The sequence below is a fragment of the Micromonospora sp. R311 genome (assembly GCF_056780015.1).
In genome coordinates, this window is sequence record NZ_JBSWCE010000005.1 from 1 (window position 1) to 55,975 (window position 55,975).

The window sequence follows — 55,975 nt, forward strand, 5'->3', positions numbered from 1 at the left end:
ATGCTCAGCCTCGGCGGCCACCGACCCCAGCTACCCCACCGATGACCACCAACCCACACATCCGTCACAAGACCCATTTTTATGATTCTGAGGCATCAGCCTCATTCGCAAGGTGGTGCTCCGGCCGGGAGGGGCCGGGCGCCCGGAGCCACAGAGCGGGCCAACGCTTGCGGGTCCTGGGCTATGAGACGCAGACGGGCCCACGAGGCGCGCTGGTCCCTGGCCACGGGGCGTTCGGGGCCGCGAGGGGCGCTGGTCCCTGGGCGATGGGGCGTTTGGGGCCGCGAGGCGGGCGGGCCTGGGCCACGAGGCACGCGGTCCGGGCCACGGGACGCATTTCCCCGGGCCAAGGGGGTTCGGGTAGGTTGCAGCCGGGAAGGCGCTCAGCCGGCGATGCTCCGCCGGGGACGGCCAGCGGCCCGCATCCGCTGTCGGGGCGGCGGGGTGGCCGGCTTCGGCCGCTTCAGGTGGTAGCGGTGCAGCTCGTTGTTGCCGGGCAGGGACGGGTCCTCGCTCATCGCGACCAGCTCCCAGCCCTGGTCACCGGCCCGGTTCAGGTGGGCCAGCGCGGTGTCGCCGTAGGGCGTCACGTCGACCATGGAGCCGTCCGGGCCGTACCAGACGAAGACGACCTCCCAGCCGAGGTCGTTGGTCGCCGCCTGGCGACGGCGGACCAGCAGCGCGTACTCCCACTTGAGCATGGGGTCATTGTCACCCGCCGCGAGCGGGTCGGCACGGATCAGTCCTCGGCGATCCGTCCGGCGTCCACCCGCAGCCGCCGGTTGGTCGCCACGGCGTCGAGCATCCGCCGGTCGTGGGTGACCAGCAGCAGGGTGCCGGGGTAGCTGGCCAGCGCGGATTCCAGCTGCTCGATGGCCGGCAGGTCGAGGTGGTTGGTCGGCTCGTCCAGCACCAGCAGGTTGACCCCGCGCCCCTGCAACAGGGCCAGCGCCGCCCGGGTCCGCTCGCCGGGCGACAGCGTGGCCGCCGGGCGCAGCACGTGCGCCGCGCGCAGGCCGAACTTGGCCAGCAGGGTACGCGCGTCCGCCGGCGACAGCTCCGGTACGGCGGCCCGGAACGCGTCGATCAGCGGCTGCCCGCCCAGGAACAGCCCCCGGGCCTGATCCACCTCGCCGACCACCACCCCGGGGCCGAGGCTGGCGTGCCCGGCGTCCAGCGGCAGCCGGCCGAGCAGGGCGGCCAGCAGGGTGGACTTGCCGGAGCCGTTCGCCCCGGTGACCGCGACCCGGTCGGCCCAGTCGATCTGGAGGTGTACCGGCCCGAGGGTGAAGCCGCCGCGGCGTACCACCGCGTCGCGGAGCGCGGCCACGACGGCGCCGGCGCGGGGTGCGGCGGCAATCTCCATCCGCAGCTCCCACTCCTTGCGCGGCTCCTCGACCACCTCCAGCCGCTCGATCAGCCGCTCGGTCTGCTTGGCCTTGGCGGCCTGCTTCTCGGTCGCCTCCGACCGGAACTTCCGGCCGATCTTGTCGTTGTCGGTGGCCTTGCGCCGGGCGTTCTTCACGCCCTTCTCCATCCAGGCCCGCTGGGTCCGGGCCCGCGCCTCCAGCGCCGACCGGGTGTCGGCGTACTCCTCGTAGTCCGCCCGGGCGTGCCGGCGGGCGACCTCGCGCTCCTCCAGGTAGGCCGCGTAGCCGCCGCCGAAGTGGTTGACCTGCTGCTGGGGCAGGTCCAGCTCCAGCACCCGGGTGACGGTGCGGGTGAGGAACTCCCGGTCGTGGCTGACCAGCACCGTGCCGGCCCGCAGCCCGGTGACGAACTGCTCCAGCCGCTCCAGCCCGGCCAGGTCCAGGTCGTTGGTCGGCTCGTCGAGCAGGAAGACGTCGTAGCGGCTGAGCAGCAGCGAGGCCAGCCCGGCCCGGGCCGCCTGGCCGCCGGAGAGCCCGGTCATCGGGTGCTCCAGATCGACCGCGAGGCCCAGCTCGGCGGCCACCTGCTCGGCCCGCTCGTCCAGGTCCGCGCCGCCGAGGGCGAGCCAACGCTCCAGCGCCTCGGCGTACGCGTCGTCGGCGCCCGCCGCGCCGGCGGTGAGCGCCTCGGTGGCGGCGTCCAGCGCGGCCTGCGCGCCGGCCACCCCGGTGCGCCGGGCCAGGAAGCCACGGACCGTCTCGCCGGGCCGGCGCTCCGGCTCCTGCGGCAGGTGCCCGACGCTCGCGCTGGGCGGGCTGAGCGTGACGCCGCCGGCCTCCACCGGCAGCAACCCGGCGAGGGTACGTAGCAGCGTCGACTTGCCCGCCCCGTTCGGCCCGACCAGGCCGATCACGTCGCCCGGAGCGACCACCAGGTCGAGCCCGGCGAAGAGCGGACGGTCGCCGTGTCCGGCGGCCAGGTCCTTGACGATCATCGTGGCGCTCATGAGGACGCGAGCCTATCCGCCCGGGCGCACGCGAGCCGTCGGCACCGGGCAGACTCGGCGGAGTGGTGACCACACTGGCGATCGACTGCGGCGGCGGCGGGATCAAGGCGTCCGTGCTGGACGAGGCGGGCACGATGCGGGCCCGGCCGCTGCGGGTGCCCACCCCGTATCCGCTGCCGCCGGCGCTCTTCGTCAAGACGCTGCTGGACCTCGGCGCCCGGCTGCCCGCGGCGGACCGGCTGACCGTCGGGATGCCCGGCATGATCCGGCACGGCGTGGTGGTGGCCACCCCGCACTACGTGACCCGGTCCGGCCCGCGCAGCAAGGTCCTGCCCGAGCTGCTCGCCGAGTGGTCCGGGTTCGACGCGCGGACCGCCCTCGCCGAGGCGTTCGGGGTGCCCGCGCTGGTGCTCAACGACGCCGAGGTGCACGGCGCCGGGGTGGTCGCCGGGACCGGCTGCGAGCTGGTGCTGACCCTGGGCACGGGGCTGGGCAGCGCGCTCTTCGACGGCGGGGCGCTCGCCCCGCACCTCGAGCTGTCGCACGCCCCGGTGCGCTGGGGCACCACCTACGACACGTACGTGGGCGAGCCGGAGCGCCGCCGGCTCGGCGACGCGTTCTGGTCCCGCCGGATCCGGCAGGTGGTGGAGGGGCTGCGCCCGGTGTTCCGCTGGGACCGGCTCTACCTGGGCGGGGGCAACTCCCGGCTGATCCGGCCCGAGCAGCTGGCCCGGATGGGCGACGACGTGGTGGTGGTGCCGAACAGCGCCGGCATCGTCGGCGGCGTCCGCGCCTGGGAACTGGCCGCCGGCCGGCACGGCGCCACCGCCTGAGCCGCCCGACGGTTCGGGGAACAGTCGCGGTACGGCCGGTGTTGTGCCAGCGTCGGAGGAGTGGCGGCGCGAACGAGGGGGTGGGTGCAATGGATCTTCTGGCCGAGTACCGGCGGGCGACCCTGTTCTTCGAGACCGGTGACCCGACCGGAGCGGCCCGGCTGCTCGAACCGATCGTCGAGGCCGAGCCGGGCAACGCCTCGGTACGCCAGCTGCTGGCCCGGGCCTACTTCCAGTCGGCCCAGCTCAACCGGGCCGAGGAGCAGCTGCGGGAACTGGTCGACCGGGACCCCAGCGACCATTACGCCCACCACGTGCTGGGCCGGACGCTGGAGCGGCTGAACCGGCACGCCGACGCGCTGCGGCACCTGCGCATCGCCGCGGCGATGCACTCGGAGAACGACGACTACCGCACCGCCCTGCGCCGGGTCGAGACCCGGGTCGCCGGCGGTCGGTGACGCGGAGACCGGGCGACGCGCCCGGGCGGTCGCAGGGACGGGGCAGCTCGACAGGGCTGCCCCGACCTGTCTCCGCGGACCGCCGGGTCCGCGCCCGGTCCGCCGCCCCGGCGCGGCCTACCATCGAGTCCATGGGACCTGACCTGCCGGTGGGTGCGGCGTGAAGCTGAAGCTGGACCTGCACGACATCTTCAACAAGGGCCATGACATCGACCGCGCGCTGCGCGGGATCATGGACGAGGCGGTGGCCAAGAAGGCCACCCTCGTCGAGATCATCCCTGGCAAGGGCTCCGGCCAGCTGAAGAAGCGGGTGCTGCGGTTCCTCGACCAGAAGGACGTCAAGCAGCTCTACCACCGGGTCGAGAAGGACTCGAAGAACTTCGGCCGCCTCTTCGTCCACTTCCGCTGGAAGTAGCGGCGGCATCCTCACCACCCAAGCCAGCCGAACGGCCCGCGGCGGCGAGCCCATCGCCGGTGCCACAGGCCCGCTTCACCAGGCTCGCGCCGGTACGACGTCGGCATATGCCAGGTGCATGATCATTCCGTTGGCGGCGTGTCGGAAGTTGTGGCAGTGGTCCATCCACACGCCGGGGTTGTCGGCGGTGAACGCGATGTCGAAGATCTGGCCGGGGCTGACGTTGAGGGTGTCGGTCCACCAGGGGCTGCCGGTGGTCGGTGTGCCGTTGCGTGCCAGTACGAGGATGCGGTGTCCGTGCAGGTGCATCGGGTGGTCCATCAGGCTGCGGTTGACGACGCGCATGCGTACGCGGTCGCCTTCGGTGACCATGAGTGTGGGCACTGACGGCGCGGTCCTGCCGTTGATCAGGGTGGTGTAGGTGGGCGTGCCGGCGTGGTAGGCGAAGCCGTCCTCCAGTACGACGTTGAAGTTGCGGTCGAAGCCGCCGGCGGCGAGGGCTGGCGTGGTGGCCGGGGCGGTGCCGTAGGTCGCGGGGTCGAACAGGGTGCCCCGGCCTGCTGGGGCGGGGGTTGGGCTGCCGGTGGGGCTGAGGACGAGTGCTGCGTCGTTGGGTGTCTCGCCGGCGTCGATGCGGATGGTGACGGCGGTGTCGGGCATCGTGAAGGCGATGTCAGCGCGGCCGCCTGCGGCCAGGAGCAGGTCTGTTGCGGCGGGCAGTTCCGTCGGGCCGGTGATGGGGTTTCCTTCGATGCTGGTCACGGTGAACGGTGTGCCGTGGGTGGTGAGCCGTTGTGGCTCCTCGGAACTGTTGATCAGCCGAAGGCGCGCCGGTTCGCCTGCCGGGACCTGGATGGCGCGTGGTGTGTCGTCGCGGTCGAATGCCGCGATGGGGTCGTCGCCGGCGGGCCACAGGTGCGTGAAGGCGATGTGCTCGGAACTGTCGTGTGGATCGCCTTCAGCGGGTTCGACGATGAGCGCTCCGAACAGTCCGCGTTGCACGGTGCGGTCGGAGTCGCGGTGGGTGTGGTACCAGAAGGTTCCGGCGCGGTCGGGGATGAACCGGTAGACGTGGCGGCCGCCGGGCATGACCGGTGCCTGGGTGAGGTCGGGTACGCCGTCTTCGGCGTTGGGGACGTCGACGCCGTGCCAGTGCACGGTGACCCCTTCGGTGACGTCGGAGTTGAGCAGCGTGACCTCGAGCAGTTGTCCCTGCCGTACCCGGATCTGCGGGCCGGGTGCCTGACCGTTGAACGTGAGCGCGTCGATGGTGCGTCCGGAGCTCAGCCGCAGTGTGCTCTTCGCCGCGGTGAGCGTTCTGCTGACGTCGGCGGGAGTGCCGCGGGGTCCGGTGAGCTGGTCGATGCTGCGGGTGCCATGCCCGCCGACGTGGTGGCCTTGTGCCGGCCCGCCGCCCCAGTCCATGGGGCCGGCGGCGTGGTGGGCATGACCCTCGGTGGCGCCGGGCGTGACGGGGTTGAGGGCGTAGGCGCTCCATGCCAGTAGGAGCGCGGTGAGGAGGCCGCCGGCGGCGAACCACGGAACGCGTCCGGCTCGGGGCAGCGCCCCGGCCGCGCTGGCCCGGTGGCGCCAACGCACCAGCGTCGCCGATCCGGCCGCTGCTGCGCCGAGCAGGGCGATCTCGATCGCCAGCACGATGGCGGTGTCCTGTGGGCCAGCCGGGGCGTATTGCAGGTAGGCGGCGATCAGGGTGCCCGCGGTGGCGGTCTGGACCGCGGTCGCGGCGCGGGTGCGACTGTGTCCACTGCCGGTGGTGGCCCGGGTTGCTGTGATCAGGGCCCAGACCGTGGGAATGGTCGCTGCCGGCAGCCCGAGGATGATGCGGTCGCTGGCGAGATCCCAACCGCCGGTCAGCAGCAGCGCGGCCACGATGAGCCGGGCCGCGGTGAGCCCTGCGGTCAGGTGAAGGTTGCGGCGCATCGGGCGGGCCGCGTCGGCGTTGTAGGCCAGTCGTACGGCGTGGCGGCCGGCCAGGACGGCGGTGACGGCTGCGGCGGCGGCCAGGAGCAGGTCGATGATGAACAGCGGCTCGTACATGGCAGGTCCCCTTCTGGGAACGGTCCGGCGCCCACGGTGGTGCCGTGGGCGCCGGAGGGTTGTCAGGGGGTGGACTCAGCGGCGGTCTTGAGCGCGGCGAGCCAGGCGGTCAGTGAGGAGATGAGGGCGGCGCGCATGCCGTCGGGGTCGGCGGCGACCGGCGGGCCGTCCCACGACTCACTCGTGCGCACGATGACTCCGGCGGGTGTCTGCTCGAAGGTCCACGCGTGGACACCGTCGATGCCGTGTGCGGGTCCGCCCCAGACGATGCGCCGCATCGGGTGGACCTCGCCGATGGTGGAGGTGATGGACAGCCCATGCGTGTGCCAGTCGAAGGTGCTGCCCACCGCGACCGGGCCGGACAGCTGCGCCTGGGTGATGTCCTGCTGCCAGGTCGGCCACGCGTCGATGCGGGTGTGCAGTTGCCACACGGTGTCGAGGGGGGCGTCGATGACGGTCGACAGGTCGACGATGATCTGGGCGTTGCGGTTGACGTCCATGACGATTCCTCTCAGTCCCACAGCGAGATGGCGGCGGCGGCGATGCCGAACGGCAGCAGCAGCCATGGCTCGGCCAGGATGAACAGGGCGGTGACGATCAGGGCCGTGTACAGCAGGGCCTTCGCGGTGCCGCGCTGCCGGCGGCGCTTGAGCTTCTTGACGGTTCTGTCCTCGGTGCCGGCCAGCTCGGCCGCGGCGTCCAGGCTGACTTCGGGAGCGGTGCTCACTTCTTCCTCCTCGTGTACGAGTAGTCGATCACTCACTGCGATGGTGTGGGTTCCTGGTGGTGCGTGCTGCTGGGGGTTGGCGCCGATCACCGTCGGTTGGCCGCCTCGGCGGTCGCCTTGAGGGCGGCGAGCCAGGAGGTCAGTGATGCGGTTAGCGCGGCGCGCATGCCTTCAGGGTCGGCGGCGATCGGTGGGCCGTCCCAGGACTCGGTGGTGTGCACGACGACTCCGTCGTGGGTCGGGGTGAAGGTCCACACGTGGACGCCGTCGATCCCCAGCGCTCGCCCGCCCCACACGATGCGCCGCAGGGGGCGGACCTCGCAGATGGTGGAGACGATGGGCAGCCCGTGGGTCTCCCAGGCGAACGAGCCGCCCGGGCGCAGCGGGCCGGTCAGCTTGGCCCGGCTGATGTCCTGCTGCCAGGACGGCCACTGGTCGATACCAGTGTGCAGCTGCCACACGGCCGCCAGCGGGGCGTCGATGACGATGGACAGGTCGACGATGACCTGGGCCTGGCGGTCGACGTCGACGTGGACCTGCCGCGCCGCGACCGCGAGGGTGGCGGGGGTGTGGCCGGGCTGGGCGGCGGCGGGCTCGGCCAGGGCCGCGATCGTGGTGGCGGCAACGGTCGCGTACAGCAGGCCTTTGACGGCCTGGCGGCGGTTGAGTGCGGTGTTCCTGTTCATGGCGGACCTCCTCGATCAGAGTGGTTGATTACTCACTAACTCGGTAAGAGTTCAGGCTGCTGGCCGGGAGCCGCTCTCCTGCCCCCCGGGCGTGGCGGCAGCGAACTGGCCGGCAGGGCGAGAGCCCCGGGCGACGATGGCGGTGAGCGCGACGGCTGCGGCGACGATGCCGGCGGCCACGAGCAGCGCCGCCCGGAAGCCCTCGTTGAGGGCGATGGCAGGTACGGCGCCGTTGATGCTGTCGGTGCGGCTGGCGGCCACGGCGGTCAGCGCGGCCAGGCCGAGCGCGCCGCCGATCTGCTGGGTGGTGTTGATGAGCCCGCTGGCCAGTCCGGACTCGGCGTCGGTGATGCCTTCGACGGAGCTGACCGTGAGCGCGACGAACGTCGCCGCGAGGCCGACACCGACGACGAGCGAGGGCCCGAGCAGAGCGCTGACGAACCCCGCGTCGGCGGGCATCCGTGAGAACCAGACCAGACCCGCGGCGAAGGCGGCGAGGCCCGCGAGGGTCACCGGCTTGCTGCCGATGCGGGTGACCAGCGGGGAGATCAGGCCGGCGGCCACGACCAGGGTGCCGGCGACGGGGAGCTGGGCGAGGCCGGTCTGCAGCGGCGTGTAGCCCAGGACCTGCTGCATCGACAGCGACAGGAAGTAGAACAACCCGAACATCGCAGCTCCGACAAACAGCATCGTCACGTTCGCGCCGAGGACGGTGCGCAGCTGGAAGATCGCAAACGGCAGCAGGGGAGAGGTCGCGCGGTGTTCGATGACGACGAACGCGCCGAGCAGGACGGCGGCGGCCGCGAAGACCGCCAGCGTCGTCGGTGCGGCCCAGCCCGCCGACTCCGCTTCGACGATCGCGTACACGGCCGCGGTCAGGCCCCCGGTGACCGTGGCCGCGCCTGCGAGATCGAAGCCGCTGCGCCCGGCGTGCCCACGGCTTTCGGGGATGAGCCGCAGACTCAGCAGCGCGGTGGCCGCCCCGATGGGGACGTTGATGAACAGGACCCATTCCCAGCCGAGCGCGTCGGTGATGACCCCGCCGAGCAGGACGCCGGCCGCGGCGCCGGAGCCGGCGACCGCACCCCAGACACCGAGCGCCTTGTTGCGTTCGGCGCCCGCCGGGAAGATCGTGGTCAGGATCGACAGCGCGGCGGGCGCGAGCAGCGCCCCGCCAAGCCCTTGCGCAGCCCGTGCGGCGATGAGCTGCCATGCCGTGGAAGCCAGCCCGCCGGCCAGTGAGGCTGCGGCGAACAGCACCAGGCCGGCCACGAAGACGCGCCTGCGGCCCAGCAGGTCGGCCAGCCGGCCGCCGAGCAGCAGGAAGCCTCCGAAGGCCAGCACGTAGGCGTTGATGATCCAGGACAGGTTCTCCGGCGAGACCCGCAGCTCGTCGCCGATCGACGGCAGGGCGATGTTCATGATCGATGAGTCGAGCACGACCGCGAACTGCGCGACGGCCAGCAATGCCAGGACGGCCCAGCGCCGCCGCCCGGCGCTGCCGACGACCGTCAGCTCGGCGGCCGGGGCGGCGACGGTGGCGCCGCTCATCTCGGTGATGGTCCTCACTTCTCGACTCCCTAAATAGAGTGGTTGATTACTCACTGCTGGTGCCGAAATGGCGCGGCGGTCATGGCAACCGCCGCGCTGGTCAGTGACGCAGGCCGGTCGACAGCGTCCTGGCCCAAGGGGCGTCCACGTCGTCGGCGCCCATGGTCACCACCACGTTGCACAGCGCGCCCATGGCGATGAACTCCTGCAACTGCTCGTCCGAGGCGCCCGAGACGCTGCGGGCGTACTCCACCACGCGGGAGTAGCCGTGCCGCACGGCCTTGCGGACCTCCGGGACCGACACCGCCGCGCACTGTGCGTGCATCTGGACCAGCAGCAGATCCTGATCTCTGATCAACTGCGCGTACGCGCCGCCCATTGCCGACAGCACCGCCTCGGGGGAGCTGCTGGTGGCGGCCGCGGCGCCCTCGGCGAGGCTCTCGCGGAACCGGTCGAAGGTGCGCTCGACCACTGCCGCGAACAGCGCTTCCTTGTCGGGGAACAGCCGGTACAGGTACGCCTGCGATATCCCGGCCGCCTTCGCGACCTCGACCGTGGTGGTGCCGAAGTAGCCGCGCGCCGCGAATGCCCCGATGGCCGTGGACAGCACTTCCTGACGGCGGTCTTCAGCGGTTGACAAGGTGCGGGGCTTCGTGGAGGGCGACATGTGAGTAGTTAACCACACACTTACGTCGGGCCGCAACACCTGAACTCCGGCGGGGTCCTTTCTCCTAGCGTGGTGACCGACGGGCGCCAAGGCGGCGGATGCCGCCGGGCGGGAGTGGCCACGGGTGCGACGGCCACTCCCGGTGCCGGTCAGAGCGGATAGGTGCGGGCGACCGCCAGCATCTCCGAGCTGTGCGAGCCCACCACCCCGACGTCCGGCGGGCGGGGCCGGAACCCGGGCAGCGCGTCCAGGCCGTCGCTGGCGTCCATCGCGCGCAGCTGCACCCGCTCCGCCTTCGGCGCGAGGGTCAGCGTGACCTCGATGCCGTCGGCCGGCGGGGCGTGGAAGACCACGCCGAAGCCCCACCTGCCGTCCCGCGCCTCGACCGGCACCGACCGGCCGGCCACCTCGGCGCGCAGCACGGTCGCCGTCGCCGAGTCGACGTGCAGGCTGGCCAGGCGGACCCCGCGTTGCGGGGTGAGCTGCAGCCGCAGGGTGCGCTCGGCGCCGGCGGTGCTGTCGGCCAGCACGTCCAGCTTCGGCGCGGGCAGGTTCGCCGCCTGCGCCGGACCGCCGAGCAGCTCGCCGTCGCCCAGGCCCGGGAAGTCGTCCGCCACCGAGACCCGACCGTCCACGTACTGGCTGGTCCAGGGCTGCGGGTCGGCCTCGTGGCTGAGCCACCGGGCCTGGCCGGTGCCGGCGTCGAGGGCGTACATCAGGTGGGTGGGCGCGGGGTGCGCGGCGTCGAACCGGTCGACGGTGAGCCCGACCCCGGCGAACACCACCGCCGCGAACGCGGCGGCCCCGGCCGGCAGCGCGCCGAGCCGGCGGGCGCGCAGCGCGACCAGTCCCCGCTGGCCACCGGCCTGCGGGTGCAGCAGGTCCACCACCGGCAGCGCGGCCAGCCCGAGCAGCACCGCGACCAGCGCGGCCACCCCGCCCATCGCCATGCCGAGCGCCGGGAAGAGCAGCACGACGGTCGGCAGCAGGATCACCACGGCCACCGCGCCGGCCACCGTCACCGCGAGCACCGGCCACGGGCCGTCGAGCCGGGTGGACAGCGCCACCAGCCCGCCGAGCGCGCCGGCCAGGGCCGGCAGGCTGAGCAGGTACGCCCCGCCGGGCACCAGCACGGCGAGCAGCACCCCGAGCAGGGCCAGCCAGCCCAGCGCGCCGACCGCCAGCGCGGCCGGGCCGATCCGGCGGCGGGTCAGCGCGTACCAGGCGAACAGGATGGCGACGGCCAGCGCCACCACCGCCAGCCGGTACCAGGTCGGCCGGTACGGGTCGAGCAGTTCGGCGTAGCCGGGCCGGATCGCGGTGACCGCCGCCCAGAGCAGTTGGGCGGCCACCGGGGCGGCCACGATCGGCACCAGCGTCAGCGCGAAGCCGGCGGCCAGCCGGCGCCCGCTGGCGCGGTCCCGCCGGCGGGTCAGCCAGCCGAGGGCGACCACGGCGGCCAGCGCGAGCAGGGCCAGCGGCAGGGTCAGCCAGCCGGGGTGGTGGACCAGCCCGCCGGGCACCGGGAAGTAGGTGGCGTCTTGGCCCGCGCGCAGCGTGCCCAGGTCGACCCGGCCGAACTCGCGGGCCAGGCCGAGCGCGTTGTCGCCGTGCTGCTGGAGGCTGGCCCGGTCCAGCGCGGCCGGGGTGTCCAGCGGGGTGTGGTAGATCGCCCCGCCGTCGATGTACGCCGAGTTCAGCCCGACGAAGTCTTCCGCCAGGAACGCGGTGAAGTCGGTGTCGTTGGGCAGCGCCCGGTAGATCTCCACCGCGAACGAGGTGCCCACCGGGTGCGGCGCGGCCCGCCCGAAGACCTCCACCAGCTTCGCGTTGTTCCGCGACGTCTCGAACATGATCACCGGGCCGGTGGAGCCGCGGGCCTCCAGGTTGAGCACCACGCCGCCGTCGCCGGCCAGCGGGTGGCTGGCGGCGAAGGCCGAGGCGCCGCAGAGGCACGCCTCCTCGGCGTCGGTGAGCACGAAGACGATGTCGTTGCGCGGTCGGGGCCCGGCGGCCAGCGCCCGGGCCACCTCCAGGATGGCGGAGGTGCCGGCGGCGTCGTCGTTGCCGCCCGGGCCGGTCTGCACCGAGTCGTAGTGGGCGACCAGGAAGACCCGGCCGGTCGGGTCGGTCCCCGGCAGCCGGGCCACCACGTTGCGCACCCGGGCCAGGGCGGCGCCGCCGGCCGCGCCGCTGAGCTGGCCGGCCTCCGGGGCGACGGTGTCCTGCACCTCGGTCTCCAGGCCGAGCCCGCGCAGCACCCCCTCGACGTGGGCGCGGACCTGGTCGTTGGCCGGGCTCCCCGCCACGTGCGGCCGGGCGGCGATGACCTTGACATTCTCGTACGCCCGGTCGGCGCTGAACTCGCCCGCCGGGGCGTCGGCCGGGCGCGGCGCCGGGGTGCGCAGGTCGAGCAGCGTGCCGGCGCCGACGGCGAGCAGCGCGGCCAGCGCCGCCGCGGCGGCGAGCAGCCGGCGGCGCGGCCGGGCGAACGCCCGGTCGGCGGGGAGCACGGGCGAGCCGGGGCGGGCCGGCGCATGATCCGGCGCGGGGGTGGGGGGTGCGCCCACGGGAACTCCTCGGGATGGGACCAGGGTGGGCATCATCCTGCACCGCCGCGGCCGGCAGCGGGACCACCGATCCGCCACGGATCCGGTTTGTCCGTCAACGGGTGGTGATCCGGCCCATCCCGCCCCGCGCCGGGTCCGTCGTGTTGTGTGCGACCGTTGTCTAATACAGGATCAGCAGGGCACTCGGAAGGAGCCCGACATCACCAGCGAACTCCCGCGTCTCGCGGCGGTGACCCGGCCGTACCGGGGGACCGGTCTGGCCGGTTCCTCCGTGGTGCCGTACCCGCACGGCGGCCTGGGACGGCACCCCAACCTGCCGCCCGGTGAGCGGCTGCGGGTGCTGCTGGTCGAGGACGACGAAGGGGACGCCTTCCTGGTCGGCGAGCTGCTCGCCGAGACCAACTCGATGATCGACCTGCTGGTCGCGACCAGCCTGAGCGAGGCCCGGCAGCGGGTGATGGGCGTGGACTGCGTCCTGCTCGACCTCGGCCTGCCGGACGCGCAGGGGCTGGACGGGCTGCGGCAGGTGCTGGAGATGGCCAGCGGCGCCGCGGTCTGCGTGCTGACCGGCCGCTCGGACGAGCACCTGGGCATCGTGGCGGTCGCCGAGGGCGCGCAGGACTACCTGGTCAAGGGGCAGGTCGACGGGGTGCTGCTGACCCGCGCGCTGCGCTACGCCGTGGAGCGCAAGCGGGCCGACGAGAACGCCCGCCGGCTGCGCGAGGTGGAGCTGCGCCAGGCCGAGTCGGCCCGCCTGGAGCGCGGCCTGCTGCCGCAGCCGCTGATGACCACCGACCAGGTCGCGGTGCACGCCTTCTACCGGCCGGGCCGGCACGCCGCGCTGATCGGCGGGGACTTCTACGACGTGGTGCAGACCCGGCCGGACCGGCTCGACCTGATCGTCGGCGACGTCTGCGGGCACGGCGCCGACGAGGCGGCACTCGGCGTCGAACTGCGGGTGGCCTGGCGGGCCCTGATCCTCGCCGGGGTGCCGGACGACGAGGTGCTGCCGGCGCTGGAGCAGGTGCTGATGAGCGAGCGCCGGTTGCAGGAGATCTTCGCGACCGTGGCCACCGCCCGGCTCGACCTGGACGCCAACCGGGCCACCGTGCGGTTGGCCGGTCACCCGCCGCCGCTGCTGCTCTCCGGCGGCCGGGTCGCGCCGGTGCCGGCGCCCGGCGGCCTGCTGCTGGGCGTACGGCCGCGCCGGCCCGTGGCCTACGACCTGGCCTTCGACACCGATGACTGGTCCCTGTTGATGTACACCGACGGCCTGATCGAGGGCCGGATCGGCGAAGGCGACGAGCGCCTCGACGTGCCCGGCCTGAGCGACCTGCTCGCCGATCTGGCGAGCCAGCAGGTGCCGCTGCCCGAGCTGCCGGCCTGGCTGGTCGGGCGGGCCGAGCAGCTCAACGGTGGCCCGCTCGCCGACGACGTCGCCATGCTGCTGCTCAGCCGGGGTGGTGGCCGGTGACCGCGAACACCCGCGGCTGGACCCTGCGCCAGCGGGTCGTCACGCTGCTCGTCGTGGTCGGGCTGCTGCTGGTCGGCCTGGCGGTCGCCGAGGCGTCCGTGGCCGCCCAGAACCGCGCCAAGACCGACGCCGTGCTCAACAAGACCACCCCGCTGCGGGTGCAGTCGCAGGAGCTGCTCAACGCGCTGCTCGACCAGGAGACCGCGGTGCGCGGCTTCGCGGTCAGTGGTGACCGGGCCGACCTGGCCCCGTTCGACGCCGGGGTGAAGCTGGAACGGGACCGGGTCGTCTCGATGCGGGCGTTGCTGGACGACTACCCGGAGATCGGCGAGGAGCTGCGCCAGGTCGAGAGCCGGGCCGAGCAGTGGCGGCAGTCGGTCGCCCTTCCGGTGATCACGACGACCGAGCGGAGCGGCACGGCAGCCGGGCAGGCGCTGGTCACCGACCAGGCCCGCCAGCAGTTCGACCAGGTCCGCGCCGCGGTGAACGCCCTGCAGGAGGAGATCTCCGCCGCCCGGGACCGCAGCGCCCGGGACGTGCAGCGGACCGGCAACCTGCTGGTCGTCCTGCTGATCGTGGCCGCGCTGGTGGTGGTGGTCACCGGGGTCTTGCTGCTGGTCTCCCTGGACAAGATGGTGGTCCGCCCGCTGACCGCGCTCGCCGACCAGGTGCGCGAGGTCGCCGAGGGCGACTACCAGCACGGCATCGACGGCGCCGGCCCGCCGGAGTTCCGGCAGCTGGCGGAGGACGTGGACGCGATGCGGCGGAAGATCGCCGCGGACCTGGCCGAGGTGCGCGAGGCCCGGGAACGCATCGAGTGGGTCAACAGCCAGCTGCAGAAGCAGGCCGAGGAGCTGACCCGGTCCAACCGCGACCTGGAGCAGTTCGCGTACGTGGCCTCGCACGACCTCCAGGAGCCGCTGCGCAAGGTGGCCAGCTTCTGCCAGCTGCTCCAGCGCCGCTACGCCGGGCAGCTCGACGAGCGGGCCGACCAGTACATCGCCTTCGCGGTCGACGGCGCGCAGCGGATGCAGCGCCTGATCAACGATCTGCTGGCCTTCTCCCGGATCGGGCGGCTCACCGCCGGTTTCACCGAGGTCGACCTGAACAAGGTGATGGGCGACGTGGCCGGGCAGACCGAGGCGGCCCTCCAGTACGCCGACGCCGAGCTGACCTGGTCCGAGCTGCCGGTGATCCGCGGCGAGGAGCCGCTGCTGACCAACCTGCTGGCCAACCTGGTCAGCAACTCGGTCAAGTTCCGCCGTCCCGACGTGCGGCCCCGGGTGCACGTGTCGGCCCGCCTGGTCGGCGACGAGTGGGAGATCACCTGTCAGGACAACGGCATCGGGATCGAGCCGGAGTTCGCCGACAAGATCTTCGTCATCTTCCAGCGGCTGCACGCCAAGGACGCCTACCCGGGCACCGGGATCGGCCTGGCGATCGTCAAGAAGATCGTCGAGTACCACGGCGGCCGGGTCTGGGTGGACACCGAGGTCGAAGAGGGGACCGCGATCCGGTTCACCCTGCCCGCGCTGCCCGAGGACGTCGCGGCGGCGACCGTGGCCACCGAGGCGCCGGACGACGCGCCGGTGACGGCCGAGGGGGAGCCGGCGACCGGGCCGGACGCCCCGGCCGGCGAGGTCGTGCCCGAGCAGGCCGGAGGGGCCGAGGAAGAGCAGCCGGCGGACGGCCCCCCGGCCGCGCCGGACGAGGGTAGAACGGGTGGCATGAAGGAGACCGTGGGATGACCGCGCCGGCAGACGGCAAGAGCCCGATCGAGGTCCTGCTCGTCGAGGACGACCCGGGTGACGTGTTGATGACCCAGGAGGCGTTCGACGAGCACAAGCTCCGCAACCGGCTGACCGTGGTCTCCGACGGCGCCGAGGCGCTGGCCTACCTGCGTCGCGAGGGCCAGTACGCGGACGCGGTCATCCCCGATCTGATCCTGCTCGACCTGAACCTGCCCAAGCGGGACGGCCGGGAGGTGCTCGAGGAGATCAAGAAGGACGAGCAGCTCTGCCGGATCCCCGTGGTGGTGCTGACCACCTCGCAGGCCGACGAGGACATCCTGCGCAGCTACCAGCTGCACGCGAACGCGTACGTCACCAAGCCGGTGGACTTCGAGCGGTTCATCTCGGTGGTCCGGCAGATCGACGAGTTCTTCGTCAGCGTGGTGAAGCTGCCGCCGCGTGGCTGACACCCTGCTCGACGACGTCGGCGGGCTGCTGCGCGAGACCGCCGACCAGGTCGTGCTGCCGCTGTTCCGCAAGCTGGACGATGCCGACGTGGCCGAGAAGGCGCCCGGCGAGATCGTCACCGTCGCCGACCGGCGGGCCGAGGAGGTGATCTCGGCGGCGCTGCGCCGGCTGCGCCCCGGCTCGGTGGTGGTCGGCGAGGAGGCGGTGGCCGACGACCCGGGCCTGCTGCGCCACCTGCGCGGGACGGGTGACGTCTGGCTGGTCGACCCGGTCGACGGCACCTCGAACTTCGCCGCCGGCCGCCGGCCGTTCGCGCTGATGGTGGCGCTGTTGACCGACGGCGAGCCGGCCGCCGCGTGGGTGCTCGACCCGCTCGCCGACACGCTCGCCACCGCCCGCGCCGGCGAGGGCACCTGGCTGGACGGGCGGCCGCTGCGGACCAGCCGGGCGGCGCCGCCGGTCGGTGAGCTGCGGGGTGCGGCGATGACCCGGTTCCTGCCGCCGGCCTCCCGGGCCACCGTCGACACGGGGGCCGGACGGTTCGGCGAGCTGCTTCCCGGCCAGCACTGCGCCGGCCGGGAGTACCTCGACGTCCTCCTCGGCGACCAGCAGTTCGTGCTCTTCTGGCGGACCCTGCCCTGGGACCACGGCCCGGGCACGCTGCTGGTCCGGGCGGCGGGCGGGGTGGCCCGGCGCTTCGACGGCACCGACTACCACCCGGCCGACGAGGGGCGCGGGCTGCTGGTGGCCGCGAACGACGCGATCTGGACCGAGGTCCGCGACGCGCTTCTCGGCGGCTGACCGCGGCGGTCCGCGACCGGCTGGACACGCGCTGTCGAAGATCGATGACGTGGCGGCTCGCGGGCCTGGTCAGGGCTCGCCGTTCCGGTATCCTGACCGCCGGTCTCCGCCAGCAGGCCGCCGACCGGCGCCGGCGGTGACCGCCGCCGCGCAGCGGTACCACGGGGGCCGGCGGCTGACGGAAGGATGCAGTCGTGCCCAGGACCAAGCCCGTCGGGCGTCGTGGCCGCCGCCCGCTGATCGCCCTGCTCGCCGCCCTCGCGCTGCTGCTCGGCATGGGCGCCGTGCCGGCGTACGCGGAGCCGAACGAGGGCGGCACCAAGAAGCTGCGGGACGCCCTGGAGGCCACCGCGAAGGCGCACCTCGAGGCCAAGTCGAAGCTCGACAACTCCAAGCGCCGGCAGAAGGCGCTGGTGGGCGAGCTGGTCGGCCTGGAGGCCCGGTTGGCTGACCTGTCCGTCCAGGTCGCCGAGGTGGCCGCGCAGTCCTACCGGGTGGGCCGGCTCACGCCGGCGTCGATGCTGCTCAACAGCGCCTCCCCGGAGGCGTTCCTGGAGCGGGCGGCGAACCTGGACCTGATGGCGCAGCGCGACAGCAAGCGGCTGCGCGAGCTGGCCGAGGCGCGCGAGCAGGCGCGGCAGGCCAAGATCGCGCTCGACGCCGAGGTGCGCGAGCAGCAGAAGCAGCTCGCCGTGATGGCGAAGAAGAAGAAGGAGGCCGAGGCCGCCCTGGCCGCGGTCAGCTCGGGCGGCAGCGGCGGCTTCAGCGGCGCCAGCTCCAGCTCGGCGAAGCCGGCACCGCGCAACCCGGACGGGTCCTGGCCGTCGGAGTCCTGCTCGGTCGACGACCCGACCACCTCCGGGTGCATCACGCCGCGCACCCTCAACGCCCTCCAGCAGACGAAGGCCGCCGGCTACAAGCGCTACGTCTCCTGCTACCGCAGCGGCGGCTCCGGCGAGCATCCGAAGGGTCGGGCCTGCGACTTCTCCGCCGCCGCCGGCGGGTTCGAGGATCGGACCGCCACCGGCGGGGACAAGGCGTACGGGGACAGCCTGGCCGCCTGGCACGTGCGCAACGCCAGCCGGCTCGGCGTGCTCTACGTGATCTGGTACCGGCAGATCTGGCACCCGGGCACCGGCTGGCGGTCCTACAGCGGCGGTGGCAGCCCGGCCGCGGACCACACGAACCATGTTCATCTCTCGATGTACTGACCCGGAGCGCCAGGTTCGCTGCGTACCATCGCGACGGTGAGCTCCCCATCGCCCGACGTCGCGGTCCCGCCCGCGCGGCCCGAGCCGGCGACCGGCCGGGCCCTGCCCAACGGCCTCGCCGCGTTCCTGGTCTTCTTCTCCAGCGGCGCCGTCCTGGTGCTGGAGACGGTCGCGCTACGCCTGGTCGGCCCGTACGTCGGGGTGACCCTCCAGGTGACCAGCTCGGTCATCGGCATCGCGCTGGCCGCCATCGCCTACGGGGCGTGGTCCGGCGGCTGGCTGGCCGACCGGCGGGATCCGCGCACGCTGCTGGCGCCGGCACTGGTGCTGGCCGGCATCGCCACCGCGGTCACCCTGCCGGTGGTCCGGTACGCCGGTGAGGTGCTGCGCGGCGGCGCGGCGACCGCCATCCTGCTGCTCGTCGCGCTCGCCGTCTTCGTGCCGGCGGCGCTGCTCGCCGCGGTCACCCCGCTGGTGGTCAAGCTGCAGCTCGCCGACCTGCGCCGCACCGGCCAGGTGGTCGGCCGGCTCTCCGGCATCGGCACGCTGGGCGGCATCACGGCCACCCTGGGCACCGGGTTCGTGCTGGTCGCCGCCCTGCCCAGCACGGTGATCCTGTTCGCCCTGGCGGCCGCGCTCGGCGTCACCGGGCTCGCCCTCGGGGTCCACCTGCGCCGCCAGGACCGCACCGCCACGCCCGGCCCGGCCCGGGCCAAGGCCGCGCTGGCGGTGCTCGGCCTGGTCGGGGCGGGGCTGACCACCGTCGCCCCGAACCCGTGCGACATCGAGACGGCGTACCACTGCGCCCGGGTCGAGGCCGACGCAGACCGGGGCACCGGCCGGACCCTGTTGCTCAACTCGGCCCAGCACTCCTACGTGGATCTCGCCGATCCGACCCACCTGGAGTACGCCTACACCCGGTGGATCGGGGCGGTGGCCGACGTGGTGGCGCCGCCGGGGCGGCGGCTGGACGCGCTGCACCTGGGCGGGGGCGGGTTCACCGTGCCGCGCTACCTGACCGCGACCCGGCCGGGCACCGACAACGTGGTCTTCGAGATCGACGGCGGCCTGGTCGACCTGGGCGAGCGCGAGCTGGGCGTACGCCAGGGGCCGGATCTGCGGGCGGTGGTCGGTGACGCCCGGATGCTGGTGGCCGGGGAGCCGGGGGACAGCCGTGACCTGGTGGTCGGCGACGCGTTCGGGCACCTGGTGGTGCCCTGGCACCTGGCCACCCGGGAGATGGCCGCGGAGATCCGCCGGGTCACCCGGCCGGGTGGCGTCTACGTGCAGAACGTCATCGACTATCCGCCGCTGCGTTTCATCCGCAGCGAACTGGCCACCGTCGCCGCCGAGTTCCGGCATGTCGCCCTGGTCGCCCCGCCGGCCGCGCTCGCCGGCGAGCAGGGCTCCAACTTCCTCATCGTCGCCTCCGACGCCCCGCTGCCGCTGGACGCGGTGCGGGCCCGGCTGGACACCCTCGAGGAGCCGACGAGCCTGCTGACCGGCGCCGAGCTGGACGACTTCGTCGGCGACGCGCTGGTGCTCACCGACGACTACGCCCCGGTGGACCAACTGCTGGCCACCGCCTGAACGGGTGACATCACTGACCGATTCCGACCCTGGAGGTGTAGCCCCCGCACTCCGGGGCAACAACGCTGACCATGGGTGGAGAGCTCCGGAACGGCGCGCAACTGCTCGGTGAGCGCTATCGGCTGATCGAGCAGCTCGGCGCGGGTGGCATGTCCGTGGTCTGGCGCGGCTACGACGAGGTGCTCGGCCGGCAGGTGGCGATCAAGGTGCTCGCCTCCCGGCTCGCCAGCGACCGGGCCTTCCGGCACCGGATCCGGATCGAGGCGCAGGCCGCCGCCCGGCTCTGCCACCCCAACATCACCAACGTGTACGACTACGGCGAGTCCGAGCAGGTCGGGCTGACCGTGCCGTACGTGGTGATGGAACTGGTCGACGGCGAGTCGCTGAGCGGGCGGCTGCGCCGCGGCGGGCAACTGCCCTGGCGGGAGGCGGTGACCATCGGCGCGGAGGTCGCCTCGGCGCTGGCCACCGCGCACGCCCGCGGGGTGGTGCACCGCGACGTCACCCCGGGCAACGTGATGCTGACCTCCACCGGTGTGAAGGTGGTCGACTTCGGCATCTCCGCGCTGGTCGGGGAGAGTGAGAAGGGGCCGGACGGAGCCCTGCTCGGCACGCCGGCCTACCTGGCGCCGGAGCGGATGGACAACGGCCAGGTCTCGCCGGCCACCGACGTGTACGCGGTCGGCCTGCTGCTCTACCGGATGCTCACCGGCCGGCTGCCCTGGCAGGCCAGCACCACCACCGAGATGCTGCGCGCGCACATGTACAACGACCCCGAGCCGATGCCGCCGGTGCCGGGGCTGGCCGACGAGGTGGCCGACCTGGTGCGCCGCTGCCTGGCCAAGCGCCCCGAGGACCGGCCGGTCACCGCCGAGGTGGCCCGCACCCTCGCCGATGCGGCCGGGATGATCCCGGCGGTGCCGGTCTCCCCGGCGGCCGCGCCGGCCGACCCGGCCGTGCTGGCCAGCGCCGGCACCACCATCCTGCCCTGGTCGGCGGCGACCGACGCGCTGCCGTTCTCGCGTACCCGCAACCGCCGGACGGTGGCCCGGCGCCGGAAGGTGGAGGCCGGGGTGGCCGCCGCCGGCATGGTCGCGGTGACCGCGACCATGTGGGGGCTGACCTCGCGCAGCCCGGCCAGCGGCGGCGTCGACGAGCCCACCCCGGCCCGGATGGGCGTGGAGAAGCCCGCCCCGTGCCGGGTCGCGTACGCGTTGCGCACGGACACCGGCAAGGACTTCACCGCCGAACTGACCCTGATCAACACCGGTGACCGGGAACTGCGGGACTGGACGATGCGCTTCACCTTCCCCGGGCAGCAGACGGTGACGAAGGCGGCGCCGGCGCCGGTGAGCCAGCAGGGGAACACCGTGACCGTGCGGCCCGCGCCGGAGCGGGCCGCGCTGGCGCCCGGTGCCGCCGAGAAGGTCGCCCTGACCGGCCGGCACACCGGCGTGAACCCGCTGCCGGTGGAGTTCCGCCTCGGCGACGAGACCTGCGCGGTGCAGGTCTCCGGCGTGGCCGGCACGGTGCCGAGCACGGCCCCGGCCAAACCCCCGGTCATCAAGGCCCCGCCGAAGAAGACCGCCACCGCCAAGGCGGGCGGCGGCACCACGGTGAAGTCCGGCAACTCCGGCAAGGGCAGGGGCAAGGGGTCGGGTGGTGGCTCGGGAAAAGGGGGACGGTAGGAAAGGGCCACGGGAAGGGGGACGGCCGCAAGGGCGGATGAGTTCAGCTGAGCGTGGAGAAGCGCTGGACCTGTTGGATGCTCCCCTCGACGATCAGCGTGCTGCCGGGGAGAACCGTGGTGTCGTCCGTGGCGTAGCGGAACTCTTCGCCCGGTAGCTGGACCCCGACCACCCGTACCCCGTGCCGCTCGGCCGGCCGGACGTCGGCCAGCGAGTGCCCGACCAGGCTCTCCGGGGCGCGCACCTTGGCGATGGCGAAGTCCGCACCGAACTCGATGAAGTCGAGCATGTTGCTGACGATCAGGTGGGCGACCCGCTCACCGGTCTCCGCCTCCGGGAAGATCACGTGGTGCGCGCCGACCGAGCCCAGGATCTTGGCGTGCTTGGTCGAGGTGGCCCGGGCCCAGATCTGCGGCACGCCCAGCTCGACCAGGGCCAGCACGGCGAGCACGCTGGCCTCGACCGAGGCGCCGATGGCGACCACCGCGCTCTGGAAGTCGGTCACGCCGAGCTGGCGTAGCGCGTCCTCCTCGGTGGCGTCGGTCTGCACCACCCGGTCGAGCTGCTCCGACCAGCGCTGCACCAGGTCGGGGTTGCGGTCGACGGCCAGCACCTGGTGGCCGAGCTGGGTCAGCGACTCGGCCAGGTAGCCGCCGAACCGGCCCAGCCCGATCACCAGGATGCCGCCGTCGCTGGTCTTGTCATCCGACAATGGGTTGCTCCTCCGGATAGCGGTAGAGCCGCCGTCGGGTGTTCAGGGCGAGCGCCGACCCGAGGGTGAGCGGCCCGACACGGCCGATGTACATCAGGGCGATGAGGGCGAGCTGGCCGCTCTCCGGCAGGCTGGGGGCGACCCCGACGGAGAGCCCGGTGGTGGTGAACGCCGAGGTCACCTCGAACAGCGCGGCGTAGTAGGGCACGCCCTCGGTCATGAAGATCAGCCCCACCGTGCCGCCGACCACCAGCGCGACGCTGAGCAGCGCCACCGTGATCGCCTGTCGCTGGCTGGCGGTGGCCACCCGCCGGTGCCCGATCGTCACGTCCGGCTCGCCACGCAGCTCCGCCCAGATGACGAAGGCGAGCAGGAAGAAGGTGGCCACCTTGATCCCGCCGGCGGTGCTGGCGCTGCCGCCACCGATGAACATCAGCGCGATGATCATGGGGTAGCTCTCCTCGCCGAGGCCCTCGGTGTCGACCACGTTGAATCCGCCGGTGCGGATGTAGGCGTCCTGGGCGAACGCCGCGAGCAGCTTGTCCGGCCAGCCCAACGGGCCGATGGTGCGCGGGTTGCCCCACTCGACGGCGAGCAGGGCGAGGAAGCCGACCGCGAGCAGCACCGCGCTGCCCCAGACGGTCAGCTTGGTGCCCACCGCCCAACGGGCGGGCTGCCGCCACTCCCGCACCGCCTCGAAGAGCGCCGGGAAGCCCAGACCGCCGACGATCGCGCCGACGGCCAGCGGCAGCGTGATCCAGGCGTCGGTGGAGAAGCGGACCAGGCTGTCGGAGTAGAGCGCGAAGCCCCCGTTGTTGAAGCCCTGCACCGCGTGGAAGACGCCGTGCCAGGCCGCCTGGCCGAGCGGGTAGTCGTAGGTGACGGCCAGCCGTACGGTGAGGATCGCGGTGATCACCGCCTCGAAGACCAGCGCGGTGCCGGCGATGCGCAGCAGCAGCCGGCGTACGTCGCCGAAGCCGAACTCCTGGGTCTCGGCCTGCACCAGCAGCCGGTTGCGCAGCCCGAGCCGCCGGGCCACCACCAGGATGACCAGGGTGGCCCCGGTGACGATGCCCAGCCCGCCGACCTGGGTGAGTACGGTGATCATCGTGAGCCCGAACTCGTTCCAGTAGGCCGGGGTGTCGACCACCACCATGCCGGTCACCGACACCGCCGAGGTCGCGGTGAACAGCGCGGTGACGAACGGGGTGTACCGGTGTTCGCTGGTCGCCCAGGGCAGCATCAGCACGCCGGTGCCGAGCAGGATCGTCGCCAGGAAGCCGAACGGCACCAGCCGCACGGGGTGACGAAGAAACCGGCGCACCAGACAATCTTCCTGTTCCGCCCTGACCGGGGTGGAGAAACCGGCATCCAGGAGGGTTCACCTGGCGGCCAGCCGTCGACCACCTGGCGGTCAACCCGGGCCGGTCTGCTGAGCGCGTTCCTCGACGACGACAGGAGAGCGCGTTGCGACGTACCCTTTCCGCCCTCGGGCTGGCCGGAGCCCTGCTCGCGGCCGTGGTGGCCGTGCCGACCGTCGGCGCGTCGGCCCGGCCGGCGTTCGGCCCCGAGCAGGCCAGCGGGCGCTCGCTCGTGATCGCCCACCGCGGTGCCAGCGGCTACCGGCCGGAGCACACCCTGGAGGCGTACCGGCTGGCCATCCGGCAGGGCGCCGACTTCATCGAGCCGGACCTGGTCTCCACCGCGGACGGCGTCCTGGTCGCCCGGCATGAGAACGAGATCTCCGGGACGACCGACGTGGCCGCCCGCCCGGAGTTCGCCGCCCGCAGGACCAGCAAGACCATCGACGGCGCGCGGGTGACCGGCTGGTTCACCGAGGACTTCACGCTGGCCGAGCTGAAGACGCTGCGGGCCAAGGAGCGGCTGCCGCAGGTGCGGGTCGCCAACACCGCCTTCGACGGGCGGTTCGAGGTGCCCACCCTCCAGGAGGTCATCGACCTCGCGCGGGCCGAGGGGCGGGCACGGGGCCGCACCATCGGCGTCTACCCGGAGACCAAGCACCCGACCTACTTCGCCTCGATCGGGCTGCCGCTGGAGGAGCCGCTGGTGGCGGTGCTCCGGGCGAACCAGCTGACCCGGAAGAACTCCCCGGTCATCGTCCAGTCCTTCGAGACCGCCAACCTGCGCAAGCTGGACCGCATGATCGACGTCCGGCTCGCCCAGCTGCTCGACGCCACCGGCCGCCCGTACGACTTCACCGTCGCCGGTGACACCCGGACCTACCAGGACCTGGCCCAGCCGGCCGGGCTGAAGTGGATCGCCCGGTACGCCGACGGCGTCGGGGCGAACAAGAACCTGATCGTCCCGCGTGACGCCGCCGGAAAGCTGCTCGCCCCGACCACCCTGGTCGGGGACGCGCACCGGGAGCGGCTGGTGGTGCACGCCTGGACGTTCCGCGCCGAGAACCAGTTCCTGCCGGCCGACTTCCGGATCGGCACCGACCCGAACGCCCGCGGCGACATCCAGGCCGAGTACGAGCTCTTCTTCGGCCTGGGGCTGGACGGGGTCTTCGCCGACCACCCGGACACCGCCGTGGCCGCCCGCGCCGGCCTCGCCCAGCGCTGACGCCGCCGCACCCGCCGGCCCGTCGTCCCGCTCGAGCGCGGGGTGACGGGCCGGTGCGGGCAGCACCGGAGGTTACGATCCGGCGCCCGCCCGCTGCCGCCACTGCGCCACCGTGGTCCGGCCAGTCCGCGCGCCGTCGACCGGCACGAGGGAACGCTCGTCCAGCCGGGCGCCGAAGTAGCGCGCCTCGGGGTCGGTCACCACGTCCCGGGACTCCCCGCTCGCGGCCAGGGTGGACCGGCCGAGTTCGTCGAGCCGGAACTGCTCCGGGCCGGCGACCTCGACCACCCCGTTGGTCGGTGCGCCGACGCTGACCTCGGCGACCGCCGCCGCGATGTCGTCGGCCGCGATCGGCTGGATGAGGGCCGGCGAGAGGTGGACGGTGTCCCCGTCGGTCGCGGACTCGACGATGAGCGGGACGAATTCGATGAACTGCGTGGACCGCACGATCGAATACGGGATGCCGGACTCGGCGAGAAGCTTCTCCTGCGCCACCTTCGCCCGCATGTAGCCGCTGTCCGGCAGGCGGTCGGCGCCAACGATCGACAGGGCCACGTGGTGGCCCACGCCGGCCTCGGCCTCGGCGGCTAGCAGGTTGCGGGTGGAGGTCTGGAAGAACTCCATCACCGCCGACTCCTCGAACGACGGGGAGTTGGACACGTCGACGACGACGTCCGCGCCGGCGAGAGCCTCCCGCACGCCCGCACAGGTCATCGTGTTGACGCCGGTCTTGGGCGACGCGGCGACCGCCTCGTGCCCCTGCCGTTCCAGGATGCTCACCACCCTGCTGCCGATGAGCCCGCTGCCGCCGATGACGACGATCCTCATGATCTGGTCCCTTCCGTCCGCGCCCCTCAGGCCGCAGTCAACCACCTGCGACCGGGCCGGGCGGCGATTCCTGACATCCGGCCGTCCCGGCCGCCGAACAGGCGGTGGCCGTGCCGGTTGGGAACGTGCCGGTGGGCGGCCCTACCTCGGTGATCGGGCGCCGTCCTGCCCTGCACCCGCCGTCCCGGGTCGGCCCCGGTCCTCGCCCGGAACGCTTTAGAGCTGATGTCGGAAACGAATCAGGGGCCGGCCGGCCGGCCGACGTGCTGTCGGACAGGTGCGACAGCACGGGCCCTGTCGAGCTGCCCCGTCTATGGGACCGCTGACACCGGTGGGTCTGTCTTGCGGGGTGGGTGGGATCGGTGGGCCCGTCTGCGGGGCCGGTGGGGTCGTCGAGAGGCCGTGACCGGCGGTCGCGACCATCAAGATCGCGCTGTTTCCTGGTTGTAGTGGCCTCGGCCGCGGTGGGACACCCCTACATCCATGATCGAGCACGATCTTGCTCTGCATCCGCCTGGGCAGGGGCGGTCACCGTCCGCCGACGGCCGCGATGGGGCCGTTCTTGGGTAGCTCGGAAGGGCGTGGACGGGGTGCGGGCGATCCACCGGGACCGGGGTCTGGACGGGATCGGGATCGGGCCCGGGGCGGGGAGTGCAGCTGGCGGGACGTCCAGCGGGCGCTGTCGCGGACCCCGGGACGGGGATGGTGCGCGAGTTGGTGGCGGGGCGGGGCTACTGTTTGGCGCGCTCGGCGACGTAGGTGCCACGGCCGGGCTGCCCGGTGATCAGCTCTCGGTCGTGCAGCAGTGACAACGCCCGAGAGGCGGTGTTCATGTGCACGTCGTAGGCCTCGGCCAGCTCCCGGGTTGACGGCAGTTTGTCGCCCGGCTTGAGTTCACCACTCTTGATCTTCGCGGTGATGTCGTTGGCGATCCGGCGGTATGGCGCTTCTGCTGTCGGCATGGGGAGACTCCGGTTGGTTCGGCGTCTCCGATCATGCCGGCCTACACCAGTAACTGCAACAAGCTGTCGTGTCACGACCGCGAGGGTCAACCTACACAAGTATTTGGGGTAGCTTCTCCTTGTCCGGCTCCGGTTGGTTCGGCAAACCCTCGGAGTCCGGACACTCAGGTGGGCTCCGGGGTCGTACCGCCGACGAGGGCTGCGGTCGCGGGGCCGGCGGCCCGGTCCGCGTCCCCTACCCGCGGGCCGGGCCGCCTCCAGGCGTGGAAGCGAGGGTCTTGCCGATGGGCGACGGGCGGGAACGGTTCGTGGTGCACCTGCCGGTGCTCGCCACCGACCTCGGCGCCGCGAAGCGGTTCGCCCGGGCGATCACCCGGGCGCTGGGCTTCCTCCCCGACGTCGATCCGGGCGAGACGACGGTGTCCGAGGAGGACGCCCAGTTCGTACGCCATCGGGTCTTCTGCGACGCCCGGCTCGACGGCGGCCGGCGCTGCCGGCAGCTGGCCGACCACGACGGCCCCTGCGTTCCGGCGCCGCCGCGCTGACACGGGTGTCGCCCGGTCGGCGCGGCGGGGCAGCCCGACGGCGGGTGTCGACCGGTCGGCGGCGCCGGGCGGCCCGACGGCGGCTCCACGGTGGCGGGACGGTCGGCGGCGTACCGCGTTCGGCGGGTGTCGGTGGCGCGGTGCGACACATGCCCGGTTTCGGCCATGGCTGCCGCGCCCATCGTGGTGGTACGCCGTCACTGCCGCAGGTCGGAGGCTGTTACGGTCGGCCACCCCACCCCTGTTACTTGTGTGTTTCGGCCACATAGCCCGTGCGTGACGTCACTTCTAGCGTGAGCCGACAAACGAGTTCCCTTCCCTCCGAGTCCTCACGTGGAGTCGCAATGACGGTCCGGACGACGCGGCGGGTGTTCCTGTCTACCGCCACGATGATGGCCGCGGCGCTCGCCGCCACGGCCTGTGGCAGCCCGCAGGACACCGCCTCCGGTGGCGGCGACAGCGCCGCCCCGGTCAAGGTTGGCCTGGTCTACTCCCAGTCGGGAGCGCTGGCCAGCTACGGCAAGCAGTACATCGAGGGGTTCAAGGCCGGCCTCGACTACGCCACCAAGGGCACCAACAAGGTCGGCGACCGGGCCATCGAGATCACCGAGGTCGACGACGCCGGTGACCCGGCGAAGGCGGTCTCCGCGGCCAAGGACCTGATCGGCAAGGGACACAAGATCATCGCCGGCTCGACGGCGTCCGGGGTGGCCCTCCAGGTCGCGCCGATCGCCGCGCAGAACAAGGTCCTCTTCATCTCCGGGCCGGCCGCCACCGACGCGGTGACCGGCGCGAACAAGTACACCTTCCGGTCCGGGCGGCAGTCGTACCAGGACGTGGTGACCGCCAGGTCGTTCATCGGCGACCCGGCCGGCAAGAAGGTCGTGGTCTTCGCCCAGGACGGCGCCTTCGGCGACGCCAACGAGGCGGCCGTCAAGACGGTCATCGGCGGCGCCGGCGCGACCGTCAGCAGCGTCCGCGCCCCGGCCAGCGCCACCGAGTTCACCCCGTTCGCCAGCCAGATCAAGGCCGCCAAGCCGGACCTGCTCTTCGTCGCCTGGGCCGGCACCACCGCCCCGGCCATGTGGCAGACCCTCGACCAGCAGGGCGTGCTCTCCTCGACCACGGTCGTCACCGGCCTGGACATCCGCGCCTCCTGGCCCACCTTCGGCGCCGCCGGCAGCAAGATCTCGTTCCTGTCGCACTACTTCGACGGGGCCACCGACAACGAGGCCACCAAGGCCGCCAAGGCCAAGATCCCGGGCGGCACGCTCGACCTGTTCCACCCGGACGGCTTCGCCGCCGCGCAGATGGTCGTCCGCGCCGTGCAGGAGGGTGGCGACGACGTCGAGAAGATGGTCACCGCCCTGGAGGGCTGGAGCTTCGACGGCATCAAGGGCACGATGACCATCCGCGCCGAGGACCACGCCCTGCTCCAGCCGATGTTCCAGGCCAAGCTGGCCGGCAGCGGCACGACGTACACGGCCGCGGCGCAGAAGAGCCTCTCCGGTGACGAGAGCGCGCCGCCGGCCGTGGCGATGAAGGGCTGACACATGCTCGCCACCCGCGGTCTGACCTGGCGGATCGGTGAGGTCGCCATCGTCGACAGCGTCTACCTCGACCTGGCGCCCGGGGAGTTCCTCGGCGTCATCGGGCCGAACGGCGCCGGCAAGACCTCACTGTTCAACCTGATCACCGGCCTGCGCCGGGCCACGGAAGGTCGGATCACCCTCGACGGGCGGGACATCGGTTCCCTGCCGCCGCACCGGCGGGCCCGTCTCGGACTCGGCCGTACCTTCCAGGCGTCCTCGGTCTTCGGCTCGCTCAGCGTGCGGGAGAACGTGCGGCTCGCCGTACAGGCGCACCGCGGGGGCTCGATGAAGCTGTGGCGGCGGGCGGCGGCCGACCGGGAGGTGGCCGCCGCCGCCGACGCGGCGCTGGAGCGCGTCGGCCTCGCCCACCGGGGCGCGGCGCTCGCCGGCACCCTGGCCCACGGTGAGAAGCGCAAGCTGGAGATCGCCCTGCTGCTGGCCGGCGAGCCCCGGGTGATGCTGCTCGACGAGCCGATGGCCGGGGTCAGCGCCGAGGACGTGCCGGAACTGGTTGCGGTGATCCGCTCGCTGACCGGCGACAGCGGCCGGTCGGTGCTGATGGTCGAGCACCACATGGACGTGATCCTGGAACTGGCCGACCGGATCGCCGTGATGCACCACGGTGCGCTGCTCGCCTGCGACACCCCGGAGACGGTGATGGCCAACCCCACCGTGCAAGAGGCCTACCTGGGGGAGTCGCTGTAGATGGAACCGATCCTGAGCGTGGAGAACCTGTCGGTCCGGATCGCCGGGCTGCACATCCTCCAGGGGGTGTCGTTCACCGTCGCCCCGACCGGCGTCACCGTGCTGCTCGGCCGCAACGGCGTCGGCAAGACCACCACCCTGCGCGCCATCGTCGGCCTCACCCCGCGTGGCGGGGAGGTGCGCGGCACCGTCCGGATGGGTGCGCAGAGCCTGCTGGCCCGGCCGACCCACCGGCTGGTCCGCGGCGGGCTCGGCTACGTGCCCGAGGACCGCTGCGTCTTCGCCGGGCTCACCGTGGCGGAGAACCTGCGGCTCGCCGAACGGCGGGGCACCACCCCGGCGTACGACCGGGTGTACGCGCTCTTCCCGGAGCTGGACCGGCGTGGCCGGCAGCGCGCCGGCTCGCTCTCCGGCGGGCAGCAGCAGATGCTCGCGATCGGCCGGGTGCTGCTCAACGACAACCGGCTGCTGCTGGTCGACGAGCCGACCAAGGGGTTGGCGCCGAAGGTGGTGACGGAGGTGGCCGAGGTGCTGGAACGGGTCGCCGAATCCGTGCCGGTGCTGCTCGTCGAGCAGAACCTGGCGGTGGTCCGGCGGCTCGCCCGGGACGCGGTGGTGCTGGCCGCCGGCCAGGTGGCCTGGGCCGGGGACGCGCAGCAGTTGCTGCTGGAGACCGCGCTGACCAAGTCGTTGCTGGGCGTGGGCTCGGCGGAGGGGCACGCGCCGGCTGCCTCCGGCGAGCTGACCCGCGCCACGGGGGAGGACGCGCGCTGATGGACACCATCGTCCTGCTGACGCTGACCGGGCTCGGCCTGGCGGCGCTCTACTTCCTGGTCGCCTCCGGGCTGTCGCTGGTCTTCGGCCTGGCCGACGTGCTCAACTTCGCGCACGGGCTGTTCCTCGGCGTCGGCGCGTACGCCACCTGGTGGGCGGCGGGCAACCTGCCCGGCGCCGGCGGGGACGGCTTCGGCTTCCTGGTCGCGGTCGCCTTCGGGGTGGCCGCCGGCACGCTGGTGGCGGTGCTGGTCGAGCTGGTGCTGATCCGCCCGCTCTACTCCCGCACCATCGAGCAGGTGCTGGTCACCGTCGGCCTGTCGCTGGCCGGGGTGGCGCTGCTCCAGGCCACCTGGGGCGCCGACGCCCGGCCGTTCCCGCGCCCGGACTGGACCCGGGAGGTGACCGGCGTCCTCGGCGCGCAGGTGCCCAACGGCGGCCTGCTGCTGATCATCGCCGCGGTGGTGGTGCTCGGGGCGATCCTCGCCTTCCTCCGCTGGACCCGTTACGGCCTGGTGATCCGGGCCGGGGTGGAGAACCGGGAGATGGTCACCGCGCTCGGCATCGACGTCCGCAAGGCGTTCACGCTGGTCTTCGCGATCGGCGGGGCGGCGGCGGCACTGGCCGGCGCGCTCGGCGGCGTCTACTTCGGCACCGTCTCGCCGGGGCAGGGCGGCTCGTTGCTGATCTTCGCGTTCATCGTGGTGGTGATCGGCGGGATGGGCTCGGTGATCGGGTCCGCGTACGCGGCGGTCGCGGTCGGCCTGCTGCAACAGTTCGTCAACTACTACGGCACCTCCGGGCTGGGCGACATCTGCGTGGTCGCGCTGCTGGCCGTGGTGCTGCTGCTGCGCCCGCAGGGCATCGCCGGAAAGGTGGCAACGGCATGACCGAGGTCAAGAGTCCCGAGGTGCCGGCACCGCCCGCCGCGGTGCCCCAAGAACTGACGCCGGACACCGGCCGCTGGCACCGGGTACGCCCGTTCCTGCCGCTGGTCGCGCTGGTGGTCGCGCTGATCCTGCCGTACTCGACGGTGCACCTGCCGGGCATCTTCGAGGGCCCGCTGAACTCGCCGGGCACCCTGCAACTGCTCGCCGTGTGCCTCGTCTTCGGCGGCCTGGCGGCCGGCTACGACCTGCTCTTCGGCCGCACCGGCATGCTCTCCTTCGGGCACGCGCTCTACTTCGCCGCCGGCGTGTACGGCACGGACGTCCTGGTCACCAAGGGCGGGCTGCCGCTGTGGCAGGCCGCGGTGCTGACCATCACCGGCGGCACCATCCTCGCCGCGCTGCTCGGCGCCGTCGCGCTGCGCACGGTGGGGATCGCGTTCGCCATGGTGACGCTGGCCTTCGCCCAGGTCGGCGCGATTCTGGTGGCCCGGGACTTCGGCGGGCTCACCGGCGGCGAGGAGGGGCTGCCGCTGGACGTCTCCGGCCTGCCGACGGCGCTGGTCGGGGTCGCCAACACGGTCAACCTCTACTGGCTGGCCCTGGCGTACCTGGTCGTGGTGATCTTCGTGGTGCACCGGGTGAGCGGCTCGCCGACCGGGCGGGTGCTCGCCGGCCTGCGCGACGACGAGCGGCGGATCGGGGTGCTCGGGCTCGACCCGTACCGGTTCAAGCTGGTGGCGTTCACCCTGGCCGGCGGGCTGGCGTCGGCCGGGGGCGTGGTCTACTGCCTGATCGTCGGCGGCGCCTCGCCGCACATCACCTCCTCCGAGCTGACCCTGTCGCTGCTGGTCATGGTGGTGCTCGGCGGGCCGGGCACCCGGTGGGGCCCGGTGCTCGGCGGCATCCTCTACATGTACCTGGACCACCGGCTGGTCGCCTTCGGCAGCAGCGACGCGGTGGACGCCCTGCCCGCGGTCCTCAGCCGCCCCCTCTCCCAGCCGCTCTTCGTCCTCGGCACCGTCTTCATCCTGGCCGTCTACTTCTTCCCCGGCGGCCTGGCCAGCCTCGCCCCCCGCCTGACCCTCCTCCGCCGCGCCCTCCGCACCCCACCCCGCCACTGATACTGCTGTGCCCGCGATCAGGTGCGACGCTACGGCCGGCCTCGTTCCTGCTGCCGGTCCCGGTAGGTCGATCTTGCGGCTTCCACGGAAGCGGGGCAGGGAGCGGAGGGCGCCCCGGCGGTGTCGCACCGAGGGCGGAACGGGCCGGCCGCCACGGAGGCTGGTCGCGGCCCGTCGCGCCCTCGGTGACTGAGGTGGTGTCAGCGGCCGGGGGCCCGCTTCTTGACCTCCTGGAGCACCCAGCCGTTGCCGTCCGGGTCGCTGAAGGTGGCGAAGGAGCCGTAGTCGGCACGGGTGGGGTGCAAGCCGACGATCCGCGCCTGGCCGCCGCCGCGGTGGACGATGTCTCCGCCGTCGTGGCCGTGGTAAACGACACCGCCGGCATCGTGGAACACCTCGCTCACCTCGATGCCGCGACCGACGAGCTCCGCGCGGGCCTCCTCGATGTCCGAGACGACGAGGTACAGGCCCTGGACCGAGCCGGGCGCGGCGGAGGTGATCCCGCTGCCGAACATGATCGAGCACTCGGAACCGGGCGGCGTGAAGTGCACCGCCCGCCACTCCTCGCTGACGGCCTTGTCGAGATCCAGGCGGAATCCTGCCGCCTCGTAGAAGGCCTTGGCCCGATCGACGTCGGATACCGGCAGGATGATGAGTTCGAGCTTCAGATCCATGGGACGTCCTTTTTCCTTGCCTCGGTCGCATAGCGGACCGCCGGGCGGCTCTGCGCCGGCGCGGCTACGAGCATATGCGCCTATTGGGCGGAACGGCCTGTCGATCCGGGGTGGGTCCCTTCACATATGGGAGCGGCAGCGCGCGAACCGGGGCGCGGTCACCCGGCACTGGTAGAAATGCCGGATGAGCCAGGATCGGGCGGCGGTACGGGAACGGGCCGAGGCGGTGCTGCGGCGGCTGGCCGGCGAGCACGCGCGGCTCCGCGAGGACCAGTGGCGGGCCATCGAGGCGCTGGTGGTCGACCGCCGGCGGGTGCTCTGCGTGCAGCGCACCGGGTGGGGCAAGTCGGCCGTCTACTTCGTGGCCACCGCCCTGCTGCGCCAGATCGACGGCCCCGCCACCGGCACGCCGACCGGGCCGACCGTGATCGTCTCGCCGCTGCTGGCGCTGATGCGTAACCAGGTCGAGTCCGCGGCCCGGGCGGGCATCCGGGCCCGGACCATCAACTCGGCCAACCTGGACGAGTGGGACGAGATCACCGCCGAGATCCACGCCGGCGGGGTCGACGTGCTGTTGATCAGTCCGGAGCGGCTGAACAACCCCGACTTCCGGGACACCGTGCTGCCGAAGCTGGCCGCCACCACCGGCCTGCTGGTGGTGGACGAGGCGCACTGCGTCTCGGACTGGGGGCACGACTTCCGGCCCGACTACCGCCGGCTGCGTACCTTCCTCGGCAACCTGCCCGACGGCACGCCGGTGCTCGCCACCACCGCCACCGCCAACGCCCGGGTCACCGCCGACGTCGCCGAGCAACTGGGCGACGCCCTGGTGCTGCGCGGCACCCTGGACCGGGAGTCACTGCGGCTCGGCGTGGTCGAGCTGCCCGGCCCGGCGCACCGGCTGGCCTGGCTCGCCGACCACCTGGACCGGCTGCCCGGCTCCGGCATCGTCTACACGCTCACCGTGGCGGCGGCGGGGGAGACGGCCGAGTTCCTCCGCTCGCGCGGCTACCCGGTCGCCGCGTACACCGGGCAGGCCGACGACGCGGACCGGCGGGCCGCCGAGCAGGACCTGCTGGACAACAAGATCAAGGCCCTGGTGGCCACGAGCGCGCTGGGCATGGGCTTCGACAAGCCCGACCTCGGCTTCGTGGTGCACCTCGGCGCGCCGCCCTCGCCCATCGCGTACTACCAGCAGGTCGGCCGGGCCGGCCGGGCCGTCGAGCACGCCGAGGTGCTGCTGCTGCCGGGCACCGAGGACGCCGCCATCTGGCGCTACTTCGCCTCGCTCGCCTTCCCGCCCGAGGAGCAGGTCCGGGCGGTGCTGGCCGCGTTGCACACCGACCGGCCGCTCTCCACCCAGGCCCTGGAGCCGATCGTCGACCTGCGCCGGGCCCGGCTGGAACTGATGCTCAAGGTGCTCGACGTGGACGGCGCGGTCCGCCGGGTCCGCGGTGGCTGGCTCGCCACCGGCGAGCCGTGGATCTACGACGAGGAGCGGTTGCGCCGCGTCGCCGCCGCCCGCACCGCCGAGCAGCAGGCCATGCGGGAGTACGCGGCCACCCCCGGCTGTCGGCTGCGCTACCTGCGGGAGTGCCTGGACGACACCGGGGCGGCCGACTGCGGCCGGTGCGACCGCTGCGCCGGGCCGCTGTTCCCGCCGGAGGTGTCGGCGACCGCGTTGACCGCCGCGCAGACCTTCCTCGGCCGGCCCGGGGTGGAGATCGCGCCGAAGAAGCTCTGGCCGACCGGGCTGGACGCCGTCGGCGTACCGCTGAAGGGCCGGATCGCCCCCGGCGAGCAGGCGCTGCCCGGCCGCGCTGTCGGCCGCCTCTCCGACCTGGGTTGGGGCGGGCGGCTGCGCGGCCTGGTCGGGCCGGAGGCGGCCGACGGGCCGGTTCCGGACGACGTGGCCGCCGCCGTGGTCGAGGTGCTCAAGGCGTGGGCGCACGGCGACGCCCCCTGGCCACGCCGCCCGGTCGGCGTGGTCGCGGCCGGCTCGCGGCGCCGGCCCGAACTGGTCGGCTCGCTGGCCGAGCGGATCGCCGCCGTCGGGCGGCTGCCGCTGCTCGGGCGGGTGACGGCGGCCGGCCCGGCCGGCGGCCCGCGCGGCAACAGCGCCCAGCGGGTACGCGCGCTGCACGGCGCGATCACCGTGCCGGACGGGCTGGCCGAGGCCCTCGCCGGGCTCGACGGGCCGGTGCTGCTCGTCGACGACCTGATCGACTCGGGCTGGACGATGACCATGGCCGCCCGGGAGCTGCGCCGGGCCGGCGCCCCCGACGTGCTGCCGCTGGCCCTGGCCGTCGCCGGCTGACGGCCGCGCGTCGGCTGGCTGATCAGCCCGGGCCGTCGCCGGCTGACCCGCTCCGGTCGCGCCGGGCGCGGAAAAGTTCCCGGGCCCGGCGGATTGCGACCGTCGCCACCCGTGGCCACCACCTGCCCGATCGTGGCTGGTCGCGGCGGTAGCGTGGGCGCCATGACCGATCAGCGGCACCGCCCGCCGGCGGTGCCGGAGCGGGTCTCGGCCGTACCCGACCGGAGCACCGTGCGGCTGGCGCTGGTGGTCGGCGGGCTGGTGCTCGCCGTCCTGCTCGGCTTCGGCCTGGGCCGGATCAACGGCGGCGGGGCGCCGGCCGGCGCCGGGGCGGACAGCGCCCTCGCCGACCACACCCACGCCCCCGGCACCGGCGCGCACGAGCACGGCGCGGACCAGAGCGCCGCAGCGGAGGCGGCCGGGCTGGCGGTCACCGAGGCCGGTTACACGCTCACCCCGCTGACCGGGGACTTCACCGCCGGCCGGGCGGGCGAACTGCGTTTCCAGGTGCGCGACGCGCAGCGCCGGGCGGTCACCCGGTTCGCGGTCGTGCACGACAAGCCGATGCACCTGATCGTGGTCCGCCGCGACCTGAGCGGATACCAGCACCTGCATCCCACCATGGCGGCCGACGGCACCTGGTCGGTGCCGCTGACCCTGCCCCGGGCGGGCGTCTGGCGGGCGTACGCCGACTTCACCGCCGTCGCCGACGACGGTCGGCAGGTCCCGGTGACCCTCGGGACGGACCTGGTCGCACCCGGCGGGTACGCCCCGCGTCCGCTGCCCGCCCCGGCCACCTCCGCCACCGTCGACGGGTTCACCGTCGGCGTCGAGGGCACCCCGCAGGCCGGGCTCACCGTGCCGCTGACCTTCCGGATCACCGCCGCCGGTGGCGGCACCCCCGTGCTGGAGCGCTACCTCGGCGCGTACGGGCACCTGGTGGCGCTGCGCGAGGGGGATCTCGGCTACCTGCACGTCCACCCCGAGCCGGAGCTGGTCGACGGCGCGGTCCGGTTCTGGCTGACCACCCCCGGCCCCGGCCGGTACCGGCTCTACCTCGACTTCCAGGTGGCCGGCGAGGTGCGCACCGCCGAGTTCACCGTCACCGTCCCCTGACCGAGGCGATCCAGCCGGCGGCGGGCTCGGCCGGCAGGCGGGTCAGCCGGCGCGGCGGATCGGCCGGCGGGCGAGGTAGCGCAGCAGGTCGCGGATGTGGTGCTTCTCCTCGGCGGGCACGGTGGGGTCGGCCAGCCGTTGCAGGATCACCCGGACGTCGGCCTCCACCGGGCCGTCGTCGGTGCGGCGGCGCGGGGTGGGACCGGCGTCGGGCAGGCCGAGGGCGCGGAACGCGGCCGCGACCGGCAGGTCGAGCGCGGCGCAGAAACCCCGCACCTTGGCCAGTTCCGGGTAGTCCTGCCAGTCCCCGGCCAGCCAGCGGAAGACGGTGGAGCGGCCCACGCCGGTGTGTGCGGCCAGGTCCGTGACGGTCCAACCGCGTTCCTCGCGGGCGTCGTCGATGGCGCGCCGCACGAAGCGTGCGAACGCCATCTGTGGCGATACGTCTGCCGAACCCATTCCTGCGGGCTCTCTCCTCCCGGCCGGCACCGGCGGTGCGCCTTCCGAGGGTAGTACGGCGCGGCCCGGAAACAATTGACTGATCGACCAGACCGTCCCGTCGGCGGGACTTTTTCGGGATCGATGGCGCTCGTGCCCCGGACGGGCGATGTGGTGCCCTCCTTCGCTAGCTGCTCCGGACGACGTCCGCGAGGAGGCTCTCCAGCCGGGGGGTGACCCCCCACTGGTCGACCAGGGCCCGGTAGTCGGCGCGCTGGGTGCCGGTCGGTCCGGCGTCGGTGCGCCGGGCGCGGATCAGCAGGTTGCGCGGGGTGTGTCGGGAGTCGACGAACTCCACCACCTCCGCCCGGTAGCCGTGCAGCCGCAGCAGTCCGGCCCGCAGCGCGTCGGTGAGGACGTCCGCGAAGCGCTCCCGCAGGATGCCCTGCCGGGTCAGCAGCTCGTACGGCGCCGGGGCCGGCCGGGCGCGCAACTGGGCCGCGATGTCGTGGTGGCAGCAGGGCGCGGCGAGCACCCAGCGCGCCCGCCAGCGCACCGCCCGGGCCAGCGCCTCGTCGGTGGCCGTGTCGCAGGCGTGCAGCGCGAGCACCAGGTCGGGGGCGGGCTCGACGACCGTGTCGGCGATCGTGCCGGCCACGAAGCTGACCCGGTCGGCCCAGCCGAGCCGTTCGGCCAGTTCGGTGTTGCGGCGGCGCTGGTCCTCCCGGACGTCCACGCCGACCAGTTCGACGTCGAGCCCCCGCTGGGCGAGGTAGCGGTAGGCCGCGAAGGTCAGGTAGGCGTTGCCGCAGCCGAGGTCGACCACCCGCAGCGGGCCGGTCAGCTCGTCCGGCAAGGTGGCCGCCAGGGCCCGCAGGAACGCGTCCACCTGGCGCCGCTTCGCCGCCGAGCCACCGATCTCGGCGAAGATCGGGTCGCCGGGGTCGAGGAGGTACGCCTTGGCCCGGTCGTGCTCGGCCGGCTCGGCCGCCGGCCGGCTCGTGGCCGACCGGTGCACCTGCGCCTCGCCCGACTTGGTCACCCGCAGTTGCAGGGTCGCCCCGGCGGTCTCCACGTGCCAGTTGCCGAACGGCTCGGCCAGCAGCGCGTCCACCGCGGCGGTCGCCTCCGGCCCGGGGGCGACGTTGCGGGTGTACGGCCGGGCCCCGTCGGAGGTGGAGATCTGCAGCCGGGGGCCGGCCTTGAGGGCCACCGGGCGCAGTTCGGCCCGGACCACCGAGGGGCGCTGGCCGCGCCGGCGTCCGGCGGCGACCGCACGGGTCAGCGCGGGATCCAGCAGCAGCGCCCGCACCTCGGTCAGGGCGGCGTCCAACGGTTCCGGCATCGTCCCATCTTCCTGCTCGGTCGGACCCGCCCTCCCGACGGGTGCGGGTGTGCTGCGCCGGCCCGGAGCCTGCCCCTCCCCGAGTCCTTTGCTCTGCTTCAACCCACGCAGCGAAACCTGCGCCGAATGTTTGCGTGGGTTGAAGCAGAGCAAAGCGTGTGTGGCGGGGTTGGCCGGCCCGGGCGGGGGAGGTCCGCGGTTGCCGGGCGCGGGTCTGCCCGCACGTCTGCTCGCCCGCCCCCGCAGGCCCGGGTGGTGCCCTTCGGCCGGCGCGGACGCGCCGGTCAGGCAGGACCTACCAGACGGACGTCCCCGCACCGGAGACCGGTACGGGGACGTCGGGACGTGCGTGGGTCAGTCGGCGGTCGCCTCGGCCGGCGTACCGGCGGCGGAGCCACCGCCACCACGGCGGCGCCGGCGGCGGCGCGGCTTCGGGGCGTCGCCGCCCTCGGCCGCGGCCGGGGCGTCCCCGGCCTCGGCGGTGATCACCGCGGTCGGCTCGCCCGCCACCACCTCGCCGGCCCGGCGGCGCCGGCGACGACGCGGGGTGCGGGTGGCTTCGTCAGCGGTGCCCTCGGCCGCGGGCTCGGCTTCCGGCCCGGCGGCCGACTCGCCGCGGTCCCGGCGACGCTCCCGGCCCCGGCCCGCCTCGCCGCGCCGGGAACCCCGGGCCTCGCCCCGACGGGACCGGCCGCCGCCGAGGTCCTCCTCGACCTCGGCCGCCAGCCCGGCCCGGGTGCGCTCCGCGGTGGGCAGCGTGCCGGTCACCTCCGTGGAGATGTGCAGGTCGGTGTAGAGGTGCGGGGACGTGTGGTACGTCTCCGGCGGCTCCGGCATCTCCAGGCCCAGCGTCTTGTCGATGATCCGCCAGCGGGGCATGTCGTCCCAGTCGACGAAGGTCACCGCGACGCCGGTCGCCCCGGCCCGGCCGGTGCGGCCGATCCGGTGGGTGTAGGTGTCCTGGTCCTCCGGGCAGTCGTAGTTGATCACGTGCGTGACGCCGCTGACGTCCAGCCCGCGCGCCGCCACGTCGGTGGCGACCAGGATGTCGATCTTGCCGGCCCGGAACGCCCGGAGCGCCCGCTCCCGCGCGCCCTGGCCGAGGTCGCCGTGCACGGCGGCCACGGCGAAGCCGCGGAAGTCGAGGTCCTCGGCCACCCGGTCGGCGGCCCGCTTGGTGCGCGTGAAGATCATGGTCAGCCCGCGGCCCTCGGCCTGCAGGATGCGCGCCACGATCTCGACCTTGTTCATCGAGTGGGTCCGGTAGACCAGCTGCTCGGTCTGCGGAGACGGCCCGGTCTCGGCGGTGTGGCCGGCGTGGATCGTCACCGGGTGGCGCAGGAAGCGCCGGGAGAGGGCGACGATCGGGTCCGGCATGGTGGCCGAGAAGAGCATGGTCTGCCGGTCTTCAGGCAGCATCGCGAGGATCTTCTCGACGTCGTCGAGGAAGCCCAGGTCGAGCATCCGGTCGGCCTCGTCGAGGACCAGCGCGTGCACCCGGTCCAGCCGCAGGTGCTTCTGCTTGGCCAGGTCGAGCAGCCGGCCGGGCGTACCGACCAGGATCTCCACGCCCTTGCGCAGGGCGTCGATCTGCGGCTCGTACGCGACGCCGCCGTAGATCGGCAGCACCCGCACGCCCCGGGTGCGCCCCGCGGCCTGCAGGTCCTTCGCGACCTGGATGCCCAGCTCGCGGGTGGGTACGACGACCAGCGCCTGAGGGACGCCGTCGCTGCCCTCGCCCGGCGCGAACACCCGCTCCAGCAGCGGTACGCCGAAGCCGAGGGTCTTGCCGGTGCCGGTGGGCGCCTGGCCGATCAGGTCGCTGCCGCGCAGCGCGATCGGGAGCGCGTACTCCTGGATCGCGAAGGCGCGGGTGATGCCCGAGGCGGCCAGCGCGTCGACGGTCTCCTGACGCGCGCCGAGCTCGGCGAAGGTGGGGGCCTCCGGACGCACCGGGGCCGTGGGGGCCAGTTCCTGGCCGTCCATGAGGTCTTGGGTCAGCTCGCTCATATGGATTTGGGGGTGCCCTCTCGTGGGTGCGCCCCGTCATGTCCTCAGGGCGCGATCGGTATGGCGCGGGCCACACGGTCGGCGGCAGACTGCCGAGCCGGACCGGGCCGCACGCGCGCCGCGGGTCGGACTGCGACCGGATCGAACCTCGATGAGGTCGAACGTGGTCGGATCAGCGGCCACGGCAACTGCTCCATACTACCTGAACCGGCTGGATGCCGTCCTGATTCCGGCTGCCCGTGCCGCCACCGGGGGCAGCCGATGTGATCCAGGTCACTCATCGGCCCGAAATTCGGACTCCCCCCGCGATCGGCCGCAGGGCGGTAGCCTGCGCTCGTGTCCGCCCCCGCCCCGCCCGGCCCCGCCGTCGTCGACCTGCTCGGCCTGGTGGCCCTCGGCGAGCTGCTCGCCTTCGAACGGATGGCCGCCGACGCCCGCCTCGCCCCCGATCTGCGTCGCCGGGCCGCGCTCGGCGAGATGGCCGCCGCCGAGATCGGTAACTACCGGCGGCTGGCCGACCGGCTGGCCGCGCTCGGCGTGCTGCCCGACGACGCCATGGCCCCGTACGTCGCGCCGCTGCTTGCGTACCACGACTCGACCGAGCCGAGGGACTGGGCGGAAGCGGTCACCAAGGCGTACGTCGGCGACGCGATCACCGACGACTTCCTGCGCGAGATCGCCGGTGTGCTGGCCGAGCCGGACCGGCAACTCGTCCTCGACGTGCTGCACGAGTCGCGCTACGCCGAGTTCGCCGCGGCCGAGATCCGGGCCGCCATCGAGGCGGACCCCCGGGTGGCCGACCGGCTCTCCATGTGGGCCCGGCGGCTGGTCGGCGAGGCGCTGTCGCAGGCGGGCCGGGTGGCCGCGGCCGACCGGGGTGCGCTCACCGCGCTGATCGCCCAGAGTGAGCAGGTGGACGTGCAGGCGCTGTTCCGCCGGCTGACCGCCGCGCACACCGAGCGGATGGCCGCCGCGGGCCTGAACAACTGAGCCGTGCGCGCGGGCGATCAGTTGCTGCCGCGCTGCCCGCGGCAGGTGCGCGGGGTCACCTGCCGCGGACGGAGGGGCCCGCTCAGCGGACGGTGAACCCGACCGCGCGCGGGGCCGCCTCGGCGATCTCCACGTAGGCGACCTTGTCGACCGGGACGACGACCCGCCGGCCCTTCTCGTCGGTCAGGGACAGCGCGCCGCTGTTCTTCGCGATGGCGTCGGTCACGATCTGCTCGATCTCGGCCGGCGACTGCGCGCTCTCCAGAACCAGCTCGCGCGGCGCGTACTGCACGCCGATCTTGACCTCCACTGTGCCTCCTCAACTGGGGCGAAAAAGCCGCCGTGCGAAGGCTATCCGATCTCGGGGGTGACGGTCAGGCTGACTCACCTTGCAGCGGGAAGCTGGCGATGCCGCGCCAGGACAGCGCCGCCACCAGCGCCTCGGCCTCGGCCTTGGGCACCTGCCGGCCGCCGGCCAGCCAGAACTGCGCGGCGGTCTCGGCCGCCCCGACCAGGCCCGAGGCCAGCAGCTCGGCGTGCGCCCGGCTCACCCCGGTGTCCGAGATGATGGTGTCGGTGATCGCCGCGATGCAGCCCTGCTCGACCCGTTCCACGCGCTGCCGCACGGCCGGGTCGTTACGCAGGTCCGACTCGAAGACCAGCCGGAACGCCTCGCTCTCGTGGTCGACGAAGTCGAAGTACGCGCGGACCGAGGCGCTGACCCGCTCCTTGTTGTCGTTGGTCCCCCGCATGGCGTCGTGCACCTTGGCCACGATCGCGTCGCAGTGCGTGTCGAGCAGTGCCAGGTAGAGCTCCATCTTGCCGGGGAAGTGCTGGTAGAGCACCGGCTTGGAGACCCCCGCCCGCTCGGCGATGTCGTCCATCGCGGCGGCGTGGTAGCCCTGGGCGACGAACACCTCCTGAGCAGCGGCGAGCAGCTGCTTGCGCCGCGCGGAACGGGGCAGGCGCGTGGGCCGGCCGGCGGTCTGGGCGCCGTTCCCCACAGCGGTCATGGGAACCTCCGAGTTTCCTGTGTACGAGCCGGCACTTTTCCCCCGAACCGGTCCGCGCTCTGACCCGTCGCGGAATTGGCCCGCCGCTGTAACTTATCGCCACTGTCACCACACGGTAGCCTCAGCGGGGGCGACCAAGGAGCGCGCGGTGAGTGAATCAGGGCAACCCGGTGCCGCCACCCCGGGAGAGCACGGCGACGGGACGGGTCAGCAGGACGACCTGGCCCGTACCGGCAACGGGTGGGCGCCCTCGTCGGCCGGCTGGGCCCGGAGCGGGGAGACCGGTGGTTCCCGGGAGCCGGCGCCGTCCTGGCGCCAGCCCGACCCGACCCTCGGCTGGGGCGCCTCCTCGCCCCGGCACGGCGACCTGCCGCCAGCGCTGCCCGGCCTGCCCGCCGACACCCCGCCGACCCGGACCAACGGCCGCCGGGTCAACGGGTTCGGCCGGTCCGCGGCCGAGCCGCCGGCCGACCGGCCGGCGCCGGTGAGCGCCCCGCCCGGTCGGGTGACGCCGGTCAGCGCCCCGCCCGGCCTGCTCGGCGAGCCCCGCCGGGACTCCGACGGTGACCGCCTCGTGGTGCCGGCGCAGCGCCCCGCGCCGGCGGTCGAGCAGCCCGCCCCGCCGCACGGCCTCGCCGAGCCGGAGCCCGGCCCGGCCCGGCACGCGTCCGACGACCCGCCCGGCCGGCCCACCCGCTGGGCGGAGCCGGGCCCGCCCACCTCCGCGCCGCCCGCCGTGCAGGTCCCGCCCGTCGGCACGACCGCCTCGGGCTTCGAGGTGCCGCCCGGCTTCCACGCGCCGACCGCCGACCGGCCCGAGACCGGGGAACCGCCGTCGGCCGTCGACCCACGCGGCTGGGGCGATCCGTTCCCGCCGGAGCCGTCGACCCCGGAGCCCCGCCCGGGCCCGGCCGGCCCCGACCGCACCGCCGGCCTCGACCGGGCGTTGACCGCCGGCGACCCGGCCGGCCCCGCCGCCGCCGCGCCAACCACGGACCGGGCGCCGGCCACCGAGCCCGACTGGTCCGGCCCGAACTGGAACCGGCCGAGCTGGGGCAGCGGCTGGGCGCCGTCCTGGGCCCGGGAGGAGGCCGAGCCGACCGGCCGGCGGGTCCGGGAGGAGGCCGAGCCGACCGGCCGGCGGGCCCGCGACGAGCCGACACCCGGCTGGGCCAGCGAGCCGAACCGGCCGTACGAGCCGGTGCGCGCCGAGCCGAGCCACCCCTACGAGCCGCCGCGACCCGAGCTGAGTCGGCCGTACGAGCCGGCCCGCGCCGAGCCCGAGCCCCGCCCGGCGTACGAGCCGCGGACGCCGCACGAGCCCTCGGCCGAACGGCCGGCGTACGAGCCTCCGGCCGAGCGGCCGGCGTACGAGCCCCCGGCCGAGCGGCCGGCGTACCAGCCGCCGGCCGAGCGGCCGTCCTGGGCGGGTGGCCCGCCGGCCGCCACCCCGGCGAGCGCGCCCCCGTCCTACGACCGCGGCGCCGCCGAGTCGTCCGGCGCGACGCCGTCCCCCACCGAGGGCGAGCCGCGGTCCGAGCCCCGGAGCAACCGGCCGTTCCGGTTCCGGTCGGCCGAGGCGGCCACCGCGACGCCGGAACCACCCGGCGACCCGACCCCGAGCGGTCCCGCCACCGCGCCCGCCACGAGCGGGGACGCGCGCCGCGACCGCACCCCGACCGCGCCAACCCCGACGAGCGCCCCTCCCTACGCGGCCCGCCGATCCGCCCCCGAACCGGTGCCGACGGCCCAGCCGGCCGACGACCGGCTGCCGGACCGTGCGTCGGCGGTGCTGCCGCAGCGCGTCCCCGCCGAGCCGGACGTGCCCGTCGTGCCGGAGCCGCCAGCCGTGGAGCCACCCGCCGAAACCCCGGAACTCGCCCGCATCGCCACCCACCTGCGCCGCGACGACGAGCCCGCCCCGATGCGGGAGCGGCCGGAAGGCTTCGACGTCAACGCGATCCTGGACGCCGTCCGCGAGGTGGCCGGTGTCCGCGACGCGGCGCTGCGCCGTACCCCGGCCGGTGCGCACAGCCTGCGACTGGATCTCGCCGACGGCGCCGACCCGGCCGAGGTGAGCCGGCAGGTTGCCCGCCTGCTCCAGGAGCGGATGGGGCTGGCCGCCGCGCCGCAGAACGTGCCCGGCCTGCCCGCCGCGCCGCCGCCTCCGGTGCGCCGCCGCGCCACCGAACCCCGGGCGGCCGAGCCCCGCGCCGCGGAGCGGACCGTCGAGCCGCGGACCGCCGAGCCGCGCGGCTCGGCTCCCGAGCCACGCGCCGCCGAGGCCCGGGCGTCCACCACGGAACCCCGGGTTCCGGCGGCCCGGACGGAGGCCGGCCCGACCCGGGCCGAGCAGCCGACCGAGCCGGAGGCCACCCCCCGCCGGCGCCGGCAGGCCGCCGGCCCGCACCGGGGCCGGGCCACCGTGGAGGAGCCGGGTTCGGTCTCCGCCGCCCCGGCGGGGACGGCGACCGGCAGTCCCGCCACCGGCGCCTCCTACTCCGGCGGGCAGGTAACCACCACGGAGAGCGCGCCTTCCCGGCCGCTGGCCACCGGCGGCGCCCCCGGCCCCCGGGTGGTGATCGACCACGTGCAGGTGAGCACGTTCGGGCTGGACGCCACCGTGGAGGTACGCCTGATCGCCGGCGGGCAGAGCGCCGCCGGCTACTCCACCGGCCCGGCGGTGGACGGCTACGTGCTGCGGCTCTGCGCGGTGGCCGCCGCGGCGGCGGTGGACGAGTTGCTCCGCGGTGCGGTGTCCGCGCCGGAGCGCGGGCGGTGCTTCGTCGAGCACGCCGCGGTGGTGCCGTTCGGCAACTGTGAGGTGGCCACGGTGGTGGTGCTGCTGGTCTGCGACGGCTGGGTCGAGCAGCTCGCCGGGTCGGCGCTGGTCGCCGGCGACCCCCGGCAGGCGGTGGTCCGGGCCACCCTGGCCGCGGTGAACCGCCGGCTCGAGGCGCTGCTGGCCTGAGCGTTCCGGGGCAGACTGGAGCGATGAAGCCCGCCACCCTCTGGCCGGATCATCTCCTTCCGGAGCACTCGGTCCCGCCACCCTGGCCGGGCCGGGAGGTACGCCTCGACGGGACGGTCACCTACGTCCGGGAGACCCCGGCGACCGCTCCCGGCGCCGAGCCGGCGCTCTACGTGCACGGGCTCGGCGGCTCGTCGCAGAACTGGACCGACCTGGCCTGGCTGCTCGCCGACCGGCTCGACGGGCAGGCGATCGACCTGCCGGGGTTCGGCCGCAGTGAGCCGGGTCGGCGCTACACCGTGCCGTCCTTCGCCGAGCGGGTGGTCCGCTGGATCGAGCACTCGGGCCGGGGCCCGGTGCACCTGTTCGGCAACTCGCTCGGCGGGGCGGTCTCGGTGTACGTGGCGGCGACCCGGCCGGACCTGGTCCGCACCCTGACGCTGGTCTCGCCGGCCCTGCCGTTCCTGAGCTTCCACCGCTCCCTGCAGGGCCGGATGCTGCCGCTGCTGGCGATCCCCCAGGGCGAGCGGCTGGCCGCCTGGCGGCTGGCCCAGCTGGCGCCCGAGGTGATGGCCCAGCAGGTGATGGAGGCGTGCGTGGCCGACCTGAGCCGGATCTGCGAGCAGCGCCGACGGGAGGCGCTGGAGGAGATCCGGATCCGCTACCAGGCCGAGCACTACGCGGCGGCGTATGTGCGTACCTTCCGCGGGCTGGTCTCCAGCTTCCTGCGCGCGTACCTGCCGGGGTCCGGGTCGTTGTGGCGGCTCGCCCGTTCGGTCGGCGCGCCCACGCTGGTGGTCGGCGGCCGCAACGACCGGCTGGTCGACGTACGGGTGGCCCCGCAGACGGCCCGGGTCATCCCGGACAGCCGGCTGATGCTGTTGGGCGGGGTCGGGCACGTGGCGCAGCTGGAGGTGCCCCGCCTGGTGGCCCGTGCCGTGGTCGGACTGCTCACCGAAACGGAGGAGACCGCCCGGCGGCGCGACATGGCAGGCTGACCGGGATGTCCCCGTCCCGCCGGCCGGCCACCGGTCACCACCAGCCAGTTGTGCCGGTCCCCGGCGGCCGCGCCGATGGCGCGCGGCGTCGTTCCGCGGGCCGCGGATACCGCCGGCTCCGGCGGGTGATGCAGGCCCTGGCTCTCGTCCTGGCGGTGGTCGCCACGGTGGCGGTGGTGACCGACCGGCGGGGCGCCGACGCGGGCGCGGGTGCCGGCGCCGTGCTGGAGGCGGTCTCCGTGCCCACCCCGGCACCGAGCGCGTCGCCGACGCCGAGCGCGACTCCCACCGCCACCCCGCCCCCGCCGCCGGTGCTCCGGCTGCCGGGGCCGGTGCCCTCGGCCGGGCGGGGCAGCTTCGGGTACGACGACCGGGTCGGCCCGGTGCTCGGCGAGGCCGGGGTGCTGCGGCGCTACCGGGTGGCCGTGGAGGCCGGCTCCGGCGAGGACACCGGGGAGTTCGGGGCGGCCGTCGAGACGGCCCTGGCCGGGCCGGGGAGCTGGGTCGACAGCGGCCGCCTCCGGTTGCAGCAGGTCCGGGCCCGCGCCGGGCACGACTTCACCGTCTACCTGGTCACCGCGGCGACGGCACGGCGGATGTGCGCGGCGGGTGGGGTGGACATCCGGATCGGCGGGAAGCCCTACACGTCCTGCCGCGCGCCCGGCAAGGTGATCATCAACCTGGACCGCTGGCGGCTGTCCGTGCCGCACTTCGTGCGGGCCGGGGTGCCGCTGTCGGTCTATCGCACCTACGTGGTGAACCACGAGGTCGGCCACGAACTCGGGCACCGGCACGAGCGCTGCCCGGGCGCGGGGCGGCCGGCGCCGGTGATGATGCAGCAGACGCTCTTCCTCGACGGCTGCCGGGCCAACCCCTGGCCGTACCGGGACGGCCGCCGGTACGCGGGCCCACCGCTGTAGCGGTGGATTCCGGCGATCGGCCGGTTCGCGCCCAGGAAGGCGGTTTCCGGACGGAATAGCGCGAGCGGCATGAGAAAGGCACCCGCCTATTTGCCCTATTCGTGTTTAATGCGCGGAAATACCTGGTTAATGTGCGACGCTGGCCGCATGACGTCGTCGTCCCCTTGCGACCCGCCTGATCCCGGCCCCACCCGGCCGCGCCCGCGGCCCAGCCTGGTCCGGATGCACCGGCGCCGCCGTCGGACCGTCCTGCTCGGTCTGGTCCTGCTCGTCGCGGCGGTCTCCGCGGTGGCACTGGCCAGGGCGGGCGGCTCGGCGCACCGGCCGCCGAGTGCCGGCCCGGGCCCGATGGCGTACGGGGCCGCCGAGCGCGCGAAGCCGAGCACCTATCCGAGGGTCGGCGCCGGCAGCTTCACCACCGCCCCCGGCGAATCGCCGATCTACGGCGCGGACGGGCTGCTGCGCCGCTACCGGGTGGCGGTGGAGCGGGGCACCGGGCAGGACGCCCCCGCCTTCGCCGCCACCGTCGAGGAGGTGCTGGCCGACCCGCGGGGCTGGACGGCCGGGGGCGAGCGGCGGGTGCAGCGGGTGGCCGACGCCGAGGTCGCGGACTTCACCGTCTACCTGGCCACCCCGCGCACCTCGGAAGTGATGTGCGCCGAGGGCGGGCTGAGCACCGAGGGGTACACCTCCTGCCGGCTGCCCGGGCAGGTGATCATCAACCTGGCCCGCTGGCTGGAGGCGGTCCCGGACTACGGGGCGCCGCTGGAGGTGTACCGGGCGTACGTGATCAACCACGAGGTCGGGCACGAGTTCGGCGAGGGCCACGAGGCCTGCCCGGGGCCGGGCCGCCCCGCGCCGGTGATGCAGCAGCAGACGTACGGCCTCCAGGGCTGCGTCGCGTACGCCTGGCCCTGGCTGGACGGCCGCCGCTACGCCGGCGAGATCGTTCCCTGACGATCCCGGCACGGCCGCCTTATTCCCGCTCCCGAATGTCGGGCGACGTGTCCCTCCTCATGGCCGACCGGCCGGCCGGCGAGCGACAATGGCGCGGTTCGCCACCGCCGATCCCGGGGAGTCCACCGTGTCGCTGCCCCCGCTCGTCGAGCCCGCCGCCGAGCTGACCGTTGACGAGATCCGCCGCTACTCGCGCCACCTGATCATCCCCGACGTCGGTGTCGAGGGGCAGAAGCGGCTGAAGAACGCCCGGGTGCTCTGTGTCGGCGCCGGTGGCCTCGGCTCGCCCGCCCTGATGTACCTCGCCGCGGCCGGCGTCGGCACGCTCGGCATCATCGACTTCGACACCGTCGACGAGTCCAACCTCCAGCGGCAGATCATCCACGGCGTCTCCGACGTCGGCCGCTCGAAGGCGGAGTCCGCCGCGGCCTCGATCCGCGAGATCAACCCGCTGGTCAACGTGGAGATCCACAACACCGCGCTGGACCGGGAGAACGTCCGCGAGATCTTCGCCCAGTACGACCTGATCGTCGACGGCACCGACAACTTCGCCACCCGCTACATGGTCAACGACGCGGCGGTGCTGCTCGGCAAGCCGTACGTCTGGGGGTCGATCTACCGCTTCGACGGCCAGGCGTCGGTCTTCTGGGCCGAGCACGGCCCCTGCTACCGCTGCCTCTACCCGGAGCCCCCGCCGCCCGGCATGGTGCCGTCCTGCGCCGAGGGTGGCGTGCTCGGCGTGCTCTGCGCCTCGATCGGCTCGATCCAGGTCAACGAGGCGATCAAGCTGCTCACCGGGATCGGCGAGCCGCTGGTCGGCCGGCTGATGGTCTACGACGCCCTGGAGATGTCGTACCGCAAGATCAAGGTGCGCAAGGACCCGAACTGCGTGCTCTGCGGCGAGAACCCGACCGTCACCGACCTGCTGGAGGACTACGAGGACTTCTGCGGCGCGGTGTCGGTGGAGGCGCAGGAGGCGGTGGTCGACGCGACCATCACCGCGCTGGAGCTCAAGGAGTGGCAGGACGCCGGCAAGGACATCTTCCTGGTCGACGTCCGGGAGCCGGCCGAGTACGAGATCGTCCGGATCCCCGGCGCCACGCTGATCCCCAAGGGCGAGATCATCTCCGGTGAGGCGCTGGCCCGGCTCCCGCAGGACCGGCAGATCGTGCTGCACTGCAAGTCCGGCGTCCGCTCCGCCGAGGCGCTCGCCGCGCTGAAGGCGGCCGGGTTCCGGGACGCGGTGCACGTCCAGGGTGGCGTGCTCTCCTGGATCAAGCAGATCGATCCCTCGCTGCCCGCGTACTGACCGGTCGGCCGGGGTCGGAGGCGGCGGCGCGCCCGCCCCGGCCTCGGCCGATTCCCCGAGGCGGAATCGCCTTTGCGCAGGTAGCGTGTCCGCCGTGGTGGACATGGACGCCGCTATCGGCTTCGTCGTGGCGCACGGGGACGCGGTGGACCGCGCCCGTCTCTCCCGGCTGCGCACCGGTGCGCCGGCGCCGGCCGAACTGCTCGACGCGGCCGAGGCCGGGCAGACGCCCGACGGCGGCTGGCCGGCCATCCTCGACGGGGACGTCGGCTCGGTGGACGCCACCTGCTACCGGCTGGCCGAGCTGGACGACCTCGGCGCCCTCGGCCGCCCGGCGGCGCGGCACGCGCTGGACTGGCTCGCCGCCCGGCAACTGCGCGACGGTGGCTGGGACGAGGACCCGTCGCTGGCCGGGGTCGCGCCCGAGTGGGCCCGGCCGGGCGACCCGGAGGCGCGCTTCTACCTGACCGCCAACGCCGGGTTCTGGCTGACCGTGGCCGGGCTGGACGCCCGGGCCGCCGGCCCGCTCGACCACCGCGTCGGCGGGGCGTACGCCGGGGTGGTGCAGGCGGCGGCGCAGGCCGTCGCCGGGCAGCTCGGGCCGGACGGCAGCTGGCCGTCCTTCCTGCCGGCCGGCTGGCTGAGCGCGGCCGTCCTGCACCGGCAGGGGATGTACGACGAGTCGGCGCGGATCCAGGCGGTGCTGGCCGAGCGGATCCCGCAACTGTCCCCGGCGGACGCGGCGTGGCTGGCCGCGACGCTGCGCCGGGTCGAGGTGGGCGAGGAGCAGTGGCTGCTGGTCTCGGCCCGCCGCCGACTGGCCGAGACCCAGCGCAGCGACGGCGGCTGGGACAGCGACGACGGTCACCAGTTCGACGTGCACACCACGCTGCGGGCGATCCGGGCCTGCCGCCCGGTGGTCACTTCAGCTGGCTGATCACCAGCGGCCACCAGCCGTCCGGGCCGAACGCGGCCGGGTCGATGCTCTCCAGCGTGGTGCGCAGCGCCTCCGCCCGCTCGGCCCGGCCGGCCTTGCCCTCGTCGGCCTCGACGAAGAGCGCGAACTGGTAGAGGAACTCGACGAAGGTGCGGAAGTTGCTGTTGACCGCCTGCACGTCCTGGGCCGCCAGGTCGAACTGGAGGATCTCGCCGGTCTTCGGGTCGAGCACGTAGAGCAGGTCGGTGTTGTCGGCGACCGCGCCGACCACGATGAGGCGGACGTCCAGCGAGCCGTCCTCGGTGGTGAGCTGGATCGTGTCGAACAGCTCGATGTCGCCTTCGAGGAAGGCGGTGAAGACCACCGCCACGTCGAGCGGGATCTCGTCGCCCTCGGGGAGCATGTCGGGGGTGAATCCCCCCTCCAGCCACGCCTCGCGCGGGTACGGGATGAGCTCGTCCTCGTTCCACAACGCGGTGAACCGCGGATCAGCTGCCATGACGGTCCTTAAGCAGGGTCGACGGGTGGGTCAGGAGGACAGGCCGGCGGCGATCAGCAGCCGCCGCCAGTTGTCGGCGTACTCGCCGGCGTGCCGGCCCTTGCGCAGCCGCTGCTCGGGGGCGGCCGGACCGAGGACGACGGAGGTCAGCTCCGGGTAGCGGGGGCCGAGCACGTGCTCGTCGAAGAAGGTGGCCACGTCGGGGGCGATGATGGTGAACTCGACGTCCTCGTCGGGGTGCTCGTACTGGTAGACGTAGGCGCTGGACTCCATGTAGTACACGTCCAGGTCTTCCAGGTCGAGGTAGATCGGGTCGCCGCCACGGATCTCGGCGCGTATGCCGGAGGGGACGCTGTTCATCTCGTAGCCGACGATCAGCGGGCTGCCCATCGGGTCGTTCGGGTTGACCTCGTACTCCGCCCAGGCCTGCGGGGTGAGGATCTCCTTCGGCGCGTGGAACCGGAAGTTGTCGCCCTCCAGGCGCTGGAACAGGCTGTAGACCTCGGCGACGCCGGGCAGGTCGGCGATCGGTTCCAGCGGCGCCGGCCCTTCGATGAGCACGCCGAAGCCGTGCTCGGCCTCCACCCGGTTGAGCAGCTCCACCTTCTCGGCGATCCGGGCGAGGACGGCGGGGTCCGGCTGGGTCACGGCACTACCTTCACGATGACCGGGGTGCCCTCGGGGACGTCGTGCAACGCCACGGAGATCTCGCGGCCGATCTCGCGGTTGGTCCAGGCGTCCATCAGCCTGAGGTTAGCGTATTCGTCCTTTCCGTCGAGTTGCAGCTCGTGGACGTGGTCCGGGTCGAGTCCCTGGCCCCGGGCGGTGATCGGCCCCCGGCCGCCGTAGAGCCGATCGACGAGGTCCTTGTTGGCCAGGTATTGGTTGGTCGCCGGGGTGCCGTGCCGCTGGGTCAGCCGGTTGTTCCTGGTCAGGCGGCGGGTCACCCGGTCGCGGAAGACGTTGGTGCGGCTCCGGTTGCCCGGCGTGGTCCCTCGGCCCCCCCGGTGGTAGACGCTTGTCCGGTCCGACTTGGCCTTGCTCAGCCGGCCCTCCTGGCCGAGCCGGACCAGGTCCCTGGCCTTGCGGTCGAAGTCCCGCTTGTGGAAATCCGGCCGGTTGCGCAGCACCAGCACCGCCGGGCCGTTCGGCTTGGTGCCGGCCGACTTGGCGGTGCGGAAGACGTCGGCGTTCTCCAGGTACGCCGAGACGATCTTGGCGCCCTTGGCCTGCGTCTGCCGGGGGGCAGCGGTCCGCTTCCTAGCCATTGAGCACCGTGTCCACCGCCATGCCGATCAGCTGGTCGATGATCATGCCGGTGATCATCTTGAAGATGGGGATCTCCAGCAGGGACGCGCCGAAGGTGACCGCCGCCGTGGCGATGGCCTGCGCGATCTGGATGGCCAGCAGCGCCAGCTGGACGATCACCTGGATCTTCAGGGCCAGCACCACACCCGCCGCGACCATCAGCCCGATGCCGATGACGTTCGCCGGGTTGGCGACGTCGGCGATGTTGCGCGCGGCGGACTCGGCGTCGTTCCACTCGCTGGCGAAGGCGGTGAAGCTCTCGCCCCGGTTGTTCTCGAGCACCGTCCGCGCCGCCGACTCCAGCTGGGCGACCGAACCGGAGATCTGCCCGGCCATCCCGGTCCACTCACCGGCCAGCTGGAACAGCGCCGTCTCGTCGGACTGCGGCCACTCGTAGCCGAGCATCGACAGCAGGGAGGCGAGTTCGCCCGGCAGGGTCAGACCCACCGTGACTCCTTTCGTGCGTCGCTCGTCCGCCCGGCGCGCCGAGCGGTCATCCGCCCAGCGCGCCGAGCATCGAGCGGAAGGACGCGGTGACGTCCTCCTCGACCGCCCGGTAGCCGTCGGCCATCTGGTGCAGCCCGTCGGCGTAGCTGGTCAGCTCCTCGATGTTGGTGCTGAGGCACTCGGTCAACGCGTCCACGCAGGCCTGGTGGGCCACCCCGAGCAAAGTGCCGATGTCGTCGCCGCCGAACGCGGCGGCGTAACCGGCGACGGCGGCCTGGAAGCCCTCGAAGGTCTGGCGGACCGACTCCCGGGCCTGCTCCAGCTCCGTCGCGCCCCGGCGCAGCGCGTCGATGTCGACGTCGAGGTTCTCCATGTCAGCCCCGCTGCTGCAGTTTCCGCATGGTCTCGCTGATCGCCTGGCTCATCTCGCGCATCTGCCGGATGCTCTGGTCCTGCAGGCGTTCGACGGTGGCGCTGATCGCGGCGAGGTCGGGCATCGGCTCGGCGGGGGCGGTGCCCTCGTCCTGCCCGTCGAGCGCGGCGTTCACCGCCTGGCGCAGCTCGTCGGCGAGGTAATCCGAGCCCTCGCGGAGCAGCCGCGGGTCGATCTCGATGGCGCTGACCCGGCCGTCGGTGCCGAGGGTGACCCGGATCCGCCCGTCGGCCGCCTCGGCCACCGACTCGGTGCGCTCCGGCGGGGCGACGCCGCGGCTCACCTCGCGCAGCGCGGCCCGTGCCTGTGCCAGTTGCTCTTCCAGGGCGCTCTCGCCCAGCATGCCGCCTCCCCAGACAAGCCCGTGCCGAACCGGCCCCAGACTATCGGGCCGGCGCAATCCGGCGGTGCCCCCACCATCCAGCCCTCCATCCCGGACGGTCAGCCGCGCAGGTGGCCGCTCCCGGTCACCACGTACTTGGTGGAGGTCAGCTCGGGCAGCCCCATCGGGCCGCGGGCGTGCAGCTTCTGGGTGGAGATGCCGATTTCCGCGCCGAAGCCGAACTCGCCGCCGTCGGTGAACCGGGTGGAGGCGTTCACCATCACCGCCGCCGCGTCCACCCGGGCCACGAAGTCCCGGGCGGCCGTGGTCGAGTCGGTGACGATCGCCTCGGTGTGGCCGGTGCCGTAGCGCCGGATGTGCGCGACCGCGGCGTCCAGCGAGTCGACCACGGCGACCGAGATGTCCGCCGAGAGGTACTCGGTGGCGAAGTCCTCCTCGGTGGCCGGCCGCACGGCGGGCGAGTGCGCGGCGACCCGCTCGTCGCCGTGCACGGTCACCCCCGCGTCGGCGAACGCGGCCAGCACCGGCGGCAGGAAGGCGTCGGCGACCGCCGCGTGCACCAGCAGCGACTCGGCAGTGTTGCAGGTGGACAGCCGTTGGGTCTTCGCGTTCAGGGCGATCGCCACCGCCCTGGTCAGGTCGGCGGCGGCGTCGACGTAGACGTGGCAGTTGCCCACCCCGGTCTCGATCACCGGCACGGTGGACTCCTCGACCACGGTGCGGATCAGCGACGCCCCGCCGCGCGGGATCAGCACGTCGACCAGACCGCGGGCGCGCATCAGCTCCTTGACCGAGTCACGCGAGCCGGCGTCGAGCAGCTGCACCGCGTCGGCCGGCAGGCCGGCCCCGGCGACCGCGTCGCGCAGCACCGCGACCAGCGCCGCGTTGGAGTGCGCCGCCGACGAGGAGCCGCGCAGCAGCGCCGCGTTGCCCGACTTCAGGCAGATGCCGGCCGCGTCCACGGTCACGTTCGGCCGGGCCTCGTAGATGATGCCGACCACCCCGAACGGCACCCGGATCTGGCGCAGCTCCAGGCCGTTGGGCAGGGTCGAGCCGCGGACCACCTCGCCGACCGGGTCGGGCAGGGCGGCCATCTGCCGCAGCGCGTCGGCGATGCCGGCCACCCGGCCCGGGTCGAGGGCGAGCCGGTCCAGCACGGCCGCGCTCAGCCCGGCCGCCCGGCCGGCCGCCAGGTCCGCCTCGTTCGCGGCCAGGATCTCCGGCGTCCGCGCCACCAGCGCGGCGGCCATCGCGTGCAGCGCCGCGTCCTTGACCGTACGGGTGGCGACGGCGAGTTCCTCCGCCGCCGTCCGGGCCCGCCGGGCCTGCTCAATCACGCTCATCCGACACTCCTCACCGCAGCACCAGTCACAGCAGCACCAGGTCGTCGCGGTGGACGACCTCCCGTTCGTACGCCGGGCCGAGCGCCGCGGCGAGTTCCCCGGTCGACCGGCCGAGCAGGCCGGGCAGCTCGACCGCGTCGTAGTTGACCAGACCCCGGGCCACCGGCGCGCCCTCGGTGTCCACCAGGTCCACCGGATCGCCGGCGGTGAACGCCCCGTCGACCGCGGTGATCCCGGCCGGCAGCAGCGACTTGCGCCGGTCGACCACGGCCGCCACCGCGCCCGGGTCCAGGTGCAGCCGGCCGCGCGGCGAGGTGGCGTGGGCGAGCCAGAACAGCCGGGCCGCCGGCCGTCGCCGGCTGGGGTGGAACAGTGTGCCGACCGGCTCGCCGGCCAGCGCCCCGGCGGCCAGGTCGGCCGCGGTGAGCACCACCGGGATGCCGAAGCCGGTCGCGATCCGGGCCGCCTCGACCTTGGTCACCATGCCGCCGGTGCCGACTCCGGCCCGGCCCGCTCCGCCGATGTCCACACCGGCGAGGTCCCGCTCGTCGTGCACCTCGCTGATCCGGGCGGCGCCCGGCCGGGTGGGGTCGCCGGTCCAGAGCGCGTCCACGTCGGAGAGCAGCACCAGCAGGTCGGCCTGGACCAGCGCGGCGACCAGGGCGGCCAGCCGGTCGTTGTCGCCGAACCGGATCTCCTCGGTGGCCACCGTGTCGTTCTCGTTGACGATCGGCACCGCCCGCAGGTCGAGCAGCTTGCGCAGGGTCCGGTACGCGTTGCGGTAGTGCGCCCGCCGGGTGACGTCGTCGACGGTGAGCAGCACCTGCCCGACGGTGAGCCGGTGCCGGGCGAAGCTGGCCGCGTACCGGCCGATCAGCAGGCCCTGCCCGACGCTGGCGGCGGCCTGCTGGGTGGCCAGGTCGCGCGGGCGCCGGGCGAGCCCGAGCGGGGCCAGGCCGGCGGCGATCGCGCCGGAGGAGACCAGCACCACCTCGCGGCCGTCGGCGGCCCGGACGCCGAGGGCGTCGACCAGCGCGTCGACCCGCCCGTCGTCCAACCCGCCGGCGGCGGTGGTCAACGAGGAGGATCCGATCTTGACGACCACCCGCCGGGCGGCCGTGACTACGTCGCGCACCCGCCCATTCTGCGTGGTCGTGCCGGCCGGGCCCCGCGACGTTCCCATATCCTGGCCGGTCGTGACCCCTGATGAGTACGTCGAGGCGGTGCTCGACCTGGTCGAGCGGATCCCACCCGGCCGGGTGATGTCCTACGGGGCGGTCGCCGACGCGCTGGCCGAGCGCTCCGGGCGGGCGTCGGCGCGGCTGGTCGGCTCGATCATGGCGCGGCACGGCGGCGGCGTGCCCTGGCACCGGGTGGTGACCTCCGCCGGCCGGCTGCCGCCCGGCCACGAGCGGGAGGCGCGGGCCCGGCTGCGGGCGGAGGGGACGCCGTTGCGCGGTGCCGGGGTGGAGATGGCGGCGGCCGGCTGGTCGCCGGAAGAGGGGATGTGACCCCGGCCATAACGTGAGTAACATTCGGGCGCATGGACGCGCCGCCGGCTGGAACCGGTCCGGTCCCGGCCGGGCTC

The 55,975-nt window shown here is 73.8% G+C and carries 54 protein-coding genes and 1 pseudogene (1 of these 55 cut by a window edge); 28 read left to right on the forward strand and 27 right to left on the reverse strand.

Annotated features, from left to right (window positions below; genetic code table 11):
* Positions 1 to 455 precede the first annotated feature (455 nt).
* Positions 456 to 701 (reverse strand): annotated as a pseudogene (locus tag AC1WTP_RS05095) (hypothetical protein); the annotation flags it as partial.
* Positions 702 to 739: 38 nt separating this feature from the next.
* The gene (locus AC1WTP_RS05100; protein WP_481648095.1) at positions 740 to 2,377 is read right to left on the reverse strand and encodes an ABC-F family ATP-binding cassette domain-containing protein; all 1,638 of its coding nucleotides are present in this window, start codon (positions 2,375 to 2,377) and stop codon (positions 740 to 742) included.
* A 62-nt stretch (positions 2,378 to 2,439) separates the two neighbouring features.
* Between AC1WTP_RS05100 and AC1WTP_RS05105 the strand changes: the two genes are divergently transcribed.
* The 3 genes from AC1WTP_RS05105 (at position 2,440) to AC1WTP_RS05115 (ending at position 4,083) form a co-directional block, all read left to right on the forward strand.
* A complete protein-coding gene (locus AC1WTP_RS05105; protein ID WP_481648096.1) occupies positions 2,440 to 3,210 on the forward strand; it encodes an ROK family protein in 771 nt (256 codons plus the stop codon).
* Positions 3,211 to 3,299: 89 nt separating this feature from the next.
* Positions 3,300 to 3,668 carry a tetratricopeptide repeat protein gene (locus tag AC1WTP_RS05110; protein ID WP_481648097.1) on the forward strand — a complete coding sequence of 123 codons (369 nt, stop codon included), beginning with the start codon at positions 3,300 to 3,302 and terminating at the stop codon, positions 3,666 to 3,668.
* 160 nt (positions 3,669 to 3,828) lie between these two features.
* Positions 3,829 to 4,083, forward strand: coding sequence for a Smr/MutS family protein (locus AC1WTP_RS05115; RefSeq protein ID WP_013736060.1), 255 nt, complete (start codon positions 3,829 to 3,831; stop codon positions 4,081 to 4,083).
* A gap of 75 nt (positions 4,084 to 4,158) precedes the next feature.
* Here the strand turns inward: AC1WTP_RS05115 and AC1WTP_RS05120 are convergent, their stop codons facing one another.
* The 7 genes from AC1WTP_RS05120 to AC1WTP_RS05150 all read right to left on the reverse strand — a co-directional run bounded on the left by AC1WTP_RS05120 (position 4,159) and on the right by AC1WTP_RS05150 (position 12,342).
* Positions 4,159 to 5,973, reverse strand: coding sequence for a multicopper oxidase family protein (locus AC1WTP_RS05120; RefSeq protein WP_481648098.1), 1,815 nt, complete (start codon positions 5,971 to 5,973; stop codon positions 4,159 to 4,161).
* Positions 5,974 to 6,203: 230 nt separating this feature from the next.
* On the reverse strand, positions 6,204 to 6,641 hold the full coding sequence (locus tag AC1WTP_RS05125) for an SRPBCC family protein (protein WP_481648099.1): 438 nt from the start codon (positions 6,639 to 6,641) through the stop codon (positions 6,204 to 6,206).
* An 11-nt stretch (positions 6,642 to 6,652) separates the two neighbouring features.
* A complete protein-coding gene (locus AC1WTP_RS05130) occupies positions 6,653 to 6,868 on the reverse strand; it encodes a hypothetical protein (RefSeq protein ID WP_481648100.1) in 216 nt (71 codons plus the stop codon).
* Between the two features lie 86 nt (positions 6,869 to 6,954).
* The gene (locus AC1WTP_RS05135) at positions 6,955 to 7,554 is read right to left on the reverse strand and encodes an SRPBCC family protein (RefSeq protein ID WP_481648101.1); all 600 of its coding nucleotides are present in this window, start codon (positions 7,552 to 7,554) and stop codon (positions 6,955 to 6,957) included.
* Between the two features lie 51 nt (positions 7,555 to 7,605).
* Positions 7,606 to 9,105: an MFS transporter gene (locus tag AC1WTP_RS05140; protein ID WP_481648102.1), complete on the reverse strand. Its 1,500-nt coding sequence runs from the start codon at positions 9,103 to 9,105 to the stop codon at positions 7,606 to 7,608.
* A 100-nt stretch (positions 9,106 to 9,205) separates the two neighbouring features.
* Positions 9,206 to 9,772, reverse strand: coding sequence for a TetR/AcrR family transcriptional regulator (locus tag AC1WTP_RS05145; RefSeq protein WP_481648103.1), 567 nt, complete (start codon positions 9,770 to 9,772; stop codon positions 9,206 to 9,208).
* A gap of 149 nt (positions 9,773 to 9,921) precedes the next feature.
* Positions 9,922 to 12,342 (reverse strand): M28 family peptidase, encoded by a 2,421-nt coding sequence (locus tag AC1WTP_RS05150; protein ID WP_481648104.1) that lies wholly within the window; start codon positions 12,340 to 12,342, stop codon positions 9,922 to 9,924.
* Positions 12,343 to 12,571: 229 nt separating this feature from the next.
* Between AC1WTP_RS05150 and AC1WTP_RS05155 the strand changes: the two genes are divergently transcribed.
* The 7 genes from AC1WTP_RS05155 to AC1WTP_RS05185 all read left to right on the forward strand — a co-directional run bounded on the left by AC1WTP_RS05155 (position 12,572) and on the right by AC1WTP_RS05185 (position 21,304).
* Positions 12,572 to 13,816, forward strand: coding sequence for a PP2C family protein-serine/threonine phosphatase (locus tag AC1WTP_RS05155; RefSeq protein WP_481648105.1), 1,245 nt, complete (start codon positions 12,572 to 12,574; stop codon positions 13,814 to 13,816).
* On the forward strand, positions 13,813 to 15,564 hold the full coding sequence (locus tag AC1WTP_RS05160; protein ID WP_481648106.1) for a sensor histidine kinase: 1,752 nt from the start codon (positions 13,813 to 13,815) through the stop codon (positions 15,562 to 15,564). Before AC1WTP_RS05155 ends, AC1WTP_RS05160 begins: the two co-directional genes overlap by 4 nt.
* Complete coding sequence (locus AC1WTP_RS05165) at positions 15,561 to 16,013, forward strand: response regulator (RefSeq protein ID WP_481648107.1); 453 nt, start codon at positions 15,561 to 15,563, stop codon at positions 16,011 to 16,013. The genes AC1WTP_RS05160 and AC1WTP_RS05165 overlap by 4 nt, the downstream gene beginning before the upstream one ends.
* On the forward strand, positions 16,006 to 16,815 hold the full coding sequence (locus AC1WTP_RS05170) for an inositol monophosphatase family protein (RefSeq protein WP_481648108.1): 810 nt from the start codon (positions 16,006 to 16,008) through the stop codon (positions 16,813 to 16,815). The genes AC1WTP_RS05165 and AC1WTP_RS05170 overlap by 8 nt, the downstream gene beginning before the upstream one ends.
* Positions 16,816 to 17,009: 194 nt before the next feature.
* The gene (locus AC1WTP_RS05175) at positions 17,010 to 18,026 is read left to right on the forward strand and encodes a coiled-coil domain-containing protein (protein WP_481648109.1); all 1,017 of its coding nucleotides are present in this window, start codon (positions 17,010 to 17,012) and stop codon (positions 18,024 to 18,026) included.
* Between the two features lie 36 nt (positions 18,027 to 18,062).
* Positions 18,063 to 19,616 carry a fused MFS/spermidine synthase gene (locus AC1WTP_RS05180; RefSeq protein WP_481648110.1) on the forward strand — a complete coding sequence of 518 codons (1,554 nt, stop codon included), beginning with the start codon at positions 18,063 to 18,065 and terminating at the stop codon, positions 19,614 to 19,616.
* Positions 19,617 to 19,687: 71 nt separating this feature from the next.
* Positions 19,688 to 21,304 carry a serine/threonine-protein kinase gene (locus AC1WTP_RS05185; RefSeq protein WP_481648111.1) on the forward strand — a complete coding sequence of 539 codons (1,617 nt, stop codon included), beginning with the start codon at positions 19,688 to 19,690 and terminating at the stop codon, positions 21,302 to 21,304.
* A 43-nt stretch (positions 21,305 to 21,347) separates the two neighbouring features.
* Here the strand turns inward: AC1WTP_RS05185 and AC1WTP_RS05190 are convergent, their stop codons facing one another.
* Together AC1WTP_RS05190 and AC1WTP_RS05195 are read right to left on the reverse strand one after the other, a co-directional pair.
* Complete coding sequence (locus tag AC1WTP_RS05190; RefSeq protein WP_481648271.1) at positions 21,348 to 21,980, reverse strand: potassium channel family protein; 633 nt, start codon at positions 21,978 to 21,980, stop codon at positions 21,348 to 21,350.
* Between the two features lie 25 nt (positions 21,981 to 22,005).
* The gene (locus AC1WTP_RS05195) at positions 22,006 to 23,340 is read right to left on the reverse strand and encodes a TrkH family potassium uptake protein (RefSeq protein ID WP_481648112.1); all 1,335 of its coding nucleotides are present in this window, start codon (positions 23,338 to 23,340) and stop codon (positions 22,006 to 22,008) included.
* Between the two features lie 143 nt (positions 23,341 to 23,483).
* On the opposite strand from AC1WTP_RS05195, the gene AC1WTP_RS05200 reads away from it, so the two are divergent.
* Entirely contained in the window at positions 23,484 to 24,602 is a 1,119-nt protein-coding gene (locus AC1WTP_RS05200; RefSeq protein WP_481648113.1) for a glycerophosphodiester phosphodiesterase, read from the forward strand.
* A 72-nt stretch (positions 24,603 to 24,674) separates the two neighbouring features.
* On the opposite strand, the gene AC1WTP_RS05205 is transcribed toward AC1WTP_RS05200, so the two are convergent.
* Both AC1WTP_RS05205 and AC1WTP_RS05210 read right to left on the reverse strand, forming a co-directional pair.
* Positions 24,675 to 25,430: an SDR family oxidoreductase gene (locus AC1WTP_RS05205; RefSeq protein ID WP_481648114.1), complete on the reverse strand. Its 756-nt coding sequence runs from the start codon at positions 25,428 to 25,430 to the stop codon at positions 24,675 to 24,677.
* Between the two features lie 731 nt (positions 25,431 to 26,161).
* Positions 26,162 to 26,392 carry a GntR family transcriptional regulator gene (locus tag AC1WTP_RS05210; RefSeq protein ID WP_481648115.1) on the reverse strand — a complete coding sequence of 77 codons (231 nt, stop codon included), beginning with the start codon at positions 26,390 to 26,392 and terminating at the stop codon, positions 26,162 to 26,164.
* A gap of 284 nt (positions 26,393 to 26,676) precedes the next feature.
* On the opposite strand from AC1WTP_RS05210, the gene AC1WTP_RS05215 reads away from it, so the two are divergent.
* The 6 genes from AC1WTP_RS05215 (at position 26,677) to AC1WTP_RS05240 (ending at position 32,019) form a co-directional block, all read left to right on the forward strand.
* A complete protein-coding gene (locus AC1WTP_RS05215) occupies positions 26,677 to 26,937 on the forward strand; it encodes a hypothetical protein (RefSeq protein WP_481648272.1) in 261 nt (86 codons plus the stop codon).
* Between the two features lie 344 nt (positions 26,938 to 27,281).
* Positions 27,282 to 28,487 (forward strand): substrate-binding domain-containing protein, encoded by a 1,206-nt coding sequence (locus AC1WTP_RS05220; protein WP_481648116.1) that lies wholly within the window; start codon positions 27,282 to 27,284, stop codon positions 28,485 to 28,487.
* A gap of 3 nt (positions 28,488 to 28,490) precedes the next feature.
* On the forward strand, positions 28,491 to 29,234 hold the full coding sequence (locus tag AC1WTP_RS05225; protein ID WP_481648117.1) for an ABC transporter ATP-binding protein: 744 nt from the start codon (positions 28,491 to 28,493) through the stop codon (positions 29,232 to 29,234).
* Positions 29,235 to 30,008 carry an ABC transporter ATP-binding protein gene (locus tag AC1WTP_RS05230; RefSeq protein ID WP_481648118.1) on the forward strand — a complete coding sequence of 258 codons (774 nt, stop codon included), beginning with the start codon at positions 29,235 to 29,237 and terminating at the stop codon, positions 30,006 to 30,008.
* On the forward strand, positions 30,008 to 30,898 hold the full coding sequence (locus tag AC1WTP_RS05235) for a branched-chain amino acid ABC transporter permease (protein ID WP_481648119.1): 891 nt from the start codon (positions 30,008 to 30,010) through the stop codon (positions 30,896 to 30,898). The genes AC1WTP_RS05230 and AC1WTP_RS05235 overlap by 1 nt, the downstream gene beginning before the upstream one ends.
* Positions 30,895 to 32,019, forward strand: coding sequence for a branched-chain amino acid ABC transporter permease (locus AC1WTP_RS05240; protein WP_481648120.1), 1,125 nt, complete (start codon positions 30,895 to 30,897; stop codon positions 32,017 to 32,019). Before AC1WTP_RS05235 ends, AC1WTP_RS05240 begins: the two co-directional genes overlap by 4 nt.
* Positions 32,020 to 32,219: 200 nt before the next feature.
* On the opposite strand, the gene AC1WTP_RS05245 is transcribed toward AC1WTP_RS05240, so the two are convergent.
* Entirely contained in the window at positions 32,220 to 32,693 is a 474-nt protein-coding gene (locus tag AC1WTP_RS05245; protein WP_481648121.1) for a VOC family protein, read from the reverse strand.
* Between the two features lie 184 nt (positions 32,694 to 32,877).
* Here AC1WTP_RS05245 and AC1WTP_RS05250 point away from each other — a divergent pair, with 184 nt between their 5' ends.
* Entirely contained in the window at positions 32,878 to 35,010 is a 2,133-nt protein-coding gene (locus AC1WTP_RS05250) for a DEAD/DEAH box helicase (protein ID WP_481648122.1), read from the forward strand.
* 162 nt (positions 35,011 to 35,172) lie between these two features.
* A complete protein-coding gene (locus AC1WTP_RS05255) occupies positions 35,173 to 36,126 on the forward strand; it encodes a hypothetical protein (RefSeq protein WP_481648123.1) in 954 nt (317 codons plus the stop codon).
* A 42-nt stretch (positions 36,127 to 36,168) separates the two neighbouring features.
* Here the strand turns inward: AC1WTP_RS05255 and AC1WTP_RS05260 are convergent, their stop codons facing one another.
* The 3 genes from AC1WTP_RS05260 to AC1WTP_RS05270 form a co-directional block, all read right to left on the reverse strand.
* Complete coding sequence (locus tag AC1WTP_RS05260; RefSeq protein ID WP_481648124.1) at positions 36,169 to 36,585, reverse strand: helix-turn-helix domain-containing protein; 417 nt, start codon at positions 36,583 to 36,585, stop codon at positions 36,169 to 36,171.
* Between the two features lie 166 nt (positions 36,586 to 36,751).
* The gene (locus AC1WTP_RS05265) at positions 36,752 to 37,909 is read right to left on the reverse strand and encodes a class I SAM-dependent methyltransferase (RefSeq protein WP_481648125.1); all 1,158 of its coding nucleotides are present in this window, start codon (positions 37,907 to 37,909) and stop codon (positions 36,752 to 36,754) included.
* 354 nt (positions 37,910 to 38,263) lie between these two features.
* Complete coding sequence (locus tag AC1WTP_RS05270; RefSeq protein ID WP_481648126.1) at positions 38,264 to 39,919, reverse strand: DEAD/DEAH box helicase; 1,656 nt, start codon at positions 39,917 to 39,919, stop codon at positions 38,264 to 38,266.
* 336 nt (positions 39,920 to 40,255) lie between these two features.
* Here AC1WTP_RS05270 and AC1WTP_RS05275 point away from each other — a divergent pair, with 336 nt between their 5' ends.
* Entirely contained in the window at positions 40,256 to 40,909 is a 654-nt protein-coding gene (locus tag AC1WTP_RS05275) for a ferritin-like fold-containing protein (protein WP_481648127.1), read from the forward strand.
* An 82-nt stretch (positions 40,910 to 40,991) separates the two neighbouring features.
* On the opposite strand, the gene AC1WTP_RS05280 is transcribed toward AC1WTP_RS05275, so the two are convergent.
* Both AC1WTP_RS05280 and AC1WTP_RS05285 read right to left on the reverse strand, forming a co-directional pair.
* Complete coding sequence (locus tag AC1WTP_RS05280) at positions 40,992 to 41,219, reverse strand: DUF3107 domain-containing protein (RefSeq protein ID WP_447134325.1); 228 nt, start codon at positions 41,217 to 41,219, stop codon at positions 40,992 to 40,994.
* Positions 41,220 to 41,283: 64 nt separating this feature from the next.
* Positions 41,284 to 41,922, reverse strand: coding sequence for a TetR/AcrR family transcriptional regulator (locus tag AC1WTP_RS05285; protein WP_043965396.1), 639 nt, complete (start codon positions 41,920 to 41,922; stop codon positions 41,284 to 41,286).
* 148 nt (positions 41,923 to 42,070) lie between these two features.
* Between AC1WTP_RS05285 and AC1WTP_RS05290 the strand changes: the two genes are divergently transcribed.
* From AC1WTP_RS05290 to AC1WTP_RS05315, 6 genes are all read left to right on the forward strand, one after another.
* Positions 42,071 to 44,893, forward strand: coding sequence for a hypothetical protein (locus AC1WTP_RS05290; protein ID WP_481648128.1), 2,823 nt, complete (start codon positions 42,071 to 42,073; stop codon positions 44,891 to 44,893).
* 23 nt (positions 44,894 to 44,916) lie between these two features.
* Positions 44,917 to 45,891, forward strand: a complete 975-nt coding sequence (locus AC1WTP_RS05295) for an alpha/beta fold hydrolase (RefSeq protein ID WP_481648129.1) — start codon at positions 44,917 to 44,919, stop codon at positions 45,889 to 45,891.
* Between the two features lie 128 nt (positions 45,892 to 46,019).
* The gene (locus AC1WTP_RS05300; RefSeq protein ID WP_481648273.1) at positions 46,020 to 46,811 is read left to right on the forward strand and encodes a DUF3152 domain-containing protein; all 792 of its coding nucleotides are present in this window, start codon (positions 46,020 to 46,022) and stop codon (positions 46,809 to 46,811) included.
* 222 nt (positions 46,812 to 47,033) lie between these two features.
* Entirely contained in the window at positions 47,034 to 47,768 is a 735-nt protein-coding gene (locus tag AC1WTP_RS05305; protein WP_481648130.1) for a DUF3152 domain-containing protein, read from the forward strand.
* Between the two features lie 88 nt (positions 47,769 to 47,856).
* Positions 47,857 to 49,077 carry an adenylyltransferase/sulfurtransferase MoeZ gene (moeZ, locus tag AC1WTP_RS05310; RefSeq protein ID WP_481648131.1) on the forward strand — a complete coding sequence of 407 codons (1,221 nt, stop codon included), beginning with the start codon at positions 47,857 to 47,859 and terminating at the stop codon, positions 49,075 to 49,077.
* A 94-nt stretch (positions 49,078 to 49,171) separates the two neighbouring features.
* Positions 49,172 to 50,014 carry a prenyltransferase/squalene oxidase repeat-containing protein gene (locus AC1WTP_RS05315; RefSeq protein ID WP_481648132.1) on the forward strand — a complete coding sequence of 281 codons (843 nt, stop codon included), beginning with the start codon at positions 49,172 to 49,174 and terminating at the stop codon, positions 50,012 to 50,014.
* On the opposite strand, the gene AC1WTP_RS05320 is transcribed toward AC1WTP_RS05315, so the two are convergent.
* The 8 genes from AC1WTP_RS05320 to proB form a co-directional block, all read right to left on the reverse strand.
* On the reverse strand, positions 49,998 to 50,513 hold the full coding sequence (locus tag AC1WTP_RS05320) for an SUKH-4 family immunity protein (protein WP_481648133.1): 516 nt from the start codon (positions 50,511 to 50,513) through the stop codon (positions 49,998 to 50,000). The genes AC1WTP_RS05315 and AC1WTP_RS05320 overlap by 17 nt on opposite strands.
* A gap of 30 nt (positions 50,514 to 50,543) precedes the next feature.
* On the reverse strand, positions 50,544 to 51,161 hold the full coding sequence (locus tag AC1WTP_RS05325) for a hypothetical protein (protein ID WP_481648134.1): 618 nt from the start codon (positions 51,159 to 51,161) through the stop codon (positions 50,544 to 50,546).
* Positions 51,158 to 51,781: a hypothetical protein gene (locus AC1WTP_RS05330; RefSeq protein ID WP_481648135.1), complete on the reverse strand. Its 624-nt coding sequence runs from the start codon at positions 51,779 to 51,781 to the stop codon at positions 51,158 to 51,160. The genes AC1WTP_RS05325 and AC1WTP_RS05330 overlap by 4 nt, the downstream gene beginning before the upstream one ends.
* Positions 51,774 to 52,268 (reverse strand): WXG100-like domain-containing protein, encoded by a 495-nt coding sequence (locus tag AC1WTP_RS05335; RefSeq protein ID WP_481648136.1) that lies wholly within the window; start codon positions 52,266 to 52,268, stop codon positions 51,774 to 51,776. Before AC1WTP_RS05335 ends, AC1WTP_RS05330 begins: the two co-directional genes overlap by 8 nt.
* A gap of 46 nt (positions 52,269 to 52,314) precedes the next feature.
* Positions 52,315 to 52,641: a hypothetical protein gene (locus AC1WTP_RS05340; protein ID WP_481648137.1), complete on the reverse strand. Its 327-nt coding sequence runs from the start codon at positions 52,639 to 52,641 to the stop codon at positions 52,315 to 52,317.
* Position 52,642: 1 nt separating this feature from the next.
* Positions 52,643 to 53,044, reverse strand: a complete 402-nt coding sequence (locus AC1WTP_RS05345) for a YbaB/EbfC family nucleoid-associated protein (protein WP_481648138.1) — start codon at positions 53,042 to 53,044, stop codon at positions 52,643 to 52,645.
* A 98-nt stretch (positions 53,045 to 53,142) separates the two neighbouring features.
* Entirely contained in the window at positions 53,143 to 54,387 is a 1,245-nt protein-coding gene (locus AC1WTP_RS05350; protein ID WP_481648139.1) for a glutamate-5-semialdehyde dehydrogenase, read from the reverse strand.
* 25 nt (positions 54,388 to 54,412) lie between these two features.
* A complete protein-coding gene (proB, locus tag AC1WTP_RS05355) occupies positions 54,413 to 55,522 on the reverse strand; it encodes a glutamate 5-kinase (protein WP_481648140.1) in 1,110 nt (369 codons plus the stop codon).
* 61 nt (positions 55,523 to 55,583) lie between these two features.
* Here proB and AC1WTP_RS05360 point away from each other — a divergent pair, with 61 nt between their 5' ends.
* The gene (locus AC1WTP_RS05360; protein ID WP_481648141.1) at positions 55,584 to 55,898 is read left to right on the forward strand and encodes an MGMT family protein; all 315 of its coding nucleotides are present in this window, start codon (positions 55,584 to 55,586) and stop codon (positions 55,896 to 55,898) included.
* Positions 55,899 to 55,930: 32 nt separating this feature from the next.
* Positions 55,931 to 55,975, forward strand: partial view of an MFS transporter gene (locus tag AC1WTP_RS05365; RefSeq protein ID WP_481648142.1) — the 5' portion only. Its footprint extends 1,389 nt past the window's final position; only the first 45 of its 1,434 coding nucleotides appear in the window; its start codon is at positions 55,931 to 55,933; its stop codon lies off the right edge, out of view.

Coding starts and splice junctions, on each gene's coding strand:
- AC1WTP_RS05100 (WP_481648095.1), bottom strand. CDS start 2,377: ATGAGCGCCACGATGATCGTCAAGGACCTGGCCGCCGGACACGGCGAC.
- AC1WTP_RS05110 (WP_481648097.1), top strand. CDS start 3,300: ATGGATCTTCTGGCCGAGTACCGGCGGGCGACCCTGTTCTTCGAGACC.
- AC1WTP_RS05125 (WP_481648099.1), bottom strand. CDS start 6,641: ATGGACGTCAACCGCAACGCCCAGATCATCGTCGACCTGTCGACCGTC.
- AC1WTP_RS05135 (WP_481648101.1), bottom strand. CDS start 7,554: ATGAACAGGAACACCGCACTCAACCGCCGCCAGGCCGTCAAAGGCCTG.
- AC1WTP_RS05140 (WP_481648102.1), bottom strand. CDS start 9,105: ATGAGCGGCGCCACCGTCGCCGCCCCGGCCGCCGAGCTGACGGTCGTC.
- AC1WTP_RS05145 (WP_481648103.1), bottom strand. CDS start 9,772: ATGTCGCCCTCCACGAAGCCCCGCACCTTGTCAACCGCTGAAGACCGC.
- AC1WTP_RS05165 (WP_481648107.1), top strand. CDS start 15,561: ATGACCGCGCCGGCAGACGGCAAGAGCCCGATCGAGGTCCTGCTCGTC.
- AC1WTP_RS05185 (WP_481648111.1), top strand. CDS start 19,688: ATGGGTGGAGAGCTCCGGAACGGCGCGCAACTGCTCGGTGAGCGCTAT.
- AC1WTP_RS05205 (WP_481648114.1), bottom strand. CDS start 25,430: ATGAGGATCGTCGTCATCGGCGGCAGCGGGCTCATCGGCAGCAGGGTG.
- AC1WTP_RS05210 (WP_481648115.1), bottom strand. CDS start 26,392: ATGCCGACAGCAGAAGCGCCATACCGCCGGATCGCCAACGACATCACC.
- AC1WTP_RS05215 (WP_481648272.1), top strand. CDS start 26,677: ATGGGCGACGGGCGGGAACGGTTCGTGGTGCACCTGCCGGTGCTCGCC.
- AC1WTP_RS05220 (WP_481648116.1), top strand. CDS start 27,282: ATGACGGTCCGGACGACGCGGCGGGTGTTCCTGTCTACCGCCACGATG.
- AC1WTP_RS05225 (WP_481648117.1), top strand. CDS start 28,491: ATGCTCGCCACCCGCGGTCTGACCTGGCGGATCGGTGAGGTCGCCATC.
- AC1WTP_RS05230 (WP_481648118.1), top strand. CDS start 29,235: ATGGAACCGATCCTGAGCGTGGAGAACCTGTCGGTCCGGATCGCCGGG.
- AC1WTP_RS05235 (WP_481648119.1), top strand. CDS start 30,008: ATGGACACCATCGTCCTGCTGACGCTGACCGGGCTCGGCCTGGCGGCG.
- AC1WTP_RS05240 (WP_481648120.1), top strand. CDS start 30,895: ATGACCGAGGTCAAGAGTCCCGAGGTGCCGGCACCGCCCGCCGCGGTG.
- AC1WTP_RS05245 (WP_481648121.1), bottom strand. CDS start 32,693: ATGGATCTGAAGCTCGAACTCATCATCCTGCCGGTATCCGACGTCGAT.
- AC1WTP_RS05250 (WP_481648122.1), top strand. CDS start 32,878: ATGAGCCAGGATCGGGCGGCGGTACGGGAACGGGCCGAGGCGGTGCTG.
- AC1WTP_RS05255 (WP_481648123.1), top strand. CDS start 35,173: ATGACCGATCAGCGGCACCGCCCGCCGGCGGTGCCGGAGCGGGTCTCG.
- AC1WTP_RS05260 (WP_481648124.1), bottom strand. CDS start 36,585: ATGGGTTCGGCAGACGTATCGCCACAGATGGCGTTCGCACGCTTCGTG.
- AC1WTP_RS05265 (WP_481648125.1), bottom strand. CDS start 37,909: ATGCCGGAACCGTTGGACGCCGCCCTGACCGAGGTGCGGGCGCTGCTG.
- AC1WTP_RS05270 (WP_481648126.1), bottom strand. CDS start 39,919: ATGAGCGAGCTGACCCAAGACCTCATGGACGGCCAGGAACTGGCCCCC.
- AC1WTP_RS05285 (WP_043965396.1), bottom strand. CDS start 41,922: ATGACCGCTGTGGGGAACGGCGCCCAGACCGCCGGCCGGCCCACGCGC.
- AC1WTP_RS05295 (WP_481648129.1), top strand. CDS start 44,917: ATGAAGCCCGCCACCCTCTGGCCGGATCATCTCCTTCCGGAGCACTCG.
- AC1WTP_RS05300 (WP_481648273.1), top strand. CDS start 46,020: ATGCAGGCCCTGGCTCTCGTCCTGGCGGTGGTCGCCACGGTGGCGGTG.
- AC1WTP_RS05305 (WP_481648130.1), top strand. CDS start 47,034: ATGCACCGGCGCCGCCGTCGGACCGTCCTGCTCGGTCTGGTCCTGCTC.
- moeZ (WP_481648131.1), top strand. CDS start 47,857: ATGGCGCGGTTCGCCACCGCCGATCCCGGGGAGTCCACCGTGTCGCTG.
- AC1WTP_RS05320 (WP_481648133.1), bottom strand. CDS start 50,513: ATGGCAGCTGATCCGCGGTTCACCGCGTTGTGGAACGAGGACGAGCTC.
- AC1WTP_RS05330 (WP_481648135.1), bottom strand. CDS start 51,781: ATGGCTAGGAAGCGGACCGCTGCCCCCCGGCAGACGCAGGCCAAGGGC.
- AC1WTP_RS05340 (WP_481648137.1), bottom strand. CDS start 52,641: ATGGAGAACCTCGACGTCGACATCGACGCGCTGCGCCGGGGCGCGACG.
- AC1WTP_RS05345 (WP_481648138.1), bottom strand. CDS start 53,044: ATGCTGGGCGAGAGCGCCCTGGAAGAGCAACTGGCACAGGCACGGGCC.
- AC1WTP_RS05350 (WP_481648139.1), bottom strand. CDS start 54,387: ATGAGCGTGATTGAGCAGGCCCGGCGGGCCCGGACGGCGGCGGAGGAA.